We start from the raw sequence: 54,640 nt of genomic DNA, 5'->3' as shown, positions 1-54,640 counted from the left end.
GCCGACCAGGCTCAGCGCCGGGAAGGACGACCCGCCCGCGTCCCGCACGGGCGGCGGCGGAGCGCTCAGGGCCGGGGCCAGCCGGGCCAGCGGATGCGCCGCCAGCGCGGCCGCGACCGCCGAGCGCACGCGCGCCGCCACGCCCGGCAGGTCGGCCAGCGCGACCGTCTGCTTGGCAGGGTGGACATTCGGGTTGTGGTCGCCCGGGGCCACGGTCAGGTCGAGCACGCACAGCGGCGCGACGCCGGCGGGGAGCAGTTCCGCATAGCCCTCGATCACGGCCTTTTCCAGCTCCGGCGGGGCCTGCACGGGGCGGCCGTTCACGCTGAAGTGCATGCGGTCGCGCCGCGCGCGCGTGAGTTCCGGGCGCGAGACCACGCCGCGCACGCCCCCGGCTTCGACGGCCAGCACGCGGTTCGCGCTGACCGGCCCGTACACGCTCGCCACTGCGCCGCGGTGATCGGCGGGCGCGTGCGTCACGCGGGCCTCGCCGTCCACCGTGACGCGCCAGTGGACGGCGGGGTGGTGCAGCACGTAGCGGCCCAGCAGCGCCGTGATCTCGCGCACCTCGCTGGCAGGAGGCAGCTGCGTGCGCAGGCGGGCGGGCAGCGCCCCGAACAGCCCACTGACCGCGACAGTCGTGCCGGCCGGCGCCGACGTGCGGCCCACCTGCACGTCCTCGGCGTGGGCGTGCACCTCGGCCGCGCCCACCTGCGCGGCGGGCCGGGTCACGAGGTGCAGGTGACCCGCCTGGGCCGCCGCCCACAGCGCCTCGCCGCGGAAGCCCAGCGTCGTGACGCTCTCCACCGCGCTCACGTCCGGCGGGAGCTTGCTGGTCGCGTGCCGCACGGCCGCCAGCGCCACCGATTCGGCGGGGATGCCCACGCCGTTGTCGCGCACACGCACCACCCGCAGGCCGCCCTCCTCGACCTCCACCTCGATCCGGGTCGCTCCGGCGTCCAGGGCGTTGTCCACGAGTTCCCGCACCACATCCAGCGGGCGCGACACCACCTCGCCCGCCGCGATCAGGCGGGCCACGTGGGGCGGCAGGACGTGGATCACGCGCGCAGCGTAGCGCACGTCCGGGCGGCTGATTGGAGCGCGGATTCCGTCCTGGCCGTCCTACACGGCGCAGGCTCCGCTCAGGACCCGCCGTCCAGTGGGGCTGCCCAGATGTTGCGGAACTGCACCGCGCTGCCGTGGTCCTGCAGGACCAGCGGGCCGTCCGCGTCGGCCTCGGGCGCGCCCAGCAGCGTGCTGCCGCTCACGGGCACGTCGTCCTGCACCTTCTCGCCGTTGAGGTACACGGTCATGCGGGCGTCCTGCGCCTTCTCGCCGCCCTGCCAGCGCGCGGCGCGGAACAGGATGTCGTAGGTCTGCCACGTCCCGGCCGGCAGGGCCTCGTTGCTGGCGGCGTCCCGCTGGCCGTACACCGCGCCCAGGTCGTCCCGGCCGCCCAGCGCGGTCCCGAACGAGTCGAGGATCTGCACCTCATAGCGGCCCTGCAGGTACACGCCGCTGTTCGCGCGGTCCTGCTCCGGCACTCCGGGCCGCGTGACCGGCAGCTTGAACTCCAGGTGCACGTGCATGTCGCCGAACTCCTGCGCGGTGCGCACGTCGTTGCTGCTCGCGGCGTCGCCCGGCACGGCGGTGCTGCGCACGGTCATCACGCCGCCCTGGACCGGCCAGTCGGCGGGGGCGCCGGAGCGGGCCTGCCAGCCGTCCGCGCTGGTCGCGCCCGGACCCAGCAGCACGGTCGCGCCGGCCGGGGGAGGCAGGTACGCCAGCGGCCGCACGTCGATGTTGCGGTAGTAGACCTCGGCGCCCTCGGCCTGCAGGGCGATGCGGCCGGCCGTGAGCGGCGAGCCGTTCGGAGCGCGCAGACCCGTGACGCGCGCGGTCACCTGCCCGTCCACGACCTGCACCGCCTCGTCGCCCGACACGATGAGTTCCATGTCGTTCCAGCCGGCGGCCTCCGGCACCTCCGCCGCGCGCTCGAGGCGCTTGTAGCTCTGGGCCGGGAAGGTGGTGGTCACGGCCTCCCCGAAGGGGTCGTAGCGCAGTTCGCCGCCCGCGTTCGTGCCGGCCGTGGTGCTGAGGTTGGTGCCGTTCAGCGCCCACAGGTCGCCGGTGCTGCCCTCCATGATCTGGAACTCCAGCGAACTGGGCCAGAGGCCGTCCGGGCCGGTCATGTGGTACAGCACGCCCGCGTCGCGCGGCTGCTCCCGCCGCGGCGCGAAGGTCTTCGAGCCCCAGCGGTACTGCAGGCGCAGGCGGTAGTCGGCGTGCGGGGTGGTGGTCGCCACATACCCGAAATCGCGGTCCTGGGCGGTGACCGGCACGTTCAGGACGTGCAGCGCGCCGTCCTCCACCTGGAAGACGCGCTCGGGATCGTGGCCCGCGCCCTGCGAGGGAAACCATGTCGTCCAGCCGCTCAGGTCCGTGCCGTTCAGCAGCGGGGTCCACGCCGTCTGCGGTTGCAGCGGCGGTCCGGACGGGTCCGGCGTGCCCCCAGACGGAGCGGCGCCCCCGCACGCCGAGAGGGCCGCGCACAGCCCGAGCAGCGCGGAAACAAGTGCCGCCCGTGGGGGGCGTGCGGCGCGGTCGGGAGCAGGGTGATCGGTCATGGCAGTCCTCCGGACAGCGGCCGGGTTCCAGTCCCGCGCTCGTGTGCACCACTTTCGGGTGCGGGCACGGCGGGCAAGTGAGGGCACACCCAACCGGGCCGCCCCGCTCCTTTCACTTGACCCTCAGGCCACGCGGCCCGTCCCGCTCAGGGCAGGATCTTGCCGGGGTTCAGCAGGCCGCGCGGATCGAACAGCGCCTTGAGGCCGCGCATCACGTGCAGCGAGTCGCCGTGCTCCCGCGCCAGGTACCCGCGCTTGTGCAGGCCCACGCCGTGCTCGCCGGAACACGTGCCGCCGGCGGCCAGCGCCAGCTCCACCATGTCGTCGTACACGCGGTGGATGGCGGCCCACGTGGCAGCGTCGTCCGGCGGCGCGTGGAACAGCACGTGGAAATTCCCGTCGCCCACGTGGCCCACGAAGCTGGCGCGCAGACTGGCCGCGTCGCAGGCCTCGCGGGCCGCGCCCAGCACGTCCGGCAGGCGGTGCAGCGGCACGCACAGGTCGGTGCTCAGGCGCGCGTGGCCGGGGTACAGGGCGCTCATGGCGTGGTACGCGTGGTGCCGCGCTTCCCACACCTTCGCGCGCTCGGCGGCGCTGCGGGCGGTGTCCAGGTGCTGCGCGCCGGCGTCCTCGCACAGCTCCACGCACACGGCCAGCGTCTCCTCCAGGGCGCTGGCGCTGGGCGCGGCGAGTTCGATCCACAGCGTCGGCGCTTCGGGGTACGCCGTGCCCTCGTAGGCGTTCACGGCGTGGATCTCGTGCTCGTCGATGAGTTCCAGGCGCTCGGGTTGCAGCGCCGCGCCCATGACCATGACCGCGCACGCGGCGGCGGCCTGCACGGTGGGGAAGGTGCAGCGCACCACCACCACGTGCGCCGGCAGCGGCCACAGCTTCACGGTCAGTTCCGTGATGATGCCCAGCGTGCCCTCCGCGCCGATGAACACGTTTTTCAGGTCGTAGCCGGCGCTGGTCTTACGGGCCTTGCTGCCCGCGCGGATGACCGTGCCGTCCATCAGGGCCACGCGCAGTTCCAGCACGTTGTCGCGGGTGGTGCCGTAGCGCACCGCGCCGGTGCCGCTCGCGTTCGTGGAGGCCATGCCGCCCAGACTGGCCTCCGCGCCCGGATCGACCGGGAAGAACAGCCCATGCGGCCGGACCTGGCGGTTGAGCTGCGGGTACGTCACGCCGGGCTGCACGGTCGCCTGGAAGCCGCCGGGCTCTATAGACAGGACGCGGTTCAGCTGTGACACGTCCAGCGACAGCCCGCCCTGCACCGGAATCACCTGTCCCTCCAGGCTGCTGCCCACCGCGAAGGGCGTGACCGGAAAGCCGTGCTCGGACGCGAGGCGCAGGGCGTCCACCACGTCCGCCTCGCTGTGGGCGAACAGCACTGCGTGGGGCGGGTGCACGGTCGGGTGGCTCTCGTCGCGGCCGTGGGCCTCCAGGACCGGGGCAGCGGTGCTGAGGCGCTCTCCGTAGCGGGCGCGCAGGGCTTCCAGGGCAGCGGTGTTCACGGTGGACTCCTCCGCGCCGGATCGGGCGCTCGGTGCGGGATGGGCAGCACGCGGCCGGGCAGGCCGCACATTGTGCATGCAACCGGGTTGCATTCCATGCAACTCCGTCTTAACCTGCCCCCACAGCTTACAGCCTCACCCGGAGGAACCCCATGAAGACGACCCGCACCACGCTCGCCCTCGGTCTGTGCCTCCTCGTCGCCCACGCCGGCGCCCAGGGCTGTATGGCCACCATCCAGAAGACCGGCCTGAACATCGGCACCAGCCCCGACTACCCGCCCTACGAATCGCTGGACGCGAACAACAAGATCGTCGGCTTCGACATCGACCTGATGACCGCCATCGCCAAGCAGATGAACGTGAAGGTCAACGTGATCGGCCAGAGCTTCGACGGCCTGATTCCGGCCCTGCTGGCCCGCAAGATCGACATGATTGCCGCCGGCATGACCATCACCGACGAGCGCAAGAAGAGCGTGAACTTCAGCCTGCCGTACTTCTCCGGCCAGAACGTGATCGTGGTGCGCAAGGAAAACGGCGCCACCCGTACGCTGGCGAATCTCAGCGGCAAGAGCATCGCCGTGCAGATCGGCAGCGCCCAGGAGAAGCTCGCGCAGGGCGTCAAGGGCGGCAACGTCAAGTCCTACAACCTGTACACCGACGCCGCGCTGGCCGTCCAGACGCGCCAGGCCGACGCCATGATCGTCGCCCGGCCCGTCGCGCAGCAGTTCCTGAAGACCTACCCGGACCTGGCGATCACGGGCATGCTGAACAAGATCGATACCGGCCTCGCCATCCGCAAGGACTGCACCGACGTGCAGAACCGCGTGAACGCCGCGATCATCCAGCTGCGCAAGAGCGGCGAGATGGACGCGCTCGTCGCCAAGTGGTTCAAGTAAACCGGGTGTGAGGGGAGGGCGCTCTCACGCCGCGGCCACCCCTCGCGCTCGTCGCGCCGGCCCGTCCGGGGCTTCTCTCCCTGGCCGGGCCGCGCTGCTGCCGGTGGCGTTCGCCCGCCCCCACACCTTCTGACCTTCCCGACCCCTGGTGACGCATGGATTTCAATCTGATCTGGCAGAACCTCCCGTACCTGTTCCAGGGCGCGGCCATGACCGTCAAGATCACGGCGCTGTCGCTGGTGTTCGGGGTGCTGCTTGGCACCCTGGTCGCCCTGGCGCGGCTGTCGCCGCTGCGGTGGCTGTCGGCGCTGGCGCTGGCGTACATCGAGCTGATCCGGGGCACGCCCATGCTGGTGCAGATCTTCCTGATCTTCTTCGGCCTGCCGCAGCTGCTCCAGCATCCCATCAACGAGTTTCTCGCGGGCGTGATCGCGTTTTCCATCAACTCCAGCGCGTACGTCGCGGAGATCGTCCGCAGCGGCATCCAGAGCATCGCGCGTGGCCAGACCGAGGCGAGCCTGTCGCTGGGCTTCACGCCGACCGACACGCTGCGCTACATCGTGCTGCCGCAGGCGTTCCGGCGGGTGGTGCCGCCGCTGGTCAACGAGGCGATCAGCCTGCTGAAGAATTCCTCGCTGCTGTCCGCGATCGCCATCGTGGAACTCACGCGGGCCGCGCAGCTGGTGTCCAGCCGCACCTTCCGGCCCTTCGAGATGTTCCTGGCGATCAGCGTGATGTACCTGATCATGACCCTCAGCCTGAGTTTCGTGGCGAACCGCATCGAGAAGCGCTGGCGGGTGGCGTGAGCCGCGCCGCCGACCCCCATACGGCTGATCCACCGCTCCAACCCCGCATCGGCCCCCGACTGCGCGCGGCGCGCAAGGCCAAGGGGCTCACGCTGGAACAGCTCGTGGCGCTGACAGGGCTGGACAAGTCCTTCCTGAGCCGCATGGAACGCGACCTGACCAGCGCGTCGGTGGCGTCGCTGGTGAACGTCTGCGCCGCGCTGGGCATCCGGCCCGGCACGCTGTTCGACCCGCCCACAACGCACCTGATCCGCGCCGCCGACGCCCCGCCCGTGAACTTCGGCGGGCACGACGTGCACGAGGTGCTGCTCTCACAGGGCCTGGGCGGCGAGCTGATGGTGCTGCGCAGCGTCATCGATCCCGGCGGCTATGGCGGCGAGGAGCTGTATACCCTCGACGCCGAGGTGTCCTTCGTGACGGTGCTCAGCGGCCAGCTGGAGGTGATGGTGGAAGACGCCCACTACTTCCTCGGCGCGGGCGACAGCCTGACGCTCTCGTCGCGTATTCCGCACAACTGGCGCAACCCCACCCAGACGCCCACCGAGGTCATCTGGATCACGAGTCCCCACCCCTGAGGTGCCCGCATGACGCAAGACCCGATCATCCGCATCCAGGGCCTGAACAAGTGGTTCGGCGCGCTGCATGTCCTCAAGGACGTGAACCTGGACGTGCACGCCGGGCAGAAGGTCGTGGTGCTCGGCCCGTCCGGCAGCGGCAAGAGCACCCTGATCCGCTGCGTGAACAAGCTCGAGGACTTTCAGCAGGGCGAGGTCACGGTGGACGGCCACCCCCTCAGCCGCCTGAAGCGCCTGGAACCCGTGCGGCGCGAGGTCGGCATGGTCTTCCAGCAGTTCAACCTGTTTCCGCACCTGACCGTGCTGCGCAACGTGATGCTCGCGCCGATCAAGCTGCGCGGCCTGAGCGAGGCCGAGGCCCGTGACCGTGCCCTGACCCTGCTGCGCCGGGTGGGCATCGAGGAGCAGGCCGACAAGCACGCCGCGCAGCTCTCGGGCGGGCAGCAGCAGCGCGTCGCCATCGCCCGCGCCCTGGCCATGGAGCCCAAGATCATGCTCTTCGACGAGCCCACCAGTGCGCTGGACCCCGAGATGGTGGGCGAGGTGCTGGACGTGATGCGCGGCCTGGCAACCGGCGGCATGACCATGCTGGTCGTCACGCACGAGATGGGCTTCGCGCGCGACGTGGCCGACCGCGTGCTGTTCATGGACCGCGGTGAAATCCTGGAGGACGCCCCGCCCGCCGAGTTCTTCCGCCAGCCGAAACTGGAACGCACCCGCACCTTCCTGCACCGGGTCGCGCACCACTGACGCTTTCCCCGAGGTCCACGCCATGCCCCACTACGAACCCGCCGATTCCTTCGAGACGCCGCGCTTCACCGGCGTGCGGACCTTCATGCGCCTGCCGCACGTGACCGATCTGGACGGCGTGGATTTCGCGGTGATCGGCACGCCCTTCGACACCGGCGCGTCGTACCGCGTGGGCGCCCGCTTCGGCCCGGCCGCGATCCGCACCGCCAGCGCGCTCCAGCGGCCCTTCAACGCCGCGCAGAAGATACGGGTGTTCGACCACCTGTCCGGCGTGGATTACGGCGACCTGCCGACCGTGCCGGGCCAGATCGAGGCGTCGTACGACCGCATCGTGGCCGCGCTGACGCCGGTCGTGCGGTCAGGGGTCACGCCGGTGCTGCTGGGCGGTGACCACAGCGTCACGCTGGCGCACCTGCGCGCGGTGTCCAGCGTGCACGGGCCGCTCGCGCTGGTGCACTTCGACTCGCACAGCGACACCTGGGACTCCTATTTCGGCTTCCAGTACAACCACGGCACGCCCTTCAAGCGCGCTGCCGAGGAGGGCATCCTCGATCCGTCGGCCAGCATCCAGATCGGCATGCGCGGCCCGCTGTACGACCCCGAGGATCTGGACGTGGCCCGCCATCTCGGCTTCGAGGTGATCGACGGCTACGAGCTGCCCGCGTTCACGCCGGAATCCCTGGCCGAGCGCGTGCGGGCGCGGGTGGGCGACCGGCCGGTGTTCCTGACCTTCGACGTGGACTTCGTCGATCCGGCCTTCGCGCCGGGCACCGGCACCCCGGAGGTCGGCGGCCCCACCAGCCGGCAGGCGCTGGACTACGTGCGCGCGCTGCACCGTCCGGGGGTGGGCGGCCTGAACCTCGTCGGCTGCGACGTGGTGGAAGTCCTGCCCGCCTACGACCACGGCGAGGTCACGGCGCTGCTGGCGGCCACCGTCGCCTACGAACTCATCACGCTGCTCGCGCTGAACAGGAGGGACGGGCGCGCATGAGCCCGGTTCTGAAAAGCGTCCAGACCACCCTGGCCGAGGGCGTGATCGAGCTGGGCGTGGGGCACCCCACGCTGGACCTGCTGCCGCTGGACTTCATGCGGGAGGCCGCCGCGCACCGCTTCGCGCAGGGCGATCCGTCGTTCCTGCAATACGGCGCCGAGTGGGGTGACGGCGCCCTGCGCACCGAACTGGCCGCGTTCCTGACCGGCCAGTACGCCTTTCCCGTCGATCCGCAGGAGCTGTTCATCTCCGGCGGGGTGTCGCAGGCGCTCGACCTGATCTGCGCGATGTTCACGCAGCCGGGCGACACGATCATCGTGGAAGACCCCACGTACTTCCTGGCGCTGGACATCTTCCGGGGCCACCGCCTGAAGATCGTGTCGGTGCCGGTGGATGCCCACGGCCTGGACGTGGACACGCTGGCTGCGCTGGTGCAGCAGCACCGTCCGCGTCTGGTGTACATCATCCCCACCCACCAGAACCCGACCGGCGCCACCCTCACTGCCGAGCGCCGCGAGGCCCTGGTGCGCCTCGCGCAGGAGCATGACTTCCTGGTCGTGGCCGACGAGGTCTATCACCTGCTGACCTACGGCGATCCGCCCCCGCCGTCGCTGGCGGCGCACGTGGGCACCGGGCAGGTGCTCAGCCTGGGGTCGTTCAGCAAGATCCTCGCGCCGGGCACGCGGCTGGGCTGGATCAGCGCGCGGGCGGACCGGCTGGAGACGCTCGCGCGCAACGGCATGGTCGCCAGCGGCGGGGGCTTCAGCCCGCTGGGCAGCGCCGTGATCCGCAGCATGCTCGAACTCGGGCTGCTGGCCCGCTACGTCCAGGGCCTGCGCGACACCTTCCGGGAGCGGGCCGCCGCCCTGACGGACGCGCTGCGCTCCCTGCCGGTCACGTTCCAGGTGCCGCAGGGCGGGTACTTCGTGTGGGTGACCCTCCCGGATGGGCTGGACAGCGCCGCCCTGCTGGAGCGGGCCGTGCGGGAGGGCGTGCGCTACCAGCCGGGCAACCGCTTCAGCCCGGACCACACCCAGGGCGACAGGGCCCGGCTGTGCTTCGCGTACTACGCCGAGGCCGAATTGCGCGACGGGGCCGCGCGGCTGGGCCGGGCCATCGAGGCCAGCCGTCCGGGGAGCCATGCCGACACCTGACCTGCCGTACCTGAACCTCCGCGAGATGGAGGCCGCCGCGGCGGAGGTGCTGTCGCCCGCCGCGCTCGCATACTACGCCGGCGGCGCGAACGATGAGGTGACGCTGCGCGCCAACCGCGACGGCTACGCCGCGCTGCGCCTGCGCCCGCGCATGCTGGTGGACGTCTCGGCCATCGACACCTCGACCACCGTGCTGGGCCTGCCGCTGGACTTCCCGGTTGGGATCGCTCCATGCGCGCTGCACGGGCTGGTGCACCCCGAGGCCGAGGTCGCCACTGCCCGCGCCGCCGCGCAGACAGGCAGCGTGATGGCCCTGAGCACCATGAGCCACCGTACCATCGAGGACGTCGCGCACGCCGCGCCCGGCCGGCTGTGGTTCCAGCTGTACCTGTACCGCGACCGCAGCGTGAGCCGCGCCCTGATCCGGCGGGCCGAGGCGGCCGGCGCGCGCGCCCTGGTGCTGACCGTGGACGCCCCGGTCCTGGGCCGCCGCGAGGCGATCATCCGCACGCCGGTGCGCGTCGCGCCGGGCACGGTGCTGCCGAATGTCGGCCCGCGCACACCCGGCAGCGAGGGCCTGGACGACCTGAGCTACTTCGACACCCTGCTCGACCCGGCCCTGAGCTGGGCCGACCTGGCGTGGCTGCGCGCACAGACGACCCTGCCCATCATCGTCAAGGGCCTGCTCACTGCCGAGGACGCCGCCCTGGCAGTGGAGCACGGCTGCCACGTGTGGGTCAGCAACCACGGTGGCCGGCAGCTCGACACCGCCGTGACCGCACTGGACGCGCTGCCCGAGATCGCACACGCCGTGGCGGGCCGCGCCGAGATCTACCTGGACGGCGGCGTGACGCGCGGCACCGACGTCCTCAAGGCGCTGGCGCTGGGCGCGGCCGCCGTGTTCGTCGCCCGCCCGGCGCTGTACGGCCTGGCCCTGGCCGGCGAGGGCGGCGTGCGCCACACCCTGGACCTCCTGCGCGACGAGCTGCGGCTGGCGATGGCCCTGTGCGGCAAGACTCGCATTGCCGACCTGGGGCCGGACCTGATCTGGCGCGGGTAACTCCGCTCAGGAGGGGGCAGTTTCGGCTTCCGCCGTCCCGGTCGCCTCGCGCTGCCAGCGGTGCAGCAGCTCCAGCGCCTGCATGGGCGTCAGGCGCGACACGTCCAGCGTGGCGAGTTCCCGCACCAGCCGGCGGTCGTCGCCGCCCGCGTTCAGGGCCGTCAGCAGGCGTCCCGCACGGGCCGTGACCTTGCCCGGCAGCCCCGCCAGCCGCGCGACCTCCACGCCGTAACTGTGCCGCGCCGCGCCGGGTACGACCTGGTGGTAGAAGGTCAGGCCGCTGCCGCCGTCCGCGCGGGCGTCCTCCTCGGCGGCCACGTGCAGGTTCACCACGCCCGGCAGTTCCGCCTCCAGGCGTGTCAGCTCGAAGTAGTGCGTGGCGAAGAGGGTGTGCGCCCGCGTGAGGTGCAGGTGCTCCAGCGCCGCCTGCGCGATGGCGAGGCCGTCGAGCGTGCTGGTGCCGCGCCCCACCTCGTCCAGGATCACCAGGCTGCGGGCGGTGGCGCCGTGCAGGATGGCGGCCAGCTCGCTCATCTCGACCATGAAGGTCGAGCGGCCCCCCGCCAGATCGTCCGACGCGCCGATGCGGGTGTGGATGGCGTCGTACACCGGCATGTGCGCGTGGTCGGCCGGCACGAATGACCCGATCTGGTGCAGCAGCGCGCAGATTGCCACGGTGCGCAGGTACGTGCTCTTGCCCGCCATGTTCGGCCCGGTCAGCAGCAGCAGGAAGCGGCCGTCGTCCAGCGCCGCGTCGTTCGGCACGAATTTGCCGCCGGTGGCGCGCTCCACCACCGGGTGCCGCGCCTGCGTCAGCGCGATCATGGTCTCCGGCAGCGTGTGGGGCCGCACCCACGAGCCCTCCACCGCGAGTTCCGCCAGCGCCGACAGCACGTCGAGTTCCGACAGCGCCCCGGCTGCCGCCGCGAGCGCCTCGGCGTGGGCCGCGAGCGAGTCGCGCAGCTCCGTGAAGACCAGGGCCTCCAGCCGCGCCGCCGCCGCGTCCAGCCGCGCGATCTCGCGCTCGCGCTCGCGCAGGTCGGGCCGCGTGAAGCGCGCGCGGTCCTTCAGGGTCGCCACCTGCCGGTAGTCGGCCGGCACCTTCGACAGGTGCGCTCCCGTCACCTCCAGGTAGTACCCGAACACCGCGTTGTAGCTGACCTTCAGCGAGCCGATCCCGGTGCGCTTACGCTCGGTGGTCTCCAGCTCGGCCAGCCACGCCCGGTGGGCCAGCGAGCCGCTGCGCACCTCGTCCAGCTCGGCAGAAAAGCCGTCGCGGATCAGGCCGCCGTCGCCCGCGCGGATGGGCGGGTCGTCCACCAGCGCCGCCCGGATGCGCGTCACAACGTCCGGCAGCGCCGAGAGCCGCGCCCGCACCCCGCCCAGCAGCCCGGCCTGGCCGTCCAGCAGCCGGGTCGCCTCGGGCAGCAGGTCCAGCGTCCGGGCCAGGGCCGCCACCTCGCGCGGCGTGGCGCGGCGGGTCGCCACCCGCGCCGCCAGCCGCTCCAGGTCGTGCGCGCGGTACAGCAGCGAGCGCACGCCGGCGCGCAGGTCCGCCGCGCGCGTCAGGGCCTCCACGGCGTCCAGCCGCGCGCGGATGCTCAGCTCGTCCAGCAGCGGCGCGCGCAGCCACGCCCGCAGCCGGCGCCGCCCGCCCGCTGTGCGCGTCTGGCACAGGATGTCCATCAGCGTCACGCCCTGCGGGGACTGCGGCGTGAACACCTCCAGCGCGCGCAGCGCCGAGTCGGCCAGCCGCATGTGCGCGCCCGGCTCGAAGCGCACCACGCGGCGCACCATGTCCAGCTGCCCCTGGAGCGCCACGCGCGCGTATCCCAGCACCGCGCCGCAGGCCCGCACCAGCGCCGGCGTGTCCAGGGTACCGGGCACCTCGCCCAGCGCGGCCTGCACCTCTGCCCGCCCCTGCTCCTCCGCGAAGGTCGCCGGCGACAGCATCACCGGGAAGCGCGCCTGGAAGTCTGCCAGCAGCGCGCCGTTGCCCGCGAGTTCCGGCGCCAGCAGCACCTCGCGCGCCCGCCAGCGCGACAGCTCGTCGTACAGCGCCAGCCGCGTGTGGAACGCCGCGCAGCGGAACTCGCCGGTGCTGACATCCAGCAGCGCCAGCGCGTAGCCGTCGCCGGTCGCCACGGCTGCCAGGTAGTTCTCGTCCACGCCCAGGTGCCGCTCCTCGGTCACGGTGCCCGGCGTCAGGAGCTGCGTGACCTTGCGGTCGACCAGCCCCGTGCCCGGTTCCTCCACCTGATCCGCCACCGCCACGCACACGCCCGCCGCAAGCAGCTTCTCGACGTTTCCGTCGAGCGCCCGCAGCGGAATGCCGGCCATGGGCGTGCTGAAGTCCTTGCTGCTCTTGTGCGTCAGCGCCAGGCCCAGCAGCCGCGCGGCCCGCTCGGCGTCCTCCCCGAAGGTCTCGTAGAAGTCGCCCACCTGGAACAGCAGCAGCGCGTGTGGGAGCTGCGCCGCGACCTCGTCCCGCATCTTCACGTACTGCTCCAGCATGGGCGGCAGGGCGCCGTGACCGGTGCCTTTCAGGACGCTCTGCGCTCGCTGGGGCCGCATAGGGAAAAAGCATAGCGCGGAGCCGGAAATGGGCGCGGGGACGGAGGAACGATTCGGCGGTTACGGGCTCCAGCCCGCGGGCGTGCCCGCATCGGCGCTCCCTGGCCCCCCGGATCGCGTCCCAGTTTCCAGACGCTGCCCCGGCCATCTCCTACCATCCGGGCATGGCATACGATCCCCGCATGGCGTACGACCCGAACCGGCTCCTCTCCGACGGCGACGTGCAGGCCGGCAAGGCGCCGGGCTGGTGGGGCGACGACGGCCGGCTGTGGCGTGAATTCACCTTCGACACGTATCAGGCCGGTGTGGACTTCGCAGTGCGGGTCGCGGCGCACGCCGAGGCGGAAAACCACCACCCGGACCTCCTGATCGGATACCGCAAGGTGAAGGTCACGTACTTCACGCACGATGCGGGCGGCATCACGGCGCTGGACCTCGCGGGATCGCGGGCCGTGAACGACCTGTACGGCGCATGAGCCCAACCCTGTGAGCGCTGATCTGCCCGAGGCGCACCCGGACTGGGACGCGCTGATCCCGCAGCGCCGGCACGAACTCGTGCTGACGGTCGGTCCGGATGACCTCGACGAACTGGAGCACGTGAACAACGTCGTGTACCTGGGCTGGTGCGAACGGGTGGCCCGCGCGCACGCCGCGCGGCTGGATCTGGACACGCCCGCGCTGGCCGCGCTGGGGGCGGTGCCGGTCGCGCGGCAGCACCGCATCACGTACCACGTGCCGGCGGTGCTGGGCGACCGCGCCCGCGTCCGCACCTACCTGACCGAGAGTGCGGGCCTGCGCTCGGTGCGCCTGTACACCGTCGACCGTGTGAACGACGGCGACCCACCCCAGGGCGTGCGGCTGGCCGAGTGCCGCACCGACTGGGTGTGGGTCGATCCGCTGTCGGGCCGGCCCAAGCGCACGCCCGGCGAGGTGCTGGAGCGCTTCGGGTTCCCGGTGCGGGCGGGCTGACGCGCCCGCCCGGCTCAGGGCTCCTGGCGGTACGGGTCGCTGCCGAGTACGGGCGCGCTGTTCAGGGCCTTGAGGCCCTCCTGCAGCAGGTCGTCCTTGCCCTGCGTGAGGTCGCGCAGCTGCGCCTCGCCCTGCGCGAAGGTCTTGTCCGGCGTGACGTGGATGGGGTACGGGGTGCCGTCGGGCTTGGCGTAGTTCAGGATGGTGAGTTGCAGGCCGCCCTTGCCCGCGTCGAACACGCGCGTGGCGGTGTTGCCCACGCCGGCGGTGGCCTCCCCGATGATCGGGCCGCGCCCGGCGTACTGCACCTCGTACGCGAAGAACTCGCTGCACGACGCGCTGCCCTGGTCGACCAGCACGGCCAGCGGGCCGGTCCACAGGTGCGGGCGGCGCACGCCGCCGCTGGGCATGCCGTCCTCCAGGCGGGTGCCGCGGCTCACCACCGTGCGGCTGTTGCCGCCGGCGGAGCGGGCCAGGCGGGTCACGGTGGGCACGAAGGCGCTCACGGCGCTGTCGCACTCGCTGAGGCTACCGCCCGGATCGCCGCGCAGGTCCACGATCATGCCGGCCGCGCCGCGCGTCTGCGCCTCGCCCACCAGGTCGTGCACGCGCTGCGCCACGCCGCCGCCCGACAGGAAGGTCGGGATACGCAGCACGGCGACTTCCGCCTGCGGGTTCGTGGCGGTGGGCGCGGGCACGTACTGCACCAGCGGCAGTTCCTCGGTGCTGCTCTCGCTGGAGGTCAGGGTCAGGGTGAGCGGCTGGCCCACGCGCGTCAGGCCCAGGGTGATCGGCGTGCCGGAATCGCGGGCGGAGCGCAGGCCAGCGTAGGTGTAGGGCTTGCCGTTCAGCGTCAGCAGCAGGTCACCGCGCTTCAGACCCGCGGCGTCCGCGGCGCTGCCGGGCACCACCTCGGTCACCACGCGGTTCTCGCCGTCCAGGCTGGCGAGCTTCACACCGAACTGCCGGCGGGTGCCGCCCGTGGCGCGCGAGATGAAGTCCTTGAGGTCGTCCGGCGTCATGAAGTAGCTGTGGTCGTCGCCCAGCGCGGTCAGTTCCGCCGTCACGACCGGGTACGCGCGGCTCTCGGGACAGTCGGGGCCGTCGGCGGCGCACACAGCGTCCAGCCGCTCCTGGTACTCGCGGGTCAGCGCGGCGCGGTCCACGGTGGACAGTCCGCCGTACTGCTGCTGGATCAGGATGTTTACCCGCATGAACAGCTCCTGTGCGGGCGAGGACACGGTGGCGGCGTGGGCGCCCGCGCCGCTCAGCAGCGCCGCGCCGAGCAGCAGCCTCCGTGCCCCACGCCACGGCACCCGGGGCCGGGCGTGCAGGGGGGCGGACAGGGGGGCCACAGGCAGCGGCGAGGAAGTCATGGTCCCCGCATTCTGCCCTGGCCGGATGGGAAATTGGTGGGCCGGAATTGCCATGCAGGTCACGAAAAACCTGCCCCCGGCGGGGGGGCGGCGGCCGGGGGGGGTCAGCGCACGGGCCGTCTCTGGTACAGGTCGACCATGCGGCCCAGGAACTTCAGGCCGGACCCCAGGCTGGCCGCCTGCACCCACTCGTCGGCGCGGTGCGCGTTGCCGCCGCGGTACACGCCGACCGCCACGGCGCTCAGGCCGTGGGGCGCGGCGGCGTTCGCGTCGGTGGAACTCGACGCGGTGCGCACCTCGATGCGCAGTTCGCGGGCTGCCTCGCGGATCAGCGGCAGCAGCGGCTCGCTGTTCAGGTGCCCGCCCGGCCGGTCCCCGACGCGCTCGACGCGCACGGTCACGCCCACCTCGCGCGCCGCCGCGTGCAGCGACGCCACCGCCCGGCTGTCCAGATCCGCCAGGACGCCGGCGTCCAGCGAGCGCAGGTCGAGCAGCAGTTCCGCGCTGCCCGCGATGGAGTTGACGCTGGTGCCGCCGCCCGCCACGCCCACGTTCAGGGTGGTGCGCGGCGTCATGGGCAGGTGCAGGGCGTACAGGGCGCTGATCGCGCGGCCCATCGCGTGCAGCGTGCTGGGACCCTGGTCACCCCACGAGTGCCCGCCCGGTCCCACGAAGGTCGCCCGGTAGCGGCGCACGCCCACCCCGCGCGTGACCGCCACCCCCAGGTAGCCGTCCACGGCGATGAACGCGCCGAGCTGCGGGCGGTGCTGCTCGATCAGCGCCTTGCTGCCGCGCAGGTCGCCCAGACCCTCCTCGCCGACATTCGCGGCCACCCACAGCGGCCGGGTCAGCGTGCCGGGCGCGGCGCGCAGGTCACGTAGCAGGGCCGTCACGACCGCCAGGCTGGCGCTGTTGTCGCCCACGCCCGGCCCGATCAGGCGCCCGGCCTCCTCGCGCACCGTCACGTCGGTGCCGGGCTCGAACACCGTGTCCAGGTGCGCGGCGAGCAGGAGCGCGGGCTTGCCCTCGGTGCCGGGCGGTGTGACGCGGGTCAGGACGTTGCCCACAGCGTCGCGTTCGGTGGTGTAGCCCAGCTCCTGCCACAGCGAGGCGAGCAGGTCGGCGCGGCGTCCCTCGTGGAAGGTCGGAGCCGGCGTCTGCGCGATCCGCGTCAGGTAGGACAGGGGCATTGGGCGCAATTCTAGCGGCTCCGGGCGCAAGCACCGCCGGACGCCCCGCAGGAGCGGGACACGGGGGCAGGCCACCCCGGCGTGCGGAGTGGCCCGGCCCAGCGGAGCGTCAGCGCCCGCGTTTCAGGATGCTGCTGCCGATCATGGCGGCCAGTCCGACCAGACCGGCCTTCACCATGGGGTTGCCCAGCGCGCCGCCGGGCGCGAAGGCGGCCTCCAGCGGGCTGCGGCCGTCCTGCACCGGGGCCTGCGCGGTCTTGGCGTAGGCGTCGGCCAGATCGTCCGGATCCTGCGGATTGACCCGCTGCACGGGGTTGGCGGGGCTCTGCACGATCGCGTCGCCCATCTGCTGGCGCTGGTCCGGGCTGAGGCCGCCCATGTAGTCGCGCAGGATCTGCTGGCGCTCCTCGGGCGAGGCGCTCCTCATGTAGTCCTGGACGTAGGCGGCGGCCTCCTCGGGGCTGACCACGCCGTCCTGGTTGGTGTCGCGCGGGTCGAGGGCCGCCATCTTCTCGTGCCGGTCGTTCTGCTGGAAGAACATCTGGAACCTCCTGGAGGGGGACTCCTGAACGGGGCAGGCGCCAGCGCGGGGCGGATCCCCGGCGACTGGGCAGGCACCGTCCACCGTACGGACGCCCGCTGCAGGGAACGTGAAAGCACCGTTCAGACCTGTTTATGCCGGTTGCGGCCGGTCATCCTGCATGCGTCGGGACAATCCCTCCCAGGGGTGGGGCGGTACAGTGCCAGGCATATGCGTTCGCTGATCCTCATCGGGCACGGGTCTCACCTGAACGGCGAATCGGCCACCGCCGTGTACCGCTACGCCGACCTGATCCGCGAGCGTGGCCTGTACGACGAGGTCGTGGAGGGCTACTGGAAGGAGGAGCCCTCGCTGCGCCAGGTGCTCCGGACGACCTCCAGCACCGACGTGACCGTCATTCCCATGTTCATCAGCGAGGGGTACTTCACCGAGGTGGTGATTCCGCGCGAACTCGGCCTGGGACACCAGGGTCCGGTGCCGCCGGGCGGCGTGGCCCGCGTGATCGGTGGGCGCACCGTGCGCTACACCCTGCCGTACGGCGTGCACCCCAGCATGACCGACGTGATCCTGGCCCGCGCTCGCGAGGCGCTGCCGGACTTCAGCGCGCAGGACACCGCCCTGATCGTGCTGGGCCACGGCACCACCCGCAACGAGAACAGCAACAAGGTGATCTACCGCGCCGCCGACTTGATCCGCGAGTCCGGGCAGTTCGCGCAGGTGCAGGCGCTGTTCCTCGACGAGGAGCCGAAGGTGGGCACGTGGCCCGAGGTGATCAGCGCGCCGCGCGTGGTGGTCGTGCCGTTCTTCGCCTCGGAGGGCTGGCACACCCTGGAGACCATTCCCGAGGACATGGGCCTGACCGGTGAGGTCACGGCCTTCCCCGAAAACCCGCACGGCGCGCAGACGGTGTACTACGCCAAGCCGGTCGGCACGCACCCGGCCGTGGCGGACGTGATCCTGCACCTCGCGCAGGAGGCCAGCGGCGCCCTGGCGCAGGACGGCGACGTGGAGCGCGGGCACGAGCAGGCGTGGCAGACCGTACTGAGCCGCGCCCGCCGGGGCCTGCGGATCGGCGAGGTCATGATCACCCCGGACAGCGGCGTGTACGAACTGCGTCACGCGCTCGACGAGGGCCGTCCCGGCGCGGAACTGCGCACCCTGGTCACCCCGGAGGGCGTGCGCGACACCATCCGCAAGGACGACGGCGGCGAACACCGGCCCGTGCACACCCTGCGCAACGCCCCGCGCGGGTGGCGGGCAGTGCTGAGCGAGGAGGACCTGCGCCGCGCCGTGCACTACGCGTACCCGGCGGTGGTCGAGGAGACTTACGCGCACACCTGCCACGCCCTGCGCGCCACGCCGTGGCCCACCACCGCCCGCCGCCAGACCGGCATCTACGCCAAGGTGCAGAAGGCCACCCCGGAACAAGTCGAGCACGTCGCGCACGATGTCTGCACGTCGTGCCTGCGCACCCGCCTGTGGGCCGGCGAGAAACTCACGCACACCTTCCTCGACGGCGTGCCCGGCGGCATTCCCTGCGCCGAGGCCTGCACCGTGCTGGTCGCGGAGGTGCGCGAGGAAGTCAGTGGCAAACGCGGCGAGAAGGCCGGGCACGCCCACTGAACCGGCCCGCAGGGGCGCCACGCTCCCCGCACGTCCGAGTCACCTGAACACCCCGGCCGAGTTCGCGCGGCCGGGTGTTACCCTGGGGTAAGGCAGCCCACGTGCGGGCTGCACTCCCATTTCTTCCACCCGCGTCCCGTGAGACGCCCCGCCCGGCCACCGGCCATGCACACGGCGGTAAGTCCGCCCGAGAGGCGGCGATGGAGGCCCCGCATGACCAGGCCCACCCCATTTCAGCGTTGCCCCGCACCCAGCCGGGGGACGCGGTTCCTACATTCCCTGGACGGCCACGCGCCGCGCCGGGCGGAGGGCGTATGACGGCACCGAGCAGGCACGAGATGAAGTACGAGGGCAAGGCCAAACGGGTGTACGCCACGGCCGAGCCCGGCGAGTACATCGTGGAATACAAGGACGACGCCACGGCCTTCAACGCCCAGAAGCGCGGCTCGTGGGTGGGCAAGGGCGCCACGAACAACGCCATCACCGCGCACCTGTACCCGCAGCTGGAGGCCGCCGGCGTTCCCACGCACTTCGTCCGCAGACTCTCGGACACCGAGCAACTCGTGAAGGCCGTGACGATCGTGCCCGTCGAGGTGATCGTCCGCAACGTGGCGGCCGGCAGCTTCAGCAAGCGCCTGGGCATCGAGGAAGGCACGCCGCTCACGCATCCGGTCGTCGAGTACTGCTACAAGTCCGACGCGCTGGGCGATCCCCTGATCAACACCGACACCGCTCTGAGCCTCGGGTGGGCCACCGAGCCGCAACTGCTGCGCATCCGTGAACTTGCCCTGAAGATCCGGGGCTTTCTCACGCCGTACTTCGAGCAGCGCGGCGTGCGGCTCATCGACTTCAAGCTGGAATTCGGCACCCTCCCCGACGGCACGGTCGTGCTGGCCGACGAGATCAGCCCCGACACCTGCCGCTTCTGGGACGCGCAGACGAACGAGAAGATGGACAAGGACCGCTTCCGCCGCGACCTCGGCGGCATCGAGGACGCCTACGCGGAGATGCTGCGGCGCGTGACGACCGAGGTCTGACGACCCGTGATCGGTGCCTCCGGCCGTTCCTTTCCCGACGTTCAGCCGCTCAACCTGTAGACCTCCGAAGGAGCCCCATGTCCACCTTCAAAGCCAAAGTGTTCGTGACCCTCAAGCCCAGCATCCTCGATCCGCAGGGACGCACCGTCGAGCGCGCCCTGTCTCACCTCGACCACGGCAACGTGAACGGCGTGCGGGTCGGCAAGTACATCGAACTGACCCTGAACGGCAGCCGGGACGACGTCGAAGCGCAGCTGCGCGACATCACCGAGAATGTCCTGAGCAACCCCGTGATGGAGGATGCGCGCTGGGAGCTGGCCGAAGCGTGAGTGTGCCCGACGTCCTGAAGTTGCAGGAGAAGTTTGGTGCCTTCGAGGGCTACTGGCAGCCGAAGGTGATCGGGGAACTCAACGGCCAGCACGTCAAGATCGCAAAGATCAGCGGCGAGTTCGTGTGGCACGCCCACGAGCACGAGGACGAGCTGTTTCTGGTGACCAGGGGCACGCTGCTCATGCGCTTCCGCGACGGCGAGCGGCGCATCGGGGTGGGGGAGATGATCATCGTGCCGCGCGGCGTGGAGCACCTGCCCGTGGCCGAGGACGAGGTCTGGATCGTGATGTTTGAGCCTGCTGGCACCCTGAACACCGGCAACGTCGTGAACGAGCGCACCGTGGCGCAGCCGGAGCACCTATGACGCCCATGACCTCCACTTCCGCAACCTGCGGGAACGCGCCGCAGGCTGCTCCAGCTCCGGTCACGCGCGCTTTCTTCTACTCGCTCCGCTCGGATTTCGCCGCTCGCGCGGCTTCAATCGGAGGTTTATGAACGTCGCCGTCATCCAGTTTCCCGGCTCCAACTGCGACGCCGACGCCCTGCACGCCGCCCGCCTGCTGCTGGACGACAGCGCGCAGTTCGTGTGGCACACCGAACCCGGCCTGCCGGCCGGCACCGATCTGGTGTTCCTGCCCGGCGGCTTCAGCTACGGCGACCACCTGCGCTCCGGCGCGGTCGCGGCGCGCAGCCCGATCATGCAGGCCGTCAAGGCGCACGCCGAGCGGGGCGGATATGTCCTGGGCGTGTGCAACGGCTTCCAGGTGCTCACCGAGTCGGGGCTGCTGCCCGGCGCGCTGAGCCGCAACCGCGACCTGCACTTCATGTGCCGGCCGGTGCACCTGCGCGTGGAGAACGCCGCCACCGCCTTCACCGGCGCGTACACGGCGGGGCAGGTGATCGAGGTGCCCATCGCGCACGGCGAGGGCAACTACTACGCCGATCCCGAGACCATCGCCCGCCTTGAGGGCGAGGGGCAGGTCGTGTTCCGCTACGTGGACAACCCCAACGGCTCGCTGAACGACATCGCCGGCATTGTGAACGCGCGCGGGAACGTGCTGGGCATGATGCCCCACCCGGAGCGCGCGGTGGAGGCGCTGCTGGGCAGCGAGGACGGCCAGGGCGTGTTCCGCAGCCTGAGCCGCAGCGGCGTGGCGGTGGGCGCGTGAGCCCGGTCCGTGTCCAGGACTTCCTGGCCGCCGCCTACGAGCAGGAGCTGACCATGTTCCGCGCCGGGCTGGACGCCGTGCCCGACGCCGAGTTCCAGACGCCCCGGCTGGGCCACAGTGCCGCATGGCACGCGCTGCATATCTCCGAGTGGCTGCGCTTCTTCGCGTTCCAGGACTTCAGCGCCACCTACGCCCACCTGGGCTGGGAGTCGGCGCCGTGGATGGAGGAGCTGCGCGGCACGCCGAATGCCAACGAGACCAACGGCAAGGCCATCGTGCTGGGCGAACTCGACCGGGTGGGGGCCAAGGTCGTGGCCCACATCCGCGCGCTGACCGACGAGCAGCTGGGCGACATGCTGCGCGCCCCCGCCGCGCCCACCGGCGTGCGCGAACGCCTGACCGGCCTGGGCATGCAGCTGCGGCACGTCGCGTACCACCGCGGCCAGCTCCAGATGGCCAAGAAGCACGGCTGAGGGCCACTGCCCCGCCGCGCTCCCCGTTTCCTGATTTCTCCAGAGGCACCTCCATGACCCAGATTCCCGCCACGCCCGCTCCGTCCCTGCGCGACCGCGCCGCCACCTTCGGCCTGTCCACCGAGGAGTACGACCTCCTCGTGGAGGGCATCGGCCGCGAGCCGAACGCCCTGGAGGCTGCCATCGTGGGCGCGATGTGGAGCGAGCACTGCGGCTACAAGAACTCCCGCCCGCTGTTCCGCTTCTTTCCCACCACCGGCCCGCAGGTCCTGCAGGGGCCGGGCGAGAACGCCGGCGTGGTGGACATCGGGGACGGCTGGGGCGTGGCCTTCAAGATGGAGTCGCACAACCACCCGTCGGCGGTCGAGCCGGTGCAGGGCGCCGCGACCGGCGTGGGCGGCATCCTGCGCGACATCTTCGCCATGGGCGCGCGGCCCTTCGCGGTGCTGGACTCCCTGCGCTTCGGCAACCCCGACAGCCCCCGCACCCGCTTCCTGCTGAACGGCGTGGTGGAAGGCATCGCGCACTATGGCAACGCCATCGGCGTGCCCACCGTGGGCGGCGAGGTGACCTTCCACCCCAGCTACCAGGAAAACCCCCTGGTGAACGTGATGGCCCTGGGTCTGCTGCGCCACGAGGATCTGGCAAAAGGGACGATGGGCGAGGTCGGCAACACCATCGTGTACGTGGGCTCCAAGACCGGGCGCGACGGCCTGGGCGGCGCCGTGTTCGCCTCTGCCGACCTGAGCAACGCGAGCCAGGCGGACCGCCCGGCCGTGCAGGTGGGCGACCCCTTCATGGAGAAACTGCTGCTGGAGGCCACGCTGGAAGCCATCCAGGCGGGTGTGGTCGCGGGCGTGCAGGACATGGGCGCGGCCGGGCTGGTGTCCAGCACGTGCGAGATGGCGTACCGCGCCGAACTCGGCATCACCATGAATCTCGATCTGGTGCCGACCCGCGAGGACGGCATGGTGCCCATGGAACTGTGCCTGAGCGAGTCTCAGGAGCGCATGATCCTGGTGCCGGTGCCCGGCAAGGAGCAGGCCCTGCTCGACCTGCTCGCCAAGTGGGAACTGGACGTGGTGACCATCGGGCAGGTCGAGGAGCACCACAACTACCGCCTGACGTGGCGCGGCGAGGTGGTCTGCGACCTGCCGGTGGCCCTGCTGAACGAGGCGCCCAAGTACACCCGCGAGGGCGTCGAGTCCGACGAGATCCGCGCCAAGCGCGACACCGACCTGAGCGGCGTGCCCGTGCCCGGCGACCTGGGGGCGGTGCTGACCGACCTGCTGTCTCACCCCACGATTGCCAGCAAGCGGCCCATCTTCGAGCGTTTCGACCATCAGGTCATGACCAACACGGTGGTCGTGCCGGGCGCGGCCGACGCCGCCGTGATGCGTGTGAAGGGCTCGGGCATGGGCGTGGCTGCCACCAGCGACTGCAACCCGCGCTTCGTGTACCTCGACCCGTACACCGGGGCCGCCGCCGCCGTGGCCGAGGCTGCCCGCAACCTCGCGTGTGTGGGCGCGACCCCACTGGCGATCACCGACAACCTGAACTTCGGCAACCCGCACCGGCCCGAGGTGTACTACCAGCTCCAGCAGGCCGTGCACGGCATCGCGGACGCGTGCCGCGCGCTGAACACGCCGGTCACCGGCGGCAATGTCAGCCTGTACAACCAGTACATCGAGGGCGACGAGCGCGTCGCCATCCACCCCACGCCCACCATCGGCATGGTCGGCGTGCTGCCGGACGTGACGCAGCGCGCGACCCTGAACCTCAAGGGCGAGGGTCAGACCGTGTACCTGATCGGGGAGCACGCCGACACCATCGGGGCGAGCCAGTACCTCGAAACGGTGCACGGCCTGGAGGCCGGGCGGGTGCCGCCCCTGGACCTGGGCCGCGAGCAGGCGGTCATCGACGCCACCCTGCACCTGATCCGGTCCGGCCTGACCGACACCGCGCACGACTGCGCCGAGGGCGGCCTCGCCGTGGCGCTGGCGGAGATGGCGATTGCCGGGAACGTCGGCGTGAATGTCAGCATCGACGCCCCCGAGAGCGTGCGCGCCGACGCCCTGCTGTACGGCGAGGCGCACGGCCGAATTCTGATCGCCACCCGTGACGCGGCGGGCACCGAGGCGGCTCTCGCGGCACGCGGCGTGCCCCACGCGCGTCTGGGCACCACCGGGGGAACCGGCGTCACCATCGCCCTGCCGGGTCAGCACGTACACTTGAGCGTGACCCTCCCCGCCCTGACCGACGCCTTCACCACGCCCCTCGCGGAGATCCTGGGATGAGCGGGGCGCTGCCCCGGCCCTGGAGCCGCCGATGATCTTCGACGCGACCACCGACAAGCCGCAGGACGAGTGCGGCGTGTTCGGCCTGTACTCGCCGGAACCGAACGACCTGGCGTGGATGACCTACCTGGGCCTGTTCGCGTTGCAGCACCGCGGCCAGGAAGCGGCGGGCATGTGCGTGTCCGACGGCGAGAAGTTCCACGTGGAGAAGGACCTCGGGCTGGTCACGCAGGTGTTCGACGAGCGGCGGCTGGACTCGGTACGGCTGGCGAACGCCCGCGTCAGCATCGGGCACGTGCGGTACTCCACCACCGGCAGCAACCTGCGCTTCAATGCCCAGCCCCTGACCACCCGCACGAACAAGGGCATCCTGGGGCTGGCGCACAACGGGAACTTCGTGAACGCCCGCGAAGTCCGCAACGGCATGCTGATGGAAGGCGGGCTGTTCCAGACCACCAACGACTCCGAGGTGATGCTCAACCTGATCGCCCGCGAGGCCGACCTTGACCTGATCGAGGCGACGGCCGTCGCCATGAAGAAGCTCAAGGGCGGGTACGCGTGCGTGCTGATGAGCCGCACGCAGCTCCTGGGCTTCCGCGATCCGAACGGCGTGCGGCCCCTGGTGATCGGGGAGCGCGAGGACGGCGCGTACGTGATCGCCTCCGAACCCTGTGCCCTGTACGCCGTGGGCGCCAAGCTGCTGCGCGACGTGCAGCCCGGCGAACTCGTGTGGATAGACCGCGACGGCCTGCACTCGCGTATGGTCGCCCCGCGCAAGCCCACCCCCTGCGCCTTCGAGTGGATCTACTTCGCCCGCAGCGACAGCCAGCTCGACGGCGTGGACGCCCACGAGAGCCGCATCCGCATGGGCCACCAGCTCGCGCGCGAACATCCGGTCGAGGCCGATATCGTCGTCCCGGTGCCGGACAGCGGGATCGGCGCGGCCATCGGCTACGCCCGAGAGAGCGGCATTCCCTTCGACTACGGCCTGTACAAGAACCCCTACGCGGGCCGCACCTTTATTGCGCCCACGCAGGAAGCGCGGGAACTGAAGGTCAAGATGAAGCTCTCGCCCACCAGCGCCGTGCGCGGCAAACGCGTCGTGCTGGTGGACGACAGCATCGTGCGGGGCACCACCAGCCGGCAGATCGTGAACCTGCTGCGCGAGGCGGGCGCGACCGAGGTGCACTTCCGCGTGAGCAGTCCGCCCATCAAGCACCCGTGCTTCTACGGCATCGACACGGCCGCGCGCAAGGAACTGGTCGCCAGCACGCACTCCATCGAGGAGATCCGGGCGCTGATCGGGGCGGATACGCTGAGTTTCATCAGCGAGCAGGGCATCCGCGAAGCCGTCAGCGGCCCCGGCCTGTGCCTGGCATGCTTCAATGGGGAATATCCGGCTGGTACACCGCTGTTGAATGACGTGGATAAGCTGGCGTTGGAAGTATAGACAGGGCTCGGCCAAAGGAGAAAAGACCATCATTTCCTTAATTGAAGCTAAAAATTATAAATCGATAAAGTACGTCAGGCAGGATCTGAAGATGATGCAGGTGCTGATTGGGCCGAACGCCTCAGGCAAAACAACTTTCCTTGATGTACCTGAGCTTGTAAAGGATATTGTATCTGATGGAATCGATGCTGCCGTTACAAAGAGAGGGGGTAGTTTAGTTGATCTAACACATTATGAGAACGCGAATGATATCGAAATAGGGATCGAGCTGAGACTTCCAGACGAACTTATTATACAATCGGGTGGTGCAAGGCTAGATACGGCCAGGTACGAGATAAAGATTGGAATTAGAGGCGAAGATCAAATCATTATCAATGAAAACCTCTGGATAAAGCCACAATCCGTCAAGATGAAGAGATATGGCCTATTTCCTATAGAGATGAGCGAAAACAACGACGTTATCCATCCCAGGAGCCAGAAAGGAAGGGCGCCAAAGGGGTGGGTAAAGATTATAGGCAAAACAGAATCGGGCAATGATTATTTCAAATCTGAAAGAACCGGTTGGAATAGCCAGTTTCGTTTCGGCAATAAAAAGTCTGCCATCTCTAATGTTCCTGAAGATTATGAAAAATTCCCGATTGCCATTTGGGTAAGAAACTATTTTACTCTAGGTATTCAAACTATAATGCTGGATAGCAAGGCGATGAGAAAGTCATCCCCTCGAATAGGGGCGAGGGAGTTTTTACCTGACGGCAGTAATCTTCCTAGAGTACTTAGCGATTTCAAGAAAAACAAATTATATTCTCGGTGGCTGAAGCATATTCGATCTTTTCTTGGAGATATAGTTGACATTGACGTCGTCAGCAGACCTGAAGATAATAGCCAGTACTTGAGCGTAATTTATAGCACTGGAGAGGTGCCAGCATGGCTCGTCTCTGACGGGACTTTGAGGCTCATCGCTCTAACAATGCTCCCTTACCTGGATAATCAAAATAGAACATACCTTATTGAAGAGCCAGAAAACGGCATACATCCAAAGGCAATGGAGGCTGTCTTCCAATCCCTATCGTCGTCGAAGTCATCTCAAGTATTTATTGCAAGCCACTCTCCGGTGATTCTTAGCATGGCCGAACCTGTGGATCTACTGTGTTTTGCAAAAACGATTTCCGGATACACCGACGTGATTAGTGGTTCCGATCATCCTCAACTGCGTGACTGGAAGGGAAGAGTATCACTCGATGTTCTTTTTGCCAGTGGAGTTTTGGGATAATGGATCTGTTGGTTCTTGTTGCCGATGGAGATCAAAAAGCGGTATTTGACGGTTTATTAGAAAATAGAACGAAGTCGATTGGCATCAGGTTAATAAATTTCCGTGTCGATAAGCACCCGAACAGAGATCCTGGGGTATATGCCACTGGTGCAGCTTTTTGTAGAGAACTTGAGGCGAACTATAGATTCAGTAAGTGTCTAATTGTTTTGGACGAGGAATGGGAAGGCAGTCCAGGTATTGATGCTATCAAAGAAAAGATTGTTGAAGATTGTAGACGTATCGGGATTGCTGCTCAAGTAGAAGTGTTAGTAATAAGCCCAGAAATAGAACAGTGGGTCTGGCAGCCTTCTCTGCACGTTTTGAATGCCATTGGCAGAGAGGAATCATATGAGGAAATTAGATCAGAACTTAAGCAATTTTGGCCCGATGGGTCTTCAAAGCCACTTCGGCCCAAAGAGGCATTTGATGCTGCTAGGTCTATCCCGCGATCCTCATCTATATTTTATGAATTGGCAAACATTGTCTCGCTAAAAAATTGTCAAGACGCCGAGTTCAACAAGTTTTTAAAGATAATTCGTGCATGGTTTCCAGTAAGTGACTAGATAAATCTCCAATTAACATCAACAGTATCATGTTTGATAAAGGAAATGGAACTTGGAACCGCATGGGTGGCGCTGGAGCTTTTAAGAACACGTTTCCTGTGCTGCTTTGTCCCATTCGGGCCAGCTATAGGTGTATCTGCAACCTGCTCCGGCGTTGTTGCCTGCGCCCAAGGCTTCCGCCTTTCCGGTTCATAATGTTTTTACCGGTGCTCTGCCTATTGAGACCACTCCCATGACAAGGGTACGGTAACGGGCTGGGAGGCGGTGCGGCATGTGGGGAATGGCTTATGGCAGTGCTGGCAGCATTACCCTCCTTCCATGCCCCCAACTCGCTCCCAGATTCAGCCCGGTCTGACCGTGGACATCGTGCAGAAGCACGATCAGCCGACCGGGAAGCTCACGCGCGGCGTGGTGGCGGCGCTGCTCACACGGTCGCCGTCGCATCCGCATGGCATCAAGGTGCGGCTCACCTCTGGGGAAGTGGGACGGGTGCAGGCGGTGGTGGAGTAGCACATCGGTGTTCGTTTTGCTTCTCCTCATGACGGCGCGTGAAGTCCGGCCTCACCGACGTTTAGGCGGGCGTGGCTACGGTGGGCGTCAGGAGGTCTGCGTATGCCCAGAGCGTGGAGCGACAAGGACGAACGGCAGTACGAGCACGTCAAGGACTCGGAACGCCAGCGCGGCGAGTCCGAGGAACGCGCCGAGGAGATCGCGGCCCGCACCGTGAACAAACAGCGGCGCGAGGAGGGCCGCACGCCCAACCGCCGCACGCAGGGCACCGGCAACCCCAACCGCGCCCTGACCGAGCTGTCGCGCGACGAGCTGTACAACCGCGCGCGGGAACAGAATGTGCGCGGCCGCAGCGCCATGTCGAAGGCGCAGCTGGTGGACGCACTGGGCGGGTAGCCCGGCCAGGATGGGCCGCCCAGTGCGCCCGGGTGGCGTACGCTGCGGACATGAAACTCTCATGCGTGCCGGTGCTGGCCCTGCTCGTGTTCTCGTCTGGCCGCGCCGCCACGGGAGAGGTGCTCGACAGCCGGCCGGCGACGGTGTTGCAGGTCGTGACCCAGGCGGGCTACAGCGCGAAGCTGAACCCCGGTGACAGCAAGAATGGCCCGTTCATCACGCTCACCATCGACGGCGACGTGGTGTATCTGAACCTTGAGGGATGCAAGGCCGACGGCTGTAAGCGCGTGGACGCGACGACCGGGTACGACGCGGACACGTCATCGGACGAGGTGACCGAGTACGTGAACGGCTGGAACGCCAGCCACTACACGCAGGCCTACTCGGACACAGAGGAAGAGGTAGCGTATCTGGATTCGTCGTACCTGATGACCGGGGGCTACACGCGCGCCAACATGGTCGCGTGGCTCAAGGCGTACCTGGACGACCTGACGGACTTCGCCGACAACCTGCCCTGACGTGACTGCCGGTCCTGGCCCGCGCGGCATGCCCCTGTCGGGGGGGCCAGTGGGGGCATGGGCTGGTAACAGTGAATGAATGCCCAGAGAACGCTGTCTGAGTCTGCGTTTTCACGATTGCCAGTCGGGCGGCCGGTCAGAGGCGAGTGACATCGATCTCACTAGCGTGACGTCATGACGTCCAGACCCCACGCCAGTGTGCACAACGACCTGGAATTGGCTCCCGTGCGGGACGCCGCGGTGCGCCGGGCGCGGCGTCCGCTGGTGGCGGGGGTCGGGGTGCCCGCGCTGCTGCTGGCGCTGCTGCTGTCGGTGCCCCTGCTCAATGCCCGCCTGGAACTCCTGACCTTCCATATGCTGCTGGTGCTCGCCGCCGCCGCCTTCACCGCCGCCGTGACCGTGTGGATGGGCCTGGTCGGCCTGCGCCAGCGCAACGCCGAGGTCATCCTGCTGTCGCTGGCCTTCGGGTCGCTGGGGCTGGTCTACGGCGTGCACGGCCTGGGCACCCCGGAGGTCGGCGTGTTGGGTCACGCCGGGCACGCGGGCATGGCCGGGATGACGGACATGGCGGCGGGCGACTCCACGCAAGAGGCGTATCGGTTCATCGCGCTGCCTGCGGCGGCGCAGCTCGGCGCGCTGATCACGGCCGCGTGGCTGCTGCTCTCCAGCTTCCCGGCCACGAACACTGTGGTGCGCGGCGTGCTGGCCCTGCGCGGGTGGCTGCCCGCCGTGTGGCTGCTGGTGCTATTCGGCCTGGGCGCGCTGGTCTTCAACCCGGAAGTCGCGGAGGTGCTGGCCCCCACCGCGTGGTCCGGCCGCGTGGTGATCCTGGCCGCCACCGTCGGCCTGAGCGTGTGGGCATCCGCGCGGTACTGGGCGTCATGGCGCTACGCGCGCTTCCCGCTGCAACTTGCGGTGGTGTACGCGGGCGGGTGGCTGGCGCTGGCGCAGGTCGTGATCGTGCTGAACCTGGCGTGGACGCTGTCGTGGTGGGTGTATCACGTGCTGCTGGTCGGCGTGAGCGGCGCGCTGCTCACCGGCCTGATCGCGCAGTACCGCGACCGCAGCGTGCCGCTGGGCACCGCCCTGCGCGGCCTGTGGAACAACGACCCGGACGCCCTGCTCGCCGCCGGGATCAGCGCCCCTGTGCGCGCCCTGATCGCGGAGGTCGAGGCGCACGATCCGTACACCGCCGGGCACGCGCACCGCGTCACGCTGTACGCCCTGGAACTCGCCCGCGCGCTGGGCTGCGCGCCCGAGGCGCTGCGGGTCGTCACGCAGGGCGGCATCCTGCACGATCTCGGGAAGCTGGACGTGCCGGTGGACATCCTGAACCATCCCGGCCGCCTGACCGGCGCGGACTGGACGCTGGTGCGTCAGCACCCATCCACCGGCTACGAGCGCGCCCAGCGCCTCGGCCTGCTCCCGGAGGAACTGGGCGTGGTGCGCTGGCACCACGAGCGCTGGGACGGCGCCGGGTACCCGGACGGCCTGGCCGGCGAGCAGATTCCGCTGCTGGCCCGCATCCTGGCCGTGGCGGACGTGTACGACGCCCTGACCAGCGAGCGCGCCTACCGTCAGCCATGGACGCCCAGCCGCGCGAACGCCTACCTGGCCGAGGAAGCCGGCAAGGCCTTCGATCCGCGTGTGGTGGCGGCGTGGGTGGCGCTGCACGAACCGCAGGAGAACCAGACCGCGGCGCCGTGGCTGACGCTTCCCGGCGCCCTGCCCACCCCGGCCGGCGCCTTCGGCCGCTGAACCCACCTGAACGCGGCTCCGCGGCGCACGTCCACCGGTCGCGCTGCGCGGGGCCGCTCCCCTTGTCACCCTGACCCGGCCCTGGACGCCCGAAGCCGGTATGCTGTGCGGGCATACCCCCGGCGGGGGTGGGTAACGGCCGTCGCCGGCGGACCGTGAGGGGGAGTTGCATGGGGGTTCGGGAACACGTCACTTCGGTCGCCGCGTACGGTCTGGTGGCCCTGGCCAGCGCGATGGTGGTCAGCGGCGGCACCCTCAGCCAGGCGCTGCGCTCGGTCTTCCACACGCCGGACCTGGGCGCGGCGGTGCCGGCCACGGCAGTCGCGGGCGCGCGGGTCGTCGCCCCCGCCCCGGCCACGCGCGCCCCGCAGGCGCAGGGCGAGGACAGCGCCCTGGCGGCCCCGCTGCCGGACATTCCCGGCGCAGGCGAGGTCACGGCGGCCCCGGCCCGGACGGCCGCGCCGGCCCGCGCCGCCCGCACGCCCGCCGCGCCCACCACGTCGGAAACCGGATCGGCGTCGCTGGACGCCACGCTGCGGCTGGCCCGCTGGCTCACGCAGCAGTGGTACGACAGCTCGCTGGACGCCGTGTGGGCGTCGTTCTCACCGGCGGTCAAGGCGCAGTGGAAGTCGGAACGCGACTTCCGGGCCTTCCGGGCTGGCGGCGTCCGGGCCTACGGCGCCGAGACGGCCGTGCTGGCCGAGGAACTCACGCCGCACGGCGACGTCACGTACTACACCCGCACGGCCGCCTTCGAGCGCGGCCCGAAGGGCGGCTGGACGCTGATCATCGGGCTGGACGGCCGCGGGCAGGTGCGGGACTTCGGCGTGGTGGGCGCGTCGCTGCTGCCGGCGCGCATGAACGCCCTGTTGCGCTAGGGCCGGCCGTTCAGCGTTCCCTCACCCCGCCCTTCGGGGCGCGTGGGATGCTCCCCGCATGTCTATGTCTGAACGGTCCGGCGCCCGCCGGAGTCTTGCCGCGCTGCTCGGCACGTTGGCCCTGCTCGGCGTGGCCGGGTCCGCCGGGGCGGATGGCCTGCCCCGGCCCCGACCGGTCACCTACGTCTGCCAGGGCGGCGTGCGCGTGCAGGTCACGCCGATGGGTGACACCGCCATCGTGAGTTTTGCCGGCCGCACGACCACCCTGTCGCTGATGCCCGGCGGATCGTTCCGCAACGACCGGGTCACGTGGGCCACGCAGGGCGGGACGTCCTCGCTGCGCGACAACGCGACGGGCCGCGTGCAGCTCAGCGGGTGCCGGCCCCTGCGCTGACGGCCGCGCTCAGGGCCGAGTACGGCCCTTGGGCATGCTGACGCCCAGGCCGGTCAGGAACGCGCCCACCACCGACAGCCCGTAGGTGATCAGCACGTTGTTCAGCGGGCTGGGGAAGTTCGTGCTGCGGTTGGCGTTGGCGACCGCGTGCAGCTGGTTGATGTCGATCACGTCCTTGCCGAGCAGCACGGCCGACACCACGATCACGATGACGCCCACCAGGACCAGCAGCCGGGACAGGATACGCATGGGCGCATCTTACCCTGACCTCTCCTCAGCGCCACGCCAGCGCGCGGGTGCGGGTGGGAATGCGCCAGAAGCCGGTGGTGGCCGTCACGTACAGGGTGGTGCCGTCCGGGCCCCCGAAGCACACGTTCGCCACGGTCTCCGGGAACGGAATCCGTCCGAGTTCCTCACCGTCGTGCGTCAGGACGTGCACGCCGTCCCCGGCGCTGCTCCAGATGCGGCCGGCCTCGTCCACGCGCAGGCCGTCGGTCTTGCCGGGGGACACGCGGAAGTGTTCACCGGCCAGCGTGGCCTGCCCGTCCGGGGTCACCGCGTAGCGGTACGTGGCGGCGTCCTTGCCGGTGTCAGCCAGCAGCAGCGTGTCCGCCGACGCGAAGACCAGCCCGTTCGGCTTGTCCCGGTCGCGGATGGGCGCCGTCAGGGTGCCGTCCGGAGCGAGGCGGTACACGTAGTTGCCGGCCTGCTCGCGCGTGCCGCCGTACCCCTCCTCGGGCTTGTCGATGCCGTAGGTAGGGTCGGTGAACCACAGGCTGCCGTCGGGGTGCAGCGCCACGTCGTTCGGGGAACTCAGCTTCTTGCCCTCGAACGAGTCGGCCAGCACCGTCCACGAGCCGCCCTGCTCCTGGCGCAGCAGCGCCCGCTGCCCGTGCGAGCACGCGATCAGGCGGCCCTGCGCGTCCACGCAGTGGCCGTTCTGGTGGTGGCTGGGGTTCATCTCCTCCCGCAACTCCCCGCTGTCCGAGTACGACCACGTGCGGTTCTGCCGCACGTCGCTGAACACCACCACGCCGCGCGACGGCACGTAGGCCGGGCCTTCCGTCCAGGTATAGCCGCTGCCGAGCTGTTCGGGCTGCGCGCCGTCGGGGAAGAGGTCGAGGAACTCGGGCCGGGCCGCGTGCAGGGTCATGCGCCCATGCTGCGCGCCCGCCGCGCCGCGCACGTGGGGGCCGTCTAAAGGAGGCGGGGCTGACGCGCCGGTCAGGGGCGGTCACGGCGTCAGGAACACTGGGGGCAAAGCGGCGCCCCGTGCCATTCCGTCCGGGGCGCAGGGGTATGCTGGGAGGCGTTATGACGGGATCTCAGACGATCATGTCGGGGGCGAACGCGGCCTTCATCGAGGGGCTGTACGAGGCCTACCTGGCCGACCCCGGAAGCGTGGACGCGCAGTGGCGCTCCTACTTCGACGAGGTGCGCGGCGGCGCCCGCGAGACCGCGCACTCGCCGGTGCAGCAGGCCTTCTACGACCTCGGGCAGTCGCGCCGGGGCGGCGCGGCCCCCGCCCCCACGGTCAGCGCGAGCGGCGCACAGCAGGCGGCGGGCGCGCTGATCACCGCGTACCGCGTGTACGGGCACATCAGCGCGCGCAGCAACCCGCTGCGCATGCGCGGCCTGCCGGTCGTGCCGGAACTCACGCCCGAGTTCTACGGCCTGACCGAGGCGGACCTGAATGAGCACGTCAAGGACGGTCCCTTCGAGGGCACGCTGCGCGACGTGATCTCGCAGCTTCAGGAGACGTACTGCGGCTCCATCGGCTTCGAGTACAACTCGCTGCCGGCCCGCGAGCGCCAGTGGTTCCAGTCGCGCATCGAGACGGGCCGTGGTCAGGCCCGCCACGACCTGAGCGTCGAGGAGCGCCGGCGCCTGATCGCCAAGCTCACGGCCGCCGAAGGGCTCGAACTGTACCTGCGCAACAAGTACCCCGGCGTCAAGCGCTTCGGGCTGGAGGGTGGCGAGAGCTTTATTCCGCTGGTCGACCGCATCATCCAGCAGGCCGGGCGCGTGGGCGTGAAGGAAGTCGTGCTGGGCATGGCCCACCGCGGGCGCCTGAACACCCTGGTGAACATCTTCGGCAAGCAGCCCAGCGACCTGTTCGCGGAGTTCGACGGCAAGAAGCGTCTGAGCGACGACCCGGACGTGGCCGGCGACGTGAAGTACCACATGGGCTTCTCCAGCGACGTGCGCACCCCCGGCGGGCCGATGCACCTCGCCATGGCCTTCAACCCCAGCCACCTGGAGATCGTGTCGCCGGTGGTCCACGGCAGCGTGCGCGCCCGCCAGGACCGCCGCGGCGACGCCGAGCGCCGCACGGTGCTGCCCATCACGGTGCACGGCGACGCGGCCGTCAGCGGGCAGGGCGTGGTCATGGAGACCCTGAACCTGTCGCGGCTGCGCGGCTTCGCCACCGGCGGCGCGGTCCGCATCGTGATCAACAACCAGATCGGCTTCACGATCAGCGATCCGCGCGACACCCGCTCCAGCCGCTACTGCACCGACATCGCCAAGGTCGCCAACGCGCCCGTGATGCACGTGAACGGCGACGATCCGGAAGCCGTGGCGTTCTGCGGCGACCTCGCCGTGGCGTACCGCCAGGAGTTCGGCAAGGACGTGTTCATCGACCTGATCGGCTTCCGCCGCAACGGGCACAACGAGGGCGACGAGCCGCGCATGACCCAGCCGATCATGTACCGCGAGATCGACCAGCACCCCGGCGCACGCGCGCTGTACGCGCAGCAACTCGAGGCGTCGGGCATCCTGGCGGCCGGCGAGGGCGACGCGCTGGTCGGGAAGTTCCGCGACAAGCTCGACGCCGGCGCGTCGGTCGTCGAGGAGATGGAGAACCTCGCGCAGAGCAAGCTGGCCGTGGACTGGAGCGGCTACACCCACACCCAGTGGACGGACGAGGTGTCCACCGCCGTGCCGCGAGGCAAGCTGACGGAACTCGGCGAGAAGCTCGCCACCGTGCCGGAGGGCTTCAAGGTGCACCGCACCATCGAGCGCACCGTGATCACGCCGCGCCGGGCCATGGCGCGCGGTGAGCAGCCGCTCGACTGGGGCATGGGCGAGATGCTCGCGTACGCCAGCCTCCTCGACGAGGGCTACAGCGTGCGCCTGGTCGGTCAGGACAGCGGCCGCGGCACCTTCGTGCACCGCCACGCCGTGCTGCACGACCAGAACGCCAGCGATCCCCTGAACGAGGAGTACATGGCCCTGGCGCACCTGTCGCCGGATCAGGGCCGCGTGGAGGTCGTGGACTCCACCCTGTCGGAGGAGGCGGTGCTTGCCTTCGAGTACGGGTACTCGACCAGCGAACCCAAGAGCCTGGTCGCGTGGGAAGCGCAGTTCGGGGACTTCGCGAACGGCGCGCAGGCCGTGGTCGACCAGTTCCTGTCGGCCGGCGAGAGCAAGTGGCAGCGCCTGTCGGGCCTCGTGATGCTGCTGCCGCACGGCTACGAGGGCGCCGGCCCCGAGCACTCCAGCGCCCGCCTGGAACGCTACCTGCAGCTGTGCGCGCAGAAGAATATGCAGGTCGTGGTGCCGTCGAGCGCCGCGCAGATCTTCCACCTGCTGCGCCGCCAGATGCTGCGCCCGTACCGCAAGCCCCTGATCGTGATGACGCCCAAGAGCCTGCTGCGCAACAAGCTCGCCATGAGCCCGCTGTCGGACCTCTCGGACGGCCGGTTCTGCGAGGTGATCGGTGACCCGGACGTGGTGGGCGCCCGGCGCGTGGTGATCAGCAGCGGCAAGCTGCACTGGGAACTCAGCGAGGCGCGCGACGCCGACCGCGACGGCTACGCCGGCACCGCCCTGATCCGCCTGGAGCAGCTGTACCCCTTCCCGGCCGAGGCGCTCGCGGCCGAGCTGGCCAAGCACCCCGGCGCGCAGGTCGTGTGGGCGCAGGAAGAGCCCGAGAACCAGGGCGCGTGGCTGATGATCTGGGAGGACCTGGAGTGCGTGCTCGCGCCCGGCCAGACCCTCGGGCACGCCAGCCGCGCCCGCAGCGCCAGCACCGCGACCGGCTACGCCAGCGTGCACGCCCGCGAGCAGGCCGCCGTGATCGCTGCCGCACTCGGCGAGCGGATCCAGCGCCAGGTCGTCGAGGAACAGAAGGAACTCGCGGAAGTCGCCGAGCAGCAGGGCTGAAGCCAGTCGGTTGGGCTCAGGACGGAAACCGTGGCTGATACGCACGGCGGGCCCGTGCGTAACGGCGCAGGGTCCGCAGCATCAGCGCGGCCGCCAGAGCCACGCCGCAGATGATCCCGGTCACGACGCTTGCCCGCTCCGATCCGCCCACGCTGCCCGTGACCAGTTCGCCGAGCACGCCTGCGGTCACGGCGGTGATCAGGCCCACGAGTTCCGGCGTTCCGGACAGCGCCTGAATGACGCTGTAGCCGGTGTACCGGTGGAACACCGTGCCGTACGTCTGCGCGATGCCGGCCTCGTCGTCGTGGAGGCCGGTCACAAAGTACGGCGTGAGTTCCGGGGCAATTTCCAGATAGGCATGCCGGAGCCGGTTCATGCCGATCAATAGCCCGATTTCCTCGAGGTTCGCGTCGCTCAGGCGGGCGTAGGTCAGGAGGCCGATGAGCAGGACGACCGGTAACAGCAGCAGCGCGAAGCCCCGGAAGGCGGGGCCGAACGCGGTGGCGTTGCCCACCAGCGCGAGGGCCACGACGGCACCGGACACGACCGTCAGGAACATGCCCGCACGGCTGAAGGTCTCGGTCCACGTGAGCGAGCGGGTGGCCAGCAGACTCCAGTGTTCGGTGGCGAGAATCTGGGCGCGCACCGCGTCGCTGGTGCCAGGGTGCTCCGTGAGGGTCGGCGTCTGAAGCGTGGGCTCACTCATGCGTCCTCCAGGATCCACGGGTCGGGTTCAGGCCGCATTGTGGCAGACGGCAGGATTCGCCAGGGGATGACAGACTGAGTCCATGACCCGCGCCACCGTGCTCGTCCTGGGCAGCCTGAACCTCGACATCCTGCTGCGCGTGCCGCACCTGCCCCGCGCCGGCGAGACCATGCACTCGCTGGGGCTGGAGCACATGCCCGGCGGGAAGGGCGCGAATCAGGCGGCGGCGTGTGCGGCCCTGGGCACGCCCACCCGCATGATCGGCGCGGTCGGCACCGACGACGCCGGAGAACGGTTGCTGGACGCGCTGCGTGACCGTGGCGTGGACGTGGGCCACGTGCGCCGGATCGCGGACACCGCGACCGGGCAGGCCTATATCCACATCGCCCCGGACGGCGAGAACACCATCACGCTGCACGGCGGCGCGAACGCGCTGGTGGGCGCGCCGGAGCTGGCCGCTCTGGACGCCGCGCTGCCCGGTGCCCACGCCCTGCTGCTGCAACTGGAGGTGCCGCTGGACGTGACCGTGGAGGCCGCCCGGCGCGCCCGCGCCGCCGGGGTGACGGTCATCCTCGACCCTGCGCCCGCCGCGCCGTCCCTGCCGGCCGACCTGCTGGCCGCCGTGGACCTCCTCACGCCCAACGAACACGAGGCCCGGACGCTCAGCGGGCAGGACGACGTGCGCGCCGCCGCGCACACGCTGCTGGACCGGGGCGTGCGGCACGTCATTGTCAAACGCGGCGCGCAGGGCGCCCTGCTGCTGGACCGCGACGGCGAGCAGACCTTCTCCGCGCCGCCCGTGCAGGCCGTGTCCACCGTCGCCGCCGGGGACACCTTCAACGGAGCGCTGGCGGCCGCCCTGGCCGGAGGTGCCCGCCTGCCGGACGCCGTGGCCTTCGCCGTCCGGGCTGCGAGCCTGCGCGTCACGCGGCCCGCTGGGTACGGGCACCTGCCGACCAGGGGGGACATGGGCTACAGATTCCAGGGCTGAACTTCCGTGCACTGTGTTCACTCCGCGCGCCGTTCCCGCGTCAGTCACACGCGGGGGCAGGGTAGAATCCGGGGCGTTATGGCGGATATCAAAGTTCCCGTGTTCAGCGAGTCGGTCAGCGAGGGCACCCTGCTCGCGTGGCACAAGCAACCTGGCGAGGCCGTGAAGCGCGGCGACCTGCTGGCCGAGATCGAGACGGACAAGGTCGTCCTCGAGATCCAGGCGCAGCAGGACGGGGTGCTCGCGAATGTCCTGAAAAACGAGGGCGACACGGTGCTCAGCGAGGAGCTGCTGGGCACGCTGGGCGACGCGGGCAGCGCCGCCCCGGTTCCGGCCGCCGCGGCCACTCCGGCCACCCCCGCCCAGGTGGCGCCCGCTGCGGCCGCGAACGAGGCCACGCGCCGCGACGACCTGTCCCCGGCGGTGCGCAAGGTCGTGACCGAGCAGGGCCTTGACCCGGCGACCATTCCCGCCACCGGCCCGAAGGGCAACATCACCAAGGAAGACGCGGTGGTGGCGGCGCAGGGGGGCCTGACCTACCAGGGGCCGCAGTCGGCCGCCGAGCCCGCCAGCATGAAGGCGGCGACCACGCCCGCGCCTGCCGCCGCGGCCGCCCTGCCGGCCGGGCCGCGCACGGAGCAGCGGGTGTCCATGACGCGCATCCGCGCCCGGATCGCCGAGCGCCTCAAGGAGGTGCAGAACACGGCCGCGCTGCTGACCACCTTCAACGAGGTGAACATGAAGCCGGCCATGGACCTGCGCAAGAAGTACCAGGACCAGTTCGTGGCCAAGCACGGCGTGAAACTCGGCTTCATGAGCCTGTTCGTGCGCGCCGCGACCGAGGCCCTCAAGGCCTTCCCGATGGTGAACGCCAGCGTGGACGGCAAGGACATCATCTACCACGGGTACTACGACATCGGTATCGCGGTGGCGTCCGAGCGCGGGCTGGTCGTGCCGATCCTGCGCGACACCGAGCAGCTCAGCCTCGCGGCCATCGAGAAGGGCATCGCGGAGTTCGCGCAGAAGGCCAAGGGTGGCAAGCTGACCCTCGAGGACATGAGCGGCGGCACCTTCAGCATCACGAACGGCGGCACCTTCGGCTCCATGATGAGCACCCCGATCATCAACGCCCCGCAGAGCGCCATCCTGGGCATGCACAACATCATCGAGCGGCCGATTGCCGTCAGTGGGCAGGTCGTGATCGCTCCGATGATGTACCTCGCGCTGTCGTACGACCACCGCATCATCGACGGCAAGGAAGCCGTGCAGTTCCTGGTGATGATCAAGAACCTGCTGGAAGACCCGGCGCGTATCCTGCTGGAGCTGTAATCCGGCGCTCGGCCCCCGGCGCTCACCCTCCCTTCATGGGTGTGGTGGGCGCTGTTTCTGGCGCGCCGTCAGGGTTTTGCCAGATGACGCCGCCTACAGTGGGGTCATGAGCGCTTTGCAGGGTCGCCTGGGCGGGTTCACCGCCGGTCTGGATCTGAACGGGGAATGGGACGGTCATCAGCTGCGCGGCCGGATCGGCACCTTCACGGACGGGCACAACGTCGTCGTGGGCCTGGGCCGCGGCGCGCTGGAAGGCCGCGTGGGGTCATTCACCGACGGCTTCGACGTGCGCGCCGAGGTCGCGGGTGGGCAACTGCTGCTGCACCTGGGCGGCTACACCGACGGGCTGGACGCCGTGCTGACCTTCACGCCGGAGGGCGCGACCGGGCACTACGGCACCTTCACCGAGGGCGTGGACGTCGTCCTGAACCGGGAAGAAGACGAGGTGCGCGGCCGCTTCGGATCGTTCACGCAGGGCCTGGACATCCGGGTGAGCCTGGGGGACGTGCCGCTGCCGCTCGCGGCAATCCTGGCCGTCGGCGCGTACCGCGTGTGGACGCAGCGGGAACACGCGGCCAGCACGCGCCGCTGAAGACCCTGAACGCCAACGCGCCCGCCCGGCAGCGACCGGCGGGCGCGTTCACGTAAGCCGTCAGTGCGCGAGGACGTCCGCGCTGAGGTCCTCGGGGCGGATCGCGCCGGTCATGACCGACACCGTGTCGGCCATGCTGATCTTCTGGGGGTTGAGCAGCGCGGCGCGCTTGCCCATGCGGTGCACGTGGATGCGGTCGGAGATCTCGAACACGTGCGGCATGTTGTGCGAGATCAGGATCACCGGCAGGCCCTTGTCGCGCACCTGGCGGATCAGGTCCAGCACCATGTTGCCCTCACGCACGCCGAGCGCGGCGGTGGGTTCGTCCATGATCACCACGTGCCGCGCGAAGGCCGCGCTGCGCGCCACGGCCACGCCCTGACGCTGCCCGCCCGAGAGCGTCTCGACCGGCTGACTCATGCTCTTGATGGCGAACTGGAGGCCCTGCATGTGGCGCGTGGCCTCGTCCAGCATCTTCTTCTTGTCGATGATCTTCAGCAGCTTCGCCAGCGGGCCGGGCCGCAGGATCTCGCGGCCCAGGAACAGGTTCTCCGCGATGGTCATGGCGGGCGCCACGGCCAGGTCCTGGTACACCGTCTCGATGCCCTCGCGCCGCGCATCGATGGGGCTGCGGAAGCTCACGGGCTTGCCTTCCAGGAAGATCTGGCCCTCGTCGGGGATCAGTGCGCCGGACAGCGCCTTGATCAGGCTGCTCTTGCCCGCGCCGTTGTCGCCGATCACGGCCAGGATCTCGGCGGGGCGCAGCTCGAAGTCCGCGCCGTTGATGGCGGTGACATGCCCGTAGCGCTTGATCAGGCCGCGCGCTTCCATGACCAGCGGCGCCGCGGACATGCCGGTGGCGGTGGGGTGGGCGTGCAACTTCTCGGCGGCGCTCATGACTTCCTCCGGGAGAACTGGTCGGTGGCGACGGCCAGGATGATCAGGATGCCCGTGATCAGCACCTGGTAGACGGAGTTCACGCCCGCCAGCGTCAGGCCCACGCGGAACACGCCGACGATGATGGCGCCCAGCAGCGTGCCCAGCACGTTGCCGCGTCCGCCGAAGAGGCTGGTGCCGCCCAGCACGGCGGCCGTGATGCTCTCCAGGTTCTCGGTCTGCCCGGCGTTCGGGTCGCCGGCGCCGACGCGGCCGACCAGGATCAGCGCCGCGATGCCGTAGAACAGCCCGGCGGTGGCGTACACGCCGATCAGCAGGCGGTCCGTGAAGATGCCGCTCAGGCGCACGGCCTCGGGGTTGTTGCCCAGCGCGTACACGTGGCGGCCGGTGGCGGTGCTGCCCAGGAAGAACCACGCCAGCGCGAACAGCAGCACCATCAGCACCGCGCCGAAGGTGAACGGCACGCCCAGCACGTTGAAGGTGTTGCCCAGGAAGTTCAGCGCGGGCGGCAGGTTGTTGATGGTCTGCGCGTTGGAGTAGATCTGCGTGGTGGCGAACACGATGCCGTACATGCCCAGCGTGGCGATGAACGGCGGCAACCGCAGCCGGGTGATCAGCACGCCGTTCAGGCCGCCGATTACGGTGGTCAGGGCCAGGCCCAGCAGGATCGCCAGCACCGCCGGCACGCCCTGCTCGACGGCCAGTTTGGTCATGACCATGCTGCCCAGCGCCATGATCACGCCGCAGCTCAGGTCGATCCCGGCAGTCAGGATGATCAGCGTCTGCCCGATGGCGAGCACGGCGACGTACGAGATCTGCTTGAGGACCAGCGACAGCGTGTTGCCGGTCAGGAAGCGGTCGGACTGGGTGGCGAAGAAGATGCAGGCCAGCAGAAGCGCGATCAGCGGGCCCAGGGTGCTCAGGCTGGGCATCTGGAAGCCGCTCTTGGCCGGTGGTGCAGTGGTGGGTTGGGTCATGGTGCGCTCCGGATCAGGGGAGAAAAAAGGCTCAGCGGACACGGCCGACAGTCGGACACCCGGACGGGCGTGCGGGAGGCGTGGGGCGGACAGCTGGTGTGGCTACAGCATGCCACTTCCGGCGTTCAGGTGTGGCGAGAGCTACGGCCCGCGGCTCAGGGCCGCGAGTCCGTAGCTCCGCTGACGGAACGACAGGTCTATCTGGGGCGCAGCGCGGGGGCGGCGCCGGGACTTACTGACCCCAGCAGTTCGCCAGGCCGTACTTGCCGGTCTGGCTCTTGACGCCGGCGGCGGGCTTGTTGGTGATCAGGTTCACGCCGGTGTCGGTGTAGCCGCTGACCTTCTTGCCGGTCTTGGCGTAGTTGACGCCCGCCGCGACGCCCATGGAGGCCATCTTCAGCGGATACTGCTGGCTGGTCGCGCCGATCACGCCGGCCTCCACGTTGCGCACGCCGGCGCAGCCGCCGTCCACCGAGACGATCAGCACGTCCTTTTCCTTGCCGGCGGCCTTGAGCGCCTGGTACGCGCCGGCGGCGGCGGGCTCGTTGATGGTGTACACGAGGTTGATGTCCGGGTTCTTCTGGAGGCAGTTCTCCATGGCGGTCTGGCCCTTGGCCTGGTCACCGAAGGAGTCCTGGGCGCACGCGACGCTGGTGTTCACCTGGCTCATGCTCTTGGAGGTCACGCCGGCCACGCCGAAGCCCTCCAGGAAGCCGTTGTGGCGCGCGATGCCCACCGGCTGGCCGGGGAACAGGTCGAGGGTGGCGATGACGGCCTTCTTGCTGCCCATGGTCTTCTTCGCCCACTGGCCGATCAGCAGGCCGGCGTTGTAGTTGTTGGTGGCGAACAGGGCGTCCACGGCGCTGGCGGGCTCGGTGGGGGAGTCCAGCGCGATCACCATCACGCCGGCGGCGCGGGCCTTGGCGATGGCCGGCACGATGGCCTTGGAGTCGCTGGGCGTGATCAGGATGGTCTTGGCGCCCGCCGCGACCATGTTCTCGATGGCGGTGACCTGGCCGGCGTTGTCGCCGTCGCTCTTGCCGGCGCCGGTCATCAGCTTGGCGCCCAGGCGGGTCGCTTCCTTCTGCGCGCCCTCTTTCATCTTCACGAAGAAGGGGTTGGTATCGGTCTTGGTGATCAGGCCGATGATGGGCTGCGAGCCCTGGGCCAGGGCGCTGGTGACGACCGCGGCGGCGGTCAGGGCGAGGGTGGCGGTGGCGGCGAACACTTTGGCTTTTTGCATGGTGGATCTCCTTAACGTGAGTGGGGCGAGGGGCCGAGGGATGGACGGGAGGAGCGCTTGGCATGGTCGGCCGTGTGGGGCGGACCGGTGGAATTGCGGATCACGAGTTCGGTCTGGAGCTGTACGCGCACGGGTGTGGCGGGGTGGGCCACGCCCAGCTGGCCGATCAGGTGCTCGCACGCGAGGCGGCCCAGGTCGTACGCGGGCTGTGCGATCACCGTCAGGGGAGGGGACATCGTCTGCGCCCAGCGCGAGTCGTCGAAGCCGACGATCGAGACGTCGTGGGGAATGTCGAGGTTCAGTTCGCGGGCAGCCAGCACGGCCCCGACCGTCATCTCGTTGTTGCCGACGAACAGCGCGGTGGGGCGCTCCGGCTCGGGCAGGGTCAGCAGGTGGCGGGCGGCGCGGTAGCCGTCGTCCTCACGGTGGTGGCCGGGCAGGACCAGGGCAGAGTCGTAGTTCAGGTGGGCGCGTTTCAGCGCGGCGCGGTAGCCGTCGTGGCGGTCGATGGCGGTGCTGATGTCCTGCTGCCCCACGATCATGCCGATGCGGCGGTGCCCGAGTTCGATCAGGTGCTGCGTGGCGGCCATGGCGCCGCCCACGTTGTCCACGGTCACGGTGGTGGTGCCGGGGTGGCCACTCACGCGGTCGAGTTCCACGACCGGCAGGTTCGGCAGGGTGCGCAGGTGCGCGCGGGTGCCGCTGGTGGGCGCCACGATCAGGCCGGTGGGCAGGTGGCCGCGCAGGGTCTCCATGGCGCGCAGTTCCTTGGCCGGTTCCTCGTCGCTGTTGAACAGGAACACCGTGTAGCCGTGGCGGTCCGCGGCGTCCTGCGCGCCCTTGGCGATTAGCGCGTGGAAGGGGTTGAGGATGTCCGCGACGATCAGGCCGATGGTGCGGGTCTCTTTCTGCCGCAGGCTGCGGGCCAGCACGTTCGGCTGGTACCCGAGTTCCTGCGCGGCCTGCACGACCCGTTCGCGCGTGCCGGCCGCCACCATGTCCGGCCGGCTCAGCGCGCGTGACGCGGTGGCGGTGGACACGTTGGCGAGTTTGGCGACGTCCTGGATACTGGGCATGGAAACGGACACCTCGGGTGGGAGCGTGCGGAGCTGCGCCGGACTCGCTCCCGGGTGGAGGTCATCCGATGCAAACGATTACATTTGGTGACGTCAGTGTGCACTCCGGTTCAGTAATTGTCAAGCTCTGCGGTGCCACGCAGGAGAAGACGTAAAAAAACCGTCCAGCACGCCATTCGCGTGGAGGACGGAGTCTGGCCGGGTCGGCCGGGGGTGGGTCGGCGGCCTCCTGCGGCCGTGTGGGTTGCAGCGCTCTTGCTGCAAGGCTGGCGTGACTGTGGCCCGGGGTGCCCGTTCAGCCAGGTTCCAATCAGGGAGCCGTCGCTGCGCTCTCCAGCAGCACGTCCAGCGTCTGCCACGGGAGTGCCGCGCACTTCACGCGCGTGTGCAGCGTATGGACGCCCTGGAGCGCCGCCAGGTCCCCCAGGGCGCCGTCGGCCTCGCCCGTGCGGAGCATGTGCAGGAACGCGTGCTCCAGCTCGGCCGCCTGCGCCAGCGTCTTGCCCCGCAGGGCGCCCGTCATCAGGCTGGCGCTGGCCTGCGAGATGGCGCAGCCCTTCCCGGTGAAGCGCGCGTCCGCGATCACGTCCCCATCCACGCGCAGCATCAGCTGCACCCGGTCGCCGCAACTGGGGTTGTGCCCGGCCTCGCGGTGGGTCGCGTCCGGCAGCTCGCCGTAGTGCCGCGGCCGGCGCGAGTGGTCAAGGATCACCTGCTTGTAGAGGTTCTCGAGTGTGCTCATCCCGCCTCCCTGCGTGCGGCCATGCTACGCCTGGGCGTGCCGGCGGGCGCATTAAGATTCCTGTCACACGGCGCGGGGCAAGCTGTGGTCCTGCACGGCGGGCAGCGCGGCACTCCGCGCCCACCGCCTCCTCCAGACCAGAGGCCGCGCCCCGGTGTTTCCCCGAGAGCGCGGCCCCGTCGTGTGGGTGTCACTTCACGCCGTACAGCGCTCCGTACTTGCCGCGCAGGTAGGTCAGGTACGGCGCGACAGTCATGGGTTCGCCCGTCACGCGCTCCACGAGTTCCGCCGGCGGGTAGGTGCCGCCCGGCGCATACACGTGCTCTCGGAGCCAGCCGTGCAGGCCGGCGAAGTCGCCGCGCGAGAGGTCCGACTCCAGCCCCGGCAGGTCGCGCTGCGCCGCCGCGTAGAACTGCGCGCTCAGAACGTTCCCCAGCGTGTAGCCCTGGAAGGCCCCGCCGATGCCTCCGCCGTACCAGTGGACGTCCTGCAATACGCCGTCGATGTCGTCTGGGGCGCGCACGCCCAGGTTCGCGGCGTATGCCGCGTGCCACGCGTCCGCCAGGTCGTGCACGGCCAGCCGGCCCGCCAGCAGCTCGCGTTCCAGCTCGTAGCGGGTGATGACGTGCAGGTTGTACGTCAGTTCGTCCGCGTCCGTGCGGATCAGGGAGCGCTGCGCGGCGTTCACGGCCGCGTACATCTCGTCTTCCGTCACGTCCGCGAGCTGCTCGGGGAAGGCGTCGCGCAGTGTGGGGAAAAACGCTGTCCAGAACGCACGCGAGCGGCCTACCAGGTTCTCCCACAGCCGCGACTGGCTCTCGTGCACGCCGGCGCTCACCCCGCCGCCCAGCGGCGTGCCCAGCAGCTCCGGTGCCACGCCCTGCTCGTACAGCGCGTGCCCGGTCTCGTGCAGCGTGGAGTACAGCGCCTCGGACACGTCGCGCTCCTTCACGCGGGTGGTGATCCGCACGTCCTGATCGCCCAGCCGGGTCATGAAGGGGTGCGCGGTGAGGTCCTGCCGGCCGCGCGTCACGTCGTAGCCGTACGCCCGCGCGATGTCCTGCCCCACCCGCAGCTGCGTCTCGACCGGGTAGGCGCGGAACAGGAAGTCCGTGCGGGGTGCCGGGGCCTGCGCCACGGCGTCCACCAGCGGCACCAGGGCGTCGCGCAGCTCCGCGAACACGCGGTCGACCACGGCGGCAGTCATGCCCTCGTCGGACTGGTCGATGAAGTAGTCCATGGGCGACGCGAACTCCGGGAAGTACGCCGCCGCCTGCAGGCTCAGGTCCAGGGTCTTGTCGAGGTACGGCACCATGCGCGCGAAGTCGTTCTGCGGCCGGGCCTGCACCCACGCGGAGTAGCTCTCGCCGGTGTGCTGCGAGAACGCCTGCACGAACGCGGCGGGAAAGCGGGTCGCTTCCTCGAAATCGCGGCGGGCCACCGCCAGGGTGCGCGCCTGCACCGGCGTCCAGTCGCTGCGGGCCTGCGCGGTGTCGAGCAGCCGGCCGTACTCGGCGTCGGTCATGCGGGCGTGGCGGATCCCGGACAGCAGCGCCATCTGCCGCGCCCGGCCCTCGGCGGCGGCGGCCGGCAGGAAGGTGCTCTGGTCCCAGCCGAGCAGCGCGCCGATGCCGCCCAGATCCGAGAGCGTCTGCCAGTGGGCGCACAGGGCGTCCCAGGTTCCGTCCGCGTGCGGTGGGGTCATGGGCGCAGCGTAGCGCGTGGCCCACCGCACCGTGACTTCCGGGGGCGTTCGACCTGGGCGCGGCGGGTAGACTGGCGGCATGATCCGCGTGCTGCTCGTCGATGACCATGCCCTCTTCCGCCAGGGACTGCGGAGCCTGCTGGAGTCCGAGGGCATGCGCGTGATCGGTGAGGCCGCCAACGGCCGCGAGGCCCTGCGCTACGCCGCCGACACGCATCCCGACGTGATCCTGATGGACATCCAGATGCCTGAACTCGACGGCGTGAAGGCCACCCAGAGCATCCTGGAGATCGACCCGCAGGCCCGCGTGATCATGATCACCATGTACCGCCAGGACCGCTACGTGTTCGAGGCCGTCAAGGCCGGCGCGCGCGGCTACATCCTCAAGGACGCCGACGCCGCCACGCTGCTCGACGCGATCAAGCGGGTCGCGGCGGGCGAGGCGCTGCTCGACGCGGACATGGCCCAGAACGTGCTGGACGACTTCCGCGACAAGCGCGAGGAACTGCCCAGCGAGAAGCACGCCGATCTCAACGAGCGCGAGACCATGATCCTCAAGCTGCTCGCGCAGGGCTTCTCGAACCAGGACATCGCGCTGCGGCTGGACATCAGCGAGAAGACGGTGCGCAACCGCCTGTCGGAGATCTTCACCAAGCTGCAGCTGAACAACCGCACCCAGGCGGCCCTCTACGCGATCCGCGAGGGTATCGCGAACCTCGAATGAGCCGCGCTCCCCGAGTGGCGGCCGCGCCGGCGCCCGTCACCTTCCGCGCCGGCTGCGGCCGCGAGTGGGTGGTCGCGTCCCGGGAGCCCGACCTGGCGTACACGGAGCAGGCCTTCCCGGAGTGCCCCACGTGTCCGCACCGCGTGGAGCCGGACGGCGCCGCGCCGTTCTGCACCCTGCGCCCGGTCGGCACCGCCCATCCCTTCGCGGCGCTGGCCGGCCTGGATCTGCCGGAGTAGGCGTGGCCGGACCCGCGGATCACCTGCTGGCCGATCTGCGCGGCCGGGGCTTCACGGGCCACGTGGGCCTGCGGGTCACGGCGCTGGACGGCACGGAACTCGCCGCCGTGAATGCCGACCGCGTGTTCCCGGCGGCGAGCACCATCAAGGTGCCTCTGCTGGTCATGGCGCTGGAGTGGGCGCAGCGGGGCGACCTCGACCTGGACGCCCGCGTCGTGATGCAGGACGCCGACCGCGTGCCCGGCGCGGGCGTGCTGCACGACCTGTGCGGCGGCCTGGCCCTCACGTGGCGGGACGTGCTCACGCTGATGATCGTCGTGAGCGACAACACCGCCACCAACCTCGTCATCGGGCACGTGGGAGTCGGGGCGGTGAATGCGTGGCTGGATCACCACGGCCACGCCCACACCCGGCTGATCGGCAAACTCCAGCTGCCGCCGGAGCAGCGCAACGCAGCGCAGCGGCGCGGAGAGCGCAACCGCACGACCGCCTTCGAGCAGACGGCGCTGCTGGGCGCGCTCGCGCGCGGCGACGTGCTGGACGCGGCGCACACGGCGCTGGCACTGGACATCCTGGCCCGTCAGCAGCACCGCGACGTGATCGGCCGGCGGCTGCCCAGGAACGCGGACGGCACGCCGCGCTACCGGCTGTGCTCCAAGAGTGGCGAGCTGGAGGGCGTCCACCACGACGTCGGTGTCCTCTACACGCCCCGGCCGCTGGTCGTGGCGCTGCTCTCGGAGGGCGGCACGGACCGGCGCGAGCACCCGGAGAACCGCGACGTGGCGCTGCTCGCGGACGCGCTGTGGCCCCTGCTGGCCGCCCTGGGCGAGGGGGACGCTGGCGGCCCGTCCGGGGACATTTAACCGCACGGTCAGGCGCAGAATGCAGGGTGCCAGGATGCTCGGAAGTCCGTGTCAAGCGCTGCTGAGGGCTCCTCTGGCGCATGCTATGCTGGCCCGCATTTAGGCGGCATGAGCTCAGCCCGCGTCGCGAGACCGGGTCAGTCCAGGGGTGAGGGAGAGGGAACGTGGAAAGAAACGACGCTGTCATGCCGTGGGTCGCCATCGTGAGCGCGGCCATCATGTGGATTCTGCTGCTGTTTCTGTTCAACAAGGAAACCGCGCCCAAACCGGTGGTCGTCGATCCGGCGGTCGTGGCGAACATCGGCAAGGAGTGGCCGACGGTCGGCAAGTCGGTCTTCGCGTCGGCGGGCTGCGTCGGCTGTCACGGCGCTCAGGGCCAGGGTGTGGTCGGGCCGAAACTCGCCGGCGACGAGAAGATCCTCAAGGACCCGGTCTACGTGCACACCATCATCGTGAAGGGCAAGGGCGGCATGCCCGCCTTCGAGGGCAAGCTCAAGGACAACGAGATCTACGCGGTCGCAAACTACGTCCTGAACTCGTGGGGCAATAAGATCGACCCGCTGCTGACCCCCGCCGCCGTCGCGGCCGGCCAGAGCAAGGTCGATCCGGCCGTGCTGAAAAACCGCAGCCGCTTCGTGCCCGAGGATTTGAAGCTCCCGGAGATCTTCCTGGCGACGTTCATCATGGTGCTGCTCACGTACGGCGTGATCGGGCTGTACTCGGTGTGGGCCGAGGGCATGGAACTGCACCCTGGCATCCACAAGGTGCGCTCCACGCCGCTCGCGGTGCTGGGCATGGTGGTCACCCTGGCCCTGACGGTGCTGTTCAGCGTGCTGTTCGTCCACCAGATGGTCGTGGACTACGCCGGGTGGGGTGCGCGCGAGGCCGTGATGCCGAACGTGACCGCCGAGGGCTTCTACGCCGCCATGATCGTCCTGACGCTGGCCCTGGCCATTGGCCTGTACAAGAAGTTCTTCATGGACGGCGAGGTGCTGGTCGAGGACGCCAGCGGCGAATTCCCCTGGTGATTTCCAGGGTTCCCCGATATCAGGAGAGGTTGGAACGATGACCCGTTACAGAAAACAGGACCCTGAACTCACCCGCCGCAAGTTCATCAACGCGGCCATGGGCGGCGCGGCGGCCGTCGGTACCCTCAGTCTGGTCAGCGCGCTGGGCAGTGCCAAGCCCGTGTTCCGCCTGACCCCGGCCCTCGCGCCGCCCATGGCGGGCGACGTGCTGGTGCACGCCGACCCCAGCCGCTACGGCGAGCCGGTCAAGGTCTCCGACCTGGGACTGCAACTCGTGCGCGCGTGGCCGCAGGGTAAGGACAAGAACGGCGACCCGGTCATCCGGGACCAGGACCCCACCAGCGTGCTGGCGATCTTCAAGTACCCGGCCGGGCAGGTCCAGGAGCCGACCGACCTGAACGCCACCATTGACGGCCAGATCGTCGCGTACGGGGACCGCTGCATGCACGCCGGATGCAACGTGGGCAACAACGACCAGCAGCCGGGCTTGATGAACTGCCCGTGCCACTCCGGCCAGTACGATCCCAAGCTGGGCGGCAAGGTCATCGGCGGTCCGCCGCCCGCGCCGCTGCCGCAGCTGCCGATCAAGATGGACGGAGACAAGATCGTCGCCACGGGCTTCTTCCTCTCCAGGCCATACGGCTACACCAAGGAAGAGGACTGGAAAGCGTACACCGAACAGGTGAAGGAGGTTCTCGGATGAACCAGTGGCTGGATGAACGCCTGCACATCTCGCGCCTGAACGACAAGTTCCTGCGCAAGGCCTTTCCTGTGCACCACTCCTTCTTTCTGGGGGAGATCACGCTCTTCAGCTTGATCGTGCTGATCATCACCGGCATCCTGCTGGCGCTGTCGTATGAGCCGAGCAACTCACTGGTCACGAACTCCTTCGATCCCGGCACGTCCGCCAAGCCGAACCTGATCCCGGCGGCGTACCACTCGGCCCTCAAGATCAACGCCATGCCCTTCGGGGACATGCTGCGCCGCCTGCACCACTGGATGGCGAACATCATGATCGCGGCCGCCGTGATCCACATGATGCGCATCTACTTCACGGGCGCCTTCAAGAAGCCCCGCGAGATCAACTGGTGGATCGGCATGCTGCTGCTGATCTTCGCCGGCCTGACCGCCGTGACCGGCTACATCCTGCCGTACGACAACTACGCGTACCAGACGGTCGGCGTGGTGTACGCCATCACCAAGTCCGTGCCGTGGGTCGGTGACTGGGCCGCGCAGGCTGCCTTCGCCGGACAGTTCCCGGGCGCCGGGATCATCCCGCGCATCTACGGCTACCACATCATGCTGCTGCCGGGCATCCTGCTCGCCCTGACCGGCGCGCACATGCTGATCATGATCAAGCAGAAGCACACGCAGCCGCAGTACGCCAAGCGTCTGGCGTACAAGAAGATCGTGGGCGTGCCGCTGATCACCCAGCAGACCCCCATCATGCTGCTGCTGGCCCTGCTGTTCACCGGCATCGTGATGCTGTTCGCGGCCTTCATTCCGGTGCACCCGGTGGAGGTCTTCGGACCACCCAGCTCCACGCCGATTCCGAACATCAAGCCCGACTGGTACCTGTTGTGGGTCTTCGGCGCGCTGGCGATCATCCCCGGCTTCGACCTGGAACTCCTGGGCGGTTCGATCAGCGCCGAGTTCGTGGGCGCCATGGTCTTCCCGGGGATCGTCATCGGCGCGATGTTCGCCGTGCCGATGCTCGACCGCAGCAAGGAGAACCTGTACTACGCCGAGAACCCGACGAACCATCCGGTGCGTCTGGCGGCGGGCACCGCGTTCATGGGCTTCATGCTGGCGCTGTCGCTGGCCGGCTACAAGCCCGACCTGATCGAGGCCGGTGTCCTGACCACCGCGAACGCCAACGCCATCCTGTGGATTCTGGTGTTCGTCGTGCCGGCCCTGACGTACTTTGCGACCATCGGGATCGTCCGCCTGATCCGCGCCCTGCGTGAAGCGGATGAGCGCGACGCGGCCGTGCACTCCGGTCAGCTGGGCCACTCGGCCGCCGACGACTGAGCGAACAGCCCTGAATGAAAGCGGCCCCACCACGAGGCGGGGCCGTTTCCGTTTGGGCTAGCCTGCGGGTATGGATGATCTGGCCGCAGGGCTCGCTTCTCTGGCGCGGAAGATCGGACTGGATGGCCACGCCGTGGAGGACGCGCCGGAGGCAGCGGTTCGGGAATTTACAGCTGCGGTTTTGGAGGAACTCGCGGCGCGCGGCCTGATCGCCGGCCAGGTGGAGCTGGACTGCTGGGCGCAGCCGCGCAGTCCACTGTCCTGAACTGCATTCGGCCACAAGGCGACGGCCGCCCCGGTGTGGGGCGGCCGTAGGAGCTGGAGGAGTCGGATTCAGGCCTGGACGCTGCGTGACGGGCGCATCACGGTGACCTGTTCCTCGTTCTGGCGGGCGCCGGCGGCATAGCCCACCTGCGCGCCGAACTGCCACGCGAGCTTGAGCATGAACTGGATGGCTTCCTCGTCGCCGCTGCGGATCAGCACGCGCAGGTGTTCGGGAAGGCCGTCGGGGAGGGGCATCTGGCCGAGTTGCTCGCCGTACTCCGCGCGGAGCCGCTCGAACCACTCGGCATACGGATTGCTCGCAGCAGGGTTCGTCATGCGCCCAGCTTAACACGACCACACTCAAGGAATGTAAGCCCAGAGTTGGGCATGTCTCAACATGTCATGCGCTCTGGCGCCCGCCTATAGGCCAGGGCGCACAATTCCGTTTCCCCAATAGGAGTACGCTTCACACATGACGGCGACCTCCCTTCCCGACACCAGCGGCGCCACCCCGGCTCCGGACATCACGATCAGCGAATTCGGCGCCCAGAAGGCGAACAGCATCCTGGCGAGCAGCGGCAAGGAAAATGCCGGTGTGCGCGTGTTCATTAAGAGCGGCGGCTGTAGCGGCTACCAGTACGGCATGGCCATCGACGACCGCGAACTCGACGGCGACACCATCGTGTACGACCGTGGCGTGAAACTGCTGGTCGACCACATGAGCCTGCCCCTGCTGCGCGGCAGCGAGGTGGACTTCGTCGAGAACATGATGGGCGGCGGTTTCACCGTCCACAACCCCAACGCCACGTCTTCGTGCGGCTGCGGCCATTCCTTCCGGACTGACTCCTCGCAGGCCCCGGACGGTGAGGGCAGCGGCGGCTGCGCCAGTCACTGAGGAGTTCCACCAGTTCACCTTCGACCAGGGCCCGCCGGGCCCTTTTTTCATGCCGTGCGGCGTCCTCAGGTGCGGGTGGATGCGTCTCGCTGAGAGCGGCGTGGACGTGCCCACCGCGCGCTGGCAGGCCGAAGTGTCCCGCTCTGGCCCCCTTCGTTGTCCGCATGGCCGATGCGGGTGTCCCGCTCCGAATATCGACTGTGACGCTGTTTTTGGAGGCGCTCCCACCAGTGCTGGGATTTTTGCTGTGCCACGCGGGAAGATCACGTATGCTTCTGGGCATGATCGTGCTCGGCATCGACCCTGGACTCGCGAACCTCGGCCTCGGACTGGTCGATGGAGACGTCCGCCGGGCCCGGCACCTGTACCACGTGTGCCTCACCACCGAGAGCGCGTGGATCATGCCCCGGCGCCTGCAATACATCCACGAAGAGGTCAGCCGCCTGCTGGCCGAATACCAGCCCGACGCGGTGGCCATCGAGGATCAGATCCTGCGCAAGCAGGCCGACGTGGCCTTCAAGGTCGGCCAGGCCTTTGGTGTGGTGCAGCTCGCGTGTGCGCAGGCCGGCGTGCCCATCCACGCCTACGGTCCCATGCAGGTCAAGAAAGCCCTGGTGGGTGCCGGCCGCGCCGAGAAGGAGCAGGTGATCTACATGGTCAAGGCCACGCTCGGTGTGCGCGAGCTCTTCAACAACCACGCCGCCGACGCCCTGGCACTGGCCCTGACCCACCTCGCCCACGCGCCCATGCAGGCCCGCGCGGCCGCGCTGGTCACCTGAACCGTGCTGTTGCCGCTGCTGGCCTCCACCGCCCTGACCTTCGCATGGCTGTGGTTCTTCGTGCGGCGCGACCGGCATCCGGAGCCGCTGGCGCTGCTGGCCCGGACCTTCGGCTGGGGGATGTTCGCGTGGCTGGTCGCTGCGGCCTTTGAAGCGAGCCTTGGCCGCGTCCTGAATTCCACAGTGCTCGCCGCACTGCTGCTGGTGGCCCTCTTGACCGCCGGAATCGAGGAGGGCAGCAAGTTCCTGGCCGCCAGCACCGCGATCTCCGAGGCCTCCTTCGACGAGCCGATGGACGGCCTGGTGTACGCCGTGACCGCTGCGCTGGGCTTCGCGCTGATGGAGAACCTGACGTATTCGCTGGGGTTTGGCGCGCGGGCCGGCACGTGGCACGCCGTCATCACCACGCTGGCGCATGCGCTGTTCAGCGCCCCGCAGGGCTACGCGCTGGGCGGCCTGCACTGGCAGCGGGGCCGGACGTGGGTGGTGCAGGGCGTCGCGCTGAGCATTACTCTGCACTTCGTGTTCAACAGCATCCTGAGCAGTTCGGCCGGCTGGCCGCTGCTGCTCGCGCTGGGTCTGGTGGTCGTGCTGATGGTCGTGCTGGCCGGACGCTATTACCTTACCTTCGAGGCCTTCGCCCGCCAGACGGGTGATCCGCGCCAGGGGTCACAGGAGCGTCCGCGTCACGTGCCGCCCTCCTCCTAGACCGAACAGAGCGAGGCCTTCAGCCATCACAGGGTAGGATGCCCCGTCTGCCCGTCCACCCAGTGGGCGCCGTCCTCGTCCGCTTCATGCTTCCACACGGGCACGTGCACCTTCAGGTACTCGATGATCTGGTCGCAGGCTTCCAGCGCCGCGCGGCGGTGCGGGCTCGCCACGCCGATCAGAATGCTGGCCTCACCAGGCTGGAGCCGTCCCACGCGGTGCTGCACGAAGATACGCAGTTCGCCATGCTGCTCGCGGGCTGCCTGCGCCGCGCCGTGCATCACCTTCACGGCCATCGGTGCGTATCCCTCGTACTCTATGGACTCCACCACGTGCCCCTTGTTGGGGCTGCGGACCGTGCCCACGAAATACGCCTGCGCGCCGTACTCCGGTTTCACGAGGTAGGCGTCGGCGGCGTCCAGCTGCAGGGGATCGGCCGTGATCTCGCAGTGTGTGCCGGCGTCTGCGCCGCTTCCTCCCGCCACGGGGGGCAGGAACGCCACCTCGTCGCCCGGCTGCACGACCTGGTCCGGCGCGGCGTAAGCCTCGTTCACGGCGACCATGCAGCCCTTCAAGTTCACAGGATGTGCCTGCTCGATCAGGGCTGCAATCGCCCGGACGTCCGCTCCGTCCGGCGCCTCCAGCTCTATCTGCTCGACGCCGATTTCCCGCTTCAGGCGGGCAAAAAACACGACCTTCACGCGCATGCCCGGAGCGTAGCACGATCCGTCGTGGGCAGGAGTTGACAGAACACGTTAAGGCCTGTATTGTTTCTGAGCCTCTTCGGAGGCGAGGCGCATGACAACCCGGACGAGAAGAGCGAGAACTGCGAAGTGTACGCGCGCTTCACGAGAAGCGCGCGACTGAATGACGCAAGAGGTCAAGAGAACAAGGATCCACGGTGGATGCCCTGGCACTGGAGCCGATGAAGGACGCGATTACCTGCGAAAAGCCCT

General features: G+C 69.4%; 57 protein-coding genes (1 of these 57 cut by a window edge). 39 read left to right on the top strand and 18 right to left on the bottom strand.

Annotated features, from left to right (window positions below; genetic code table 11):
- From mutL to HNQ07_RS16445, 3 genes are all read right to left on the bottom strand, one after another.
- Positions 1-1,062 carry the 5' portion of a DNA mismatch repair endonuclease MutL gene (gene mutL / locus HNQ07_RS16455; protein WP_229832139.1) on the bottom strand. The gene continues 582 nt to the left of window position 1, outside the view, so only the first 1,062 of its 1,644 coding nucleotides appear in the window; the start codon lies at positions 1,060-1,062; the stop codon falls past the left edge of the window.
- 80 nt (positions 1,063-1,142) lie between these two features.
- On the bottom strand, positions 1,143-2,627 hold the full coding sequence (locus HNQ07_RS16450; RefSeq protein WP_184113758.1) for a 3-keto-disaccharide hydrolase: 1,485 nt from the start codon (positions 2,625-2,627) through the stop codon (positions 1,143-1,145).
- Positions 2,628-2,773: 146 nt separating this feature from the next.
- Positions 2,774-4,141, bottom strand: a complete 1,368-nt coding sequence (locus HNQ07_RS16445) for an FAD-binding oxidoreductase (protein ID WP_229832140.1) — start codon at positions 4,139-4,141, stop codon at positions 2,774-2,776.
- A 152-nt stretch (positions 4,142-4,293) separates the two neighbouring features.
- Between HNQ07_RS16445 and HNQ07_RS16440 the strand changes: the two genes are divergently transcribed.
- The 7 genes from HNQ07_RS16440 to HNQ07_RS16410 all read left to right on the top strand — a co-directional run bounded on the left by HNQ07_RS16440 (position 4,294) and on the right by HNQ07_RS16410 (position 10,373).
- Positions 4,294-5,037 carry a basic amino acid ABC transporter substrate-binding protein gene (locus HNQ07_RS16440; RefSeq protein WP_184113754.1) on the top strand — a complete coding sequence of 248 codons (744 nt, stop codon included), beginning with the start codon at positions 4,294-4,296 and terminating at the stop codon, positions 5,035-5,037.
- Positions 5,038-5,192: 155 nt separating this feature from the next.
- The gene (locus tag HNQ07_RS16435) at positions 5,193-5,843 is read left to right on the top strand and encodes an amino acid ABC transporter permease (RefSeq protein WP_184113753.1); all 651 of its coding nucleotides are present in this window, start codon (positions 5,193-5,195) and stop codon (positions 5,841-5,843) included.
- Positions 5,840-6,418 (top strand): helix-turn-helix domain-containing protein, encoded by a 579-nt coding sequence (locus HNQ07_RS16430; protein WP_184113752.1) that lies wholly within the window; start codon positions 5,840-5,842, stop codon positions 6,416-6,418. The genes HNQ07_RS16435 and HNQ07_RS16430 overlap by 4 nt, the downstream gene beginning before the upstream one ends.
- A gap of 9 nt (positions 6,419-6,427) precedes the next feature.
- On the top strand, positions 6,428-7,168 hold the full coding sequence (locus tag HNQ07_RS16425) for an amino acid ABC transporter ATP-binding protein (RefSeq protein ID WP_221275140.1): 741 nt from the start codon (positions 6,428-6,430) through the stop codon (positions 7,166-7,168).
- Positions 7,169-7,190: 22 nt separating this feature from the next.
- The gene (gene speB / locus HNQ07_RS16420) at positions 7,191-8,159 is read left to right on the top strand and encodes an agmatinase (RefSeq protein WP_184113751.1); all 969 of its coding nucleotides are present in this window, start codon (positions 7,191-7,193) and stop codon (positions 8,157-8,159) included.
- Positions 8,156-9,313, top strand: coding sequence for an aminotransferase-like domain-containing protein (locus HNQ07_RS16415; RefSeq protein WP_184113750.1), 1,158 nt, complete (start codon positions 8,156-8,158; stop codon positions 9,311-9,313). Before speB ends, HNQ07_RS16415 begins: the two co-directional genes overlap by 4 nt.
- A complete protein-coding gene (locus HNQ07_RS16410; protein ID WP_184113749.1) occupies positions 9,300-10,373 on the top strand; it encodes an alpha-hydroxy acid oxidase in 1,074 nt (357 codons plus the stop codon). The genes HNQ07_RS16415 and HNQ07_RS16410 overlap by 14 nt, the downstream gene beginning before the upstream one ends.
- 6 nt (positions 10,374-10,379) lie before the next feature.
- On the opposite strand, the gene mutS is transcribed toward HNQ07_RS16410, so the two are convergent.
- Complete coding sequence (gene mutS, locus HNQ07_RS16405) at positions 10,380-12,947, bottom strand: DNA mismatch repair protein MutS (protein WP_229832142.1); 2,568 nt, start codon at positions 12,945-12,947, stop codon at positions 10,380-10,382.
- A 164-nt stretch (positions 12,948-13,111) separates the two neighbouring features.
- On the opposite strand from mutS, the gene HNQ07_RS16400 reads away from it, so the two are divergent.
- The gene (locus HNQ07_RS16400; RefSeq protein ID WP_184113748.1) at positions 13,112-13,423 is read left to right on the top strand and encodes a 4a-hydroxytetrahydrobiopterin dehydratase; all 312 of its coding nucleotides are present in this window, start codon (positions 13,112-13,114) and stop codon (positions 13,421-13,423) included.
- A gap of 10 nt (positions 13,424-13,433) precedes the next feature.
- Positions 13,434-13,916 carry an acyl-CoA thioesterase gene (locus HNQ07_RS16395; protein ID WP_184113746.1) on the top strand — a complete coding sequence of 161 codons (483 nt, stop codon included), beginning with the start codon at positions 13,434-13,436 and terminating at the stop codon, positions 13,914-13,916.
- Positions 13,917-13,930: 14 nt separating this feature from the next.
- On the opposite strand, the gene HNQ07_RS16390 is transcribed toward HNQ07_RS16395, so the two are convergent.
- From HNQ07_RS16390 to HNQ07_RS16380, 3 genes are all read right to left on the bottom strand, one after another.
- Entirely contained in the window at positions 13,931-15,292 is a 1,362-nt protein-coding gene (locus tag HNQ07_RS16390) for a S41 family peptidase (protein ID WP_184113744.1), read from the bottom strand.
- A gap of 104 nt (positions 15,293-15,396) precedes the next feature.
- Positions 15,397-16,482, bottom strand: coding sequence for a M20/M25/M40 family metallo-hydrolase (locus HNQ07_RS16385; protein ID WP_184113742.1), 1,086 nt, complete (start codon positions 16,480-16,482; stop codon positions 15,397-15,399).
- A gap of 109 nt (positions 16,483-16,591) precedes the next feature.
- The gene (locus tag HNQ07_RS16380; protein WP_184113740.1) at positions 16,592-17,023 is read right to left on the bottom strand and encodes a hypothetical protein; all 432 of its coding nucleotides are present in this window, start codon (positions 17,021-17,023) and stop codon (positions 16,592-16,594) included.
- Positions 17,024-17,209: 186 nt separating this feature from the next.
- On the opposite strand from HNQ07_RS16380, the gene HNQ07_RS16375 reads away from it, so the two are divergent.
- The 16 genes from HNQ07_RS16375 (at position 17,210) to HNQ07_RS16300 (ending at position 31,728) form a co-directional block, all read left to right on the top strand.
- Entirely contained in the window at positions 17,210-18,646 is a 1,437-nt protein-coding gene (locus HNQ07_RS16375; protein WP_268245903.1) for a CbiX/SirB N-terminal domain-containing protein, read from the top strand.
- Between the two features lie 314 nt (positions 18,647-18,960).
- Positions 18,961-19,683: a phosphoribosylaminoimidazolesuccinocarboxamide synthase gene (gene purC / locus HNQ07_RS16370; RefSeq protein ID WP_184113736.1), complete on the top strand. Its 723-nt coding sequence runs from the start codon at positions 18,961-18,963 to the stop codon at positions 19,681-19,683.
- A gap of 77 nt (positions 19,684-19,760) precedes the next feature.
- On the top strand, positions 19,761-20,012 hold the full coding sequence (gene purS, locus HNQ07_RS16365; protein WP_184113734.1) for a phosphoribosylformylglycinamidine synthase subunit PurS: 252 nt from the start codon (positions 19,761-19,763) through the stop codon (positions 20,010-20,012).
- Positions 20,009-20,377, top strand: a complete 369-nt coding sequence (locus tag HNQ07_RS16360; RefSeq protein WP_229832144.1) for a cupin domain-containing protein — start codon at positions 20,009-20,011, stop codon at positions 20,375-20,377. The genes purS and HNQ07_RS16360 overlap by 4 nt, the downstream gene beginning before the upstream one ends.
- 127 nt (positions 20,378-20,504) lie before the next feature.
- Positions 20,505-21,182, top strand: a complete 678-nt coding sequence (gene purQ / locus HNQ07_RS16355; RefSeq protein ID WP_184113732.1) for a phosphoribosylformylglycinamidine synthase subunit PurQ — start codon at positions 20,505-20,507, stop codon at positions 21,180-21,182.
- Entirely contained in the window at positions 21,179-21,655 is a 477-nt protein-coding gene (locus HNQ07_RS16350; protein WP_229832146.1) for a DinB family protein, read from the top strand. The genes purQ and HNQ07_RS16350 overlap by 4 nt, the downstream gene beginning before the upstream one ends.
- Before the next feature lie 53 nt (positions 21,656-21,708).
- Positions 21,709-23,952, top strand: coding sequence for a phosphoribosylformylglycinamidine synthase subunit PurL (purL, locus tag HNQ07_RS16345; RefSeq protein WP_184113730.1), 2,244 nt, complete (start codon positions 21,709-21,711; stop codon positions 23,950-23,952).
- Positions 23,953-23,983: 31 nt separating this feature from the next.
- On the top strand, positions 23,984-25,402 hold the full coding sequence (purF, locus tag HNQ07_RS16340; protein WP_184113729.1) for an amidophosphoribosyltransferase: 1,419 nt from the start codon (positions 23,984-23,986) through the stop codon (positions 25,400-25,402).
- A complete protein-coding gene (mads3, locus tag HNQ07_RS16335; protein WP_184113728.1) occupies positions 25,371-26,672 on the top strand; it encodes a methylation-associated defense system AAA family ATPase MAD3 in 1,302 nt (433 codons plus the stop codon). Before purF ends, mads3 begins: the two co-directional genes overlap by 32 nt.
- Positions 26,672-27,274: a methylation-associated defense system protein MAD4 gene (mads4, locus tag HNQ07_RS16330; RefSeq protein WP_184113727.1), complete on the top strand. Its 603-nt coding sequence runs from the start codon at positions 26,672-26,674 to the stop codon at positions 27,272-27,274. Before mads3 ends, mads4 begins: the two co-directional genes overlap by 1 nt.
- Before the next feature lie 318 nt (positions 27,275-27,592).
- Complete coding sequence (locus HNQ07_RS16325) at positions 27,593-27,784, top strand: YwbE family protein (protein WP_184113726.1); 192 nt, start codon at positions 27,593-27,595, stop codon at positions 27,782-27,784.
- A gap of 102 nt (positions 27,785-27,886) precedes the next feature.
- Complete coding sequence (locus tag HNQ07_RS16320; RefSeq protein ID WP_184113725.1) at positions 27,887-28,180, top strand: addiction module toxin RelE; 294 nt, start codon at positions 27,887-27,889, stop codon at positions 28,178-28,180.
- 50 nt (positions 28,181-28,230) lie between these two features.
- Positions 28,231-28,698 carry a YbjN domain-containing protein gene (locus HNQ07_RS16315; protein ID WP_184113724.1) on the top strand — a complete coding sequence of 156 codons (468 nt, stop codon included), beginning with the start codon at positions 28,231-28,233 and terminating at the stop codon, positions 28,696-28,698.
- A gap of 174 nt (positions 28,699-28,872) precedes the next feature.
- Positions 28,873-30,456 carry an HD-GYP domain-containing protein gene (locus HNQ07_RS16310; RefSeq protein WP_184113723.1) on the top strand — a complete coding sequence of 528 codons (1,584 nt, stop codon included), beginning with the start codon at positions 28,873-28,875 and terminating at the stop codon, positions 30,454-30,456.
- A 170-nt stretch (positions 30,457-30,626) separates the two neighbouring features.
- The gene (locus HNQ07_RS16305) at positions 30,627-31,334 is read left to right on the top strand and encodes a hypothetical protein (RefSeq protein WP_184113722.1); all 708 of its coding nucleotides are present in this window, start codon (positions 30,627-30,629) and stop codon (positions 31,332-31,334) included.
- 58 nt (positions 31,335-31,392) lie between these two features.
- Positions 31,393-31,728 carry a hypothetical protein gene (locus tag HNQ07_RS16300; protein ID WP_184113720.1) on the top strand — a complete coding sequence of 112 codons (336 nt, stop codon included), beginning with the start codon at positions 31,393-31,395 and terminating at the stop codon, positions 31,726-31,728.
- A 9-nt stretch (positions 31,729-31,737) separates the two neighbouring features.
- On the opposite strand, the gene HNQ07_RS16295 is transcribed toward HNQ07_RS16300, so the two are convergent.
- Entirely contained in the window at positions 31,738-31,977 is a 240-nt protein-coding gene (locus tag HNQ07_RS16295; protein ID WP_184113718.1) for a hypothetical protein, read from the bottom strand.
- Between the two features lie 25 nt (positions 31,978-32,002).
- Entirely contained in the window at positions 32,003-32,881 is an 879-nt protein-coding gene (locus HNQ07_RS16290) for an SMP-30/gluconolactonase/LRE family protein (protein WP_184113716.1), read from the bottom strand.
- Between the two features lie 161 nt (positions 32,882-33,042).
- On the opposite strand from HNQ07_RS16290, the gene HNQ07_RS16285 reads away from it, so the two are divergent.
- Positions 33,043-35,895 carry a 2-oxoglutarate dehydrogenase E1 component gene (locus tag HNQ07_RS16285; RefSeq protein WP_184113714.1) on the top strand — a complete coding sequence of 951 codons (2,853 nt, stop codon included), beginning with the start codon at positions 33,043-33,045 and terminating at the stop codon, positions 35,893-35,895.
- A gap of 16 nt (positions 35,896-35,911) precedes the next feature.
- On the opposite strand, the gene HNQ07_RS16280 is transcribed toward HNQ07_RS16285, so the two are convergent.
- Positions 35,912-36,601, bottom strand: coding sequence for a hypothetical protein (locus HNQ07_RS16280; protein ID WP_184113712.1), 690 nt, complete (start codon positions 36,599-36,601; stop codon positions 35,912-35,914).
- A gap of 82 nt (positions 36,602-36,683) precedes the next feature.
- On the opposite strand from HNQ07_RS16280, the gene HNQ07_RS16275 reads away from it, so the two are divergent.
- From HNQ07_RS16275 to HNQ07_RS16265, 3 genes are all read left to right on the top strand, one after another.
- Positions 36,684-37,592: a ribokinase gene (locus HNQ07_RS16275; protein WP_184113710.1), complete on the top strand. Its 909-nt coding sequence runs from the start codon at positions 36,684-36,686 to the stop codon at positions 37,590-37,592.
- A gap of 78 nt (positions 37,593-37,670) precedes the next feature.
- Positions 37,671-38,921 (top strand): 2-oxoglutarate dehydrogenase complex dihydrolipoyllysine-residue succinyltransferase, encoded by a 1,251-nt coding sequence (odhB, locus tag HNQ07_RS16270; RefSeq protein ID WP_184113708.1) that lies wholly within the window; start codon positions 37,671-37,673, stop codon positions 38,919-38,921.
- 106 nt (positions 38,922-39,027) lie between these two features.
- A complete protein-coding gene (locus HNQ07_RS16265; RefSeq protein ID WP_184113706.1) occupies positions 39,028-39,513 on the top strand; it encodes a hypothetical protein in 486 nt (161 codons plus the stop codon).
- Positions 39,514-39,573: 60 nt separating this feature from the next.
- Here the strand turns inward: HNQ07_RS16265 and HNQ07_RS16260 are convergent, their stop codons facing one another.
- From HNQ07_RS16260 to HNQ07_RS16235, 6 genes are all read right to left on the bottom strand, one after another.
- The gene (locus HNQ07_RS16260; RefSeq protein ID WP_229832148.1) at positions 39,574-40,410 is read right to left on the bottom strand and encodes an ATP-binding cassette domain-containing protein; all 837 of its coding nucleotides are present in this window, start codon (positions 40,408-40,410) and stop codon (positions 39,574-39,576) included.
- Positions 40,407-41,387, bottom strand: a complete 981-nt coding sequence (locus HNQ07_RS16255) for an ABC transporter permease (RefSeq protein WP_184113704.1) — start codon at positions 41,385-41,387, stop codon at positions 40,407-40,409. The genes HNQ07_RS16260 and HNQ07_RS16255 overlap by 4 nt, the downstream gene beginning before the upstream one ends.
- 232 nt (positions 41,388-41,619) lie before the next feature.
- The gene (locus HNQ07_RS16250) at positions 41,620-42,630 is read right to left on the bottom strand and encodes a sugar ABC transporter substrate-binding protein (protein ID WP_184113702.1); all 1,011 of its coding nucleotides are present in this window, start codon (positions 42,628-42,630) and stop codon (positions 41,620-41,622) included.
- Positions 42,631-42,641: 11 nt separating this feature from the next.
- Complete coding sequence (locus HNQ07_RS16245; RefSeq protein ID WP_184113700.1) at positions 42,642-43,706, bottom strand: LacI family DNA-binding transcriptional regulator; 1,065 nt, start codon at positions 43,704-43,706, stop codon at positions 42,642-42,644.
- Positions 43,707-44,016: 310 nt separating this feature from the next.
- A complete protein-coding gene (gene sufU / locus HNQ07_RS16240; protein WP_184113698.1) occupies positions 44,017-44,448 on the bottom strand; it encodes a Fe-S cluster assembly sulfur transfer protein SufU in 432 nt (143 codons plus the stop codon).
- A 190-nt stretch (positions 44,449-44,638) separates the two neighbouring features.
- Positions 44,639-46,153, bottom strand: a complete 1,515-nt coding sequence (locus tag HNQ07_RS16235) for a carboxypeptidase M32 (RefSeq protein ID WP_184113696.1) — start codon at positions 46,151-46,153, stop codon at positions 44,639-44,641.
- Between the two features lie 79 nt (positions 46,154-46,232).
- Here HNQ07_RS16235 and HNQ07_RS16230 point away from each other — a divergent pair, with 79 nt between their 5' ends.
- The 7 genes from HNQ07_RS16230 (at position 46,233) to HNQ07_RS16200 (ending at position 51,303) form a co-directional block, all read left to right on the top strand.
- Positions 46,233-46,877, top strand: a complete 645-nt coding sequence (locus HNQ07_RS16230) for a response regulator transcription factor (RefSeq protein ID WP_184113694.1) — start codon at positions 46,233-46,235, stop codon at positions 46,875-46,877.
- On the top strand, positions 46,874-47,116 hold the full coding sequence (locus HNQ07_RS16225) for a hypothetical protein (RefSeq protein ID WP_184113692.1): 243 nt from the start codon (positions 46,874-46,876) through the stop codon (positions 47,114-47,116). Before HNQ07_RS16230 ends, HNQ07_RS16225 begins: the two co-directional genes overlap by 4 nt.
- 2 nt (positions 47,117-47,118) lie before the next feature.
- Positions 47,119-47,979 (top strand): serine hydrolase, encoded by an 861-nt coding sequence (locus HNQ07_RS16220; RefSeq protein WP_229832150.1) that lies wholly within the window; start codon positions 47,119-47,121, stop codon positions 47,977-47,979.
- Between the two features lie 164 nt (positions 47,980-48,143).
- A complete protein-coding gene (locus HNQ07_RS16215) occupies positions 48,144-49,007 on the top strand; it encodes a c-type cytochrome (protein WP_184113688.1) in 864 nt (287 codons plus the stop codon).
- Positions 49,008-49,044: 37 nt separating this feature from the next.
- Positions 49,045-49,710 (top strand): Rieske 2Fe-2S domain-containing protein, encoded by a 666-nt coding sequence (locus HNQ07_RS16210; RefSeq protein ID WP_184113686.1) that lies wholly within the window; start codon positions 49,045-49,047, stop codon positions 49,708-49,710.
- Entirely contained in the window at positions 49,707-51,038 is a 1,332-nt protein-coding gene (locus HNQ07_RS16205; RefSeq protein ID WP_184113685.1) for a cytochrome b, read from the top strand. The genes HNQ07_RS16210 and HNQ07_RS16205 overlap by 4 nt, the downstream gene beginning before the upstream one ends.
- Positions 51,039-51,108: 70 nt before the next feature.
- Complete coding sequence (locus tag HNQ07_RS16200) at positions 51,109-51,303, top strand: hypothetical protein (RefSeq protein ID WP_184113683.1); 195 nt, start codon at positions 51,109-51,111, stop codon at positions 51,301-51,303.
- 68 nt (positions 51,304-51,371) lie between these two features.
- On the opposite strand, the gene HNQ07_RS16195 is transcribed toward HNQ07_RS16200, so the two are convergent.
- Positions 51,372-51,638 carry a DdrH gene (locus tag HNQ07_RS16195; RefSeq protein WP_184113681.1) on the bottom strand — a complete coding sequence of 89 codons (267 nt, stop codon included), beginning with the start codon at positions 51,636-51,638 and terminating at the stop codon, positions 51,372-51,374.
- A gap of 136 nt (positions 51,639-51,774) precedes the next feature.
- On the opposite strand from HNQ07_RS16195, the gene HNQ07_RS16190 reads away from it, so the two are divergent.
- The 3 genes from HNQ07_RS16190 to HNQ07_RS16180 all read left to right on the top strand — a co-directional run bounded on the left by HNQ07_RS16190 (position 51,775) and on the right by HNQ07_RS16180 (position 53,684).
- Complete coding sequence (locus HNQ07_RS16190) at positions 51,775-52,197, top strand: HesB/IscA family protein (RefSeq protein ID WP_184113679.1); 423 nt, start codon at positions 51,775-51,777, stop codon at positions 52,195-52,197.
- A gap of 281 nt (positions 52,198-52,478) precedes the next feature.
- Entirely contained in the window at positions 52,479-52,976 is a 498-nt protein-coding gene (gene ruvC / locus HNQ07_RS16185) for a crossover junction endodeoxyribonuclease RuvC (protein ID WP_184113676.1), read from the top strand.
- Between the two features lie 3 nt (positions 52,977-52,979).
- On the top strand, positions 52,980-53,684 hold the full coding sequence (locus tag HNQ07_RS16180; RefSeq protein ID WP_184113674.1) for a PrsW family intramembrane metalloprotease: 705 nt from the start codon (positions 52,980-52,982) through the stop codon (positions 53,682-53,684).
- A gap of 26 nt (positions 53,685-53,710) precedes the next feature.
- Here the strand turns inward: HNQ07_RS16180 and moaD are convergent, their stop codons facing one another.
- Positions 53,711-54,391, bottom strand: a complete 681-nt coding sequence (moaD, locus tag HNQ07_RS16175) for a molybdopterin converting factor subunit 1 (protein ID WP_184113672.1) — start codon at positions 54,389-54,391, stop codon at positions 53,711-53,713.
- Positions 54,392-54,640: the final 249 nt, after the last annotated feature.

It is taken from the genome of Deinococcus metalli, assembly GCF_014201805.1.
In the GTDB taxonomy this organism is placed as follows: domain Bacteria; phylum Deinococcota; class Deinococci; order Deinococcales; family Deinococcaceae; genus Deinococcus; species Deinococcus metalli.
Note: the sequence above shows the minus strand (reverse complement) of the source record. Positions and strands in the feature narration are given on the sequence as shown.

What these genes read in the sequence shown, in the direction of transcription:
- HNQ07_RS16435 (WP_184113753.1), top strand. Translation starts at nt 5,193, where the DNA reads ATGGATTTCAATCTGATCTGGCAGAACCTCCCGTACCTGTTCCAGGGC.
- HNQ07_RS16425 (WP_221275140.1), top strand. Translation starts at nt 6,428, where the DNA reads ATGACGCAAGACCCGATCATCCGCATCCAGGGCCTGAACAAGTGGTTC.
- HNQ07_RS16310 (WP_184113723.1), top strand. Translation starts at nt 28,873, where the DNA reads ATGACGTCCAGACCCCACGCCAGTGTGCACAACGACCTGGAATTGGCT.
- HNQ07_RS16245 (WP_184113700.1), bottom strand. Translation starts at nt 43,706, where the DNA reads ATGCCCAGTATCCAGGACGTCGCCAAACTCGCCAACGTGTCCACCGCC.
- HNQ07_RS16205 (WP_184113685.1), top strand. Translation starts at nt 49,707, where the DNA reads ATGAACCAGTGGCTGGATGAACGCCTGCACATCTCGCGCCTGAACGAC.
- HNQ07_RS16385 (WP_184113742.1), bottom strand. Translation starts at nt 16,482, where the DNA reads ATGCCCCTGTCCTACCTGACGCGGATCGCGCAGACGCCGGCTCCGACC.
- mads3 (WP_184113728.1), top strand. Translation starts at nt 25,371, where the DNA reads ATGACGTGGATAAGCTGGCGTTGGAAGTATAGACAGGGCTCGGCCAAA.
- HNQ07_RS16235 (WP_184113696.1), bottom strand. Translation starts at nt 46,153, where the DNA reads ATGACCCCACCGCACGCGGACGGAACCTGGGACGCCCTGTGCGCCCAC.
- HNQ07_RS16200 (WP_184113683.1), top strand. Translation starts at nt 51,109, where the DNA reads ATGGATGATCTGGCCGCAGGGCTCGCTTCTCTGGCGCGGAAGATCGGA.
- HNQ07_RS16400 (WP_184113748.1), top strand. Translation starts at nt 13,112, where the DNA reads ATGGCATACGATCCCCGCATGGCGTACGACCCGAACCGGCTCCTCTCC.
- HNQ07_RS16195 (WP_184113681.1), bottom strand. Translation starts at nt 51,638, where the DNA reads ATGACGAACCCTGCTGCGAGCAATCCGTATGCCGAGTGGTTCGAGCGG.
- HNQ07_RS16265 (WP_184113706.1), top strand. Translation starts at nt 39,028, where the DNA reads ATGAGCGCTTTGCAGGGTCGCCTGGGCGGGTTCACCGCCGGTCTGGAT.
- sufU (WP_184113698.1), bottom strand. Translation starts at nt 44,448, where the DNA reads ATGAGCACACTCGAGAACCTCTACAAGCAGGTGATCCTTGACCACTCG.
- HNQ07_RS16285 (WP_184113714.1), top strand. Translation starts at nt 33,043, where the DNA reads ATGACGGGATCTCAGACGATCATGTCGGGGGCGAACGCGGCCTTCATC.
- HNQ07_RS16290 (WP_184113716.1), bottom strand. Translation starts at nt 32,881, where the DNA reads ATGACCCTGCACGCGGCCCGGCCCGAGTTCCTCGACCTCTTCCCCGAC.
- mutS (WP_229832142.1), bottom strand. Translation starts at nt 12,947, where the DNA reads ATGCGGCCCCAGCGAGCGCAGAGCGTCCTGAAAGGCACCGGTCACGGC.
- HNQ07_RS16295 (WP_184113718.1), bottom strand. Translation starts at nt 31,977, where the DNA reads ATGCGTATCCTGTCCCGGCTGCTGGTCCTGGTGGGCGTCATCGTGATC.
- purL (WP_184113730.1), top strand. Translation starts at nt 21,709, where the DNA reads ATGACCCAGATTCCCGCCACGCCCGCTCCGTCCCTGCGCGACCGCGCC.
- HNQ07_RS16305 (WP_184113722.1), top strand. Translation starts at nt 30,627, where the DNA reads ATGGGGGTTCGGGAACACGTCACTTCGGTCGCCGCGTACGGTCTGGTG.
- HNQ07_RS16390 (WP_184113744.1), bottom strand. Translation starts at nt 15,292, where the DNA reads ATGACTTCCTCGCCGCTGCCTGTGGCCCCCCTGTCCGCCCCCCTGCAC.
- HNQ07_RS16260 (WP_229832148.1), bottom strand. Translation starts at nt 40,410, where the DNA reads ATGAGCGCCGCCGAGAAGTTGCACGCCCACCCCACCGCCACCGGCATG.
- odhB (WP_184113708.1), top strand. Translation starts at nt 37,671, where the DNA reads ATGGCGGATATCAAAGTTCCCGTGTTCAGCGAGTCGGTCAGCGAGGGC.
- HNQ07_RS16250 (WP_184113702.1), bottom strand. Translation starts at nt 42,630, where the DNA reads ATGCAAAAAGCCAAAGTGTTCGCCGCCACCGCCACCCTCGCCCTGACC.
- HNQ07_RS16415 (WP_184113750.1), top strand. Translation starts at nt 8,156, where the DNA reads ATGAGCCCGGTTCTGAAAAGCGTCCAGACCACCCTGGCCGAGGGCGTG.
- purS (WP_184113734.1), top strand. Translation starts at nt 19,761, where the DNA reads ATGTCCACCTTCAAAGCCAAAGTGTTCGTGACCCTCAAGCCCAGCATC.
- HNQ07_RS16325 (WP_184113726.1), top strand. Translation starts at nt 27,593, where the DNA reads ATGCCCCCAACTCGCTCCCAGATTCAGCCCGGTCTGACCGTGGACATC.
- moaD (WP_184113672.1), bottom strand. Translation starts at nt 54,391, where the DNA reads ATGCGCGTGAAGGTCGTGTTTTTTGCCCGCCTGAAGCGGGAAATCGGC.
- purC (WP_184113736.1), top strand. Translation starts at nt 18,961, where the DNA reads ATGACGGCACCGAGCAGGCACGAGATGAAGTACGAGGGCAAGGCCAAA.
- mads4 (WP_184113727.1), top strand. Translation starts at nt 26,672, where the DNA reads ATGGATCTGTTGGTTCTTGTTGCCGATGGAGATCAAAAAGCGGTATTT.
- HNQ07_RS16440 (WP_184113754.1), top strand. Translation starts at nt 4,294, where the DNA reads ATGAAGACGACCCGCACCACGCTCGCCCTCGGTCTGTGCCTCCTCGTC.
- HNQ07_RS16230 (WP_184113694.1), top strand. Translation starts at nt 46,233, where the DNA reads ATGATCCGCGTGCTGCTCGTCGATGACCATGCCCTCTTCCGCCAGGGA.
- HNQ07_RS16410 (WP_184113749.1), top strand. Translation starts at nt 9,300, where the DNA reads ATGCCGACACCTGACCTGCCGTACCTGAACCTCCGCGAGATGGAGGCC.
- HNQ07_RS16450 (WP_184113758.1), bottom strand. Translation starts at nt 2,627, where the DNA reads ATGACCGATCACCCTGCTCCCGACCGCGCCGCACGCCCCCCACGGGCG.
- HNQ07_RS16280 (WP_184113712.1), bottom strand. Translation starts at nt 36,601, where the DNA reads ATGAGTGAGCCCACGCTTCAGACGCCGACCCTCACGGAGCACCCTGGC.
- HNQ07_RS16320 (WP_184113725.1), top strand. Translation starts at nt 27,887, where the DNA reads ATGCCCAGAGCGTGGAGCGACAAGGACGAACGGCAGTACGAGCACGTC.
- HNQ07_RS16190 (WP_184113679.1), top strand. Translation starts at nt 51,775, where the DNA reads ATGACGGCGACCTCCCTTCCCGACACCAGCGGCGCCACCCCGGCTCCG.
- HNQ07_RS16255 (WP_184113704.1), bottom strand. Translation starts at nt 41,387, where the DNA reads ATGACCCAACCCACCACTGCACCACCGGCCAAGAGCGGCTTCCAGATG.
- HNQ07_RS16210 (WP_184113686.1), top strand. Translation starts at nt 49,045, where the DNA reads ATGACCCGTTACAGAAAACAGGACCCTGAACTCACCCGCCGCAAGTTC.
- HNQ07_RS16275 (WP_184113710.1), top strand. Translation starts at nt 36,684, where the DNA reads ATGACCCGCGCCACCGTGCTCGTCCTGGGCAGCCTGAACCTCGACATC.
- speB (WP_184113751.1), top strand. Translation starts at nt 7,191, where the DNA reads ATGCCCCACTACGAACCCGCCGATTCCTTCGAGACGCCGCGCTTCACC.
- HNQ07_RS16380 (WP_184113740.1), bottom strand. Translation starts at nt 17,023, where the DNA reads ATGTTCTTCCAGCAGAACGACCGGCACGAGAAGATGGCGGCCCTCGAC.
- ruvC (WP_184113676.1), top strand. Translation starts at nt 52,479, where the DNA reads ATGATCGTGCTCGGCATCGACCCTGGACTCGCGAACCTCGGCCTCGGA.
- purF (WP_184113729.1), top strand. Translation starts at nt 23,984, where the DNA reads ATGATCTTCGACGCGACCACCGACAAGCCGCAGGACGAGTGCGGCGTG.
- HNQ07_RS16300 (WP_184113720.1), top strand. Translation starts at nt 31,393, where the DNA reads ATGTCTATGTCTGAACGGTCCGGCGCCCGCCGGAGTCTTGCCGCGCTG.
- purQ (WP_184113732.1), top strand. Translation starts at nt 20,505, where the DNA reads ATGAACGTCGCCGTCATCCAGTTTCCCGGCTCCAACTGCGACGCCGAC.
- HNQ07_RS16315 (WP_184113724.1), top strand. Translation starts at nt 28,231, where the DNA reads ATGAAACTCTCATGCGTGCCGGTGCTGGCCCTGCTCGTGTTCTCGTCT.
- HNQ07_RS16225 (WP_184113692.1), top strand. Translation starts at nt 46,874, where the DNA reads ATGAGCCGCGCTCCCCGAGTGGCGGCCGCGCCGGCGCCCGTCACCTTC.